The following is a 55929-nucleotide window of genomic DNA, read 5'->3' as shown; positions in this document are numbered from 1 at the left end:
CGGCGACGACCGCCGTCGCACCCACGACATGAACACCGCCAACTGGGTGCCCGACCTGTTCATGGAGCGCGTCGAGGCTGACGGCGAGTGGACGCTGTTTTCGCCCGACGAAGCGCCCGAGCTGCACGATCTCTATGGCACTGCGTTCAAGGCGGCCTATGAAGCCTATGAGGCGAAGGCATCGGCCGGCGGCATCAAGGTGTCCCGTACGGTCCGGGCGCTCGACCTGTGGCGCAAGATGCTGACCATGCTGTTTGAAACCGGGCATCCCTGGATCACCTTCAAGGATCCCTGCAACATCCGCTCGCCGCAGAGCCACATCGGCGTCGTCCATTCGTCGAACCTGTGCACCGAGATCACCCTCAACACCTCGAAGGACGAGGTCGCGGTGTGCAATCTCGGCTCGGTCAACCTCGCCAATCACATCGTTGCCGAAGGTCTCGACCTCGACCGCCTTGCCCGCACGGTGAAGACGGCGATGCGCATGCTCGACAATGTCATCGACATCAATTTCTACACCATTCCCGAAGCCAGGCGCTCGAACCTGCAGCATCGTCCGGTCGGCCTCGGCCTGATGGGCTTCCAGGATGCGTTGCAGGCGCTGAAGATCCCCTATGCCTCCGACCAGGCGGTGGCCTTTGCCGACGCCAGCATGGAGGCGATCTCCTACAACGCGATTTCGGCGTCCTGCGACCTCGCCGCCGAGCGCGGCCGCTATCCGAGCTTCGAAGGTTCCTTGTGGTCGAAGGGCGTCCTGCCGATCGACTCCATCGACCTTCTGGCCAAGGCCCGTCCCGGGGTCGACATGGATCGGGGCGCGAGGCTCGACTGGGATGCCTTGCGCAAGCGCGTCAGGAAGACCGGCATGCGCAACTCAAACACCATGGCGATCGCGCCGACGGCGACCATCTCCAACATCTGCGGCGTGGCGCAGTCGATCGAGCCGGCCTACCAGAACCTGTTCGTCAAATCGAACATGTCGGGCGACTTCACCGTGGTCAACGCAGCCTTGGTGCATGAGCTGAAGGCGCGCGGCCTGTGGGACGAGGTCATGGTCTCCGACCTCAAATATTTCGACGGCTCGATCGGCCAGATCGACCGCATCCCCAACGATCTCAAGGCGCTCTTCGCCACCGCCTTCGAGATCGACAGCGCCTGGCTCATCGAGGCGGCGTCGCGCCGGCAGAAATGGATCGACCAGGCCCAGTCGCTCAATCTCTACATCGCCAATCCGAGCGGCAAGAAGCTCGACACGCTCTACCGCCTGGCCTGGAACAAGGGCCTGAAGACGACCTACTATTTGCGCTCGCGCTCGGCCTCGCATGTCGAGAAATCGACTCTGAAGGGCACCGACGGCAAGCTCAACGCAGTGTCCGCCGTCACCATGTCTGCGTCGGCGCCGATCATCGTCAACGCCGATGCCGCCTGGGGCAAGGCCTGCGCCATCGACGATCCCGAATGCGAAGCCTGCCAGTAAGCGGCGATCAGAAACAAGGATAGAAAAATGCTCGACTGGTCCGATCCAAAGGCTGCCGCCGCAACCATCCACCCCGCCTTCGCCGGCGACCTCCCGCCAGCCGACGCCACCGGGCTCGGCACCATTGAACGCGGCGGCGGCCGCGTGCGCGTCGACGACAAGCGCATGATCAATGCGCGTGCCGACGTGAACCAGCTTCTGCCGCTCAAATACCGCTGGGCGTGGGAGAAATATCTCGCCGGCTGCAACAATCACTGGATGCCGACCGAGGTGTCGATGCAGGCCGACATCGCCTTGTGGAAGTCGAAGGATGGGTTGACCGACGACGAACGACGCATGATCAAGCGCAATCTCGGCTTCTTCGCAGCTTCCGAGAGCCTTGTCGCAAACAACATCGTGCTGGCGATCTACCGCCATCTGACCAACCCGGAATGCCGGCAATATCTGCTGCGCCAGGCTTTCGAGGAGGCAGTGCACACCCACACCTTCCAGTACATCGTCGAGAGCCTCAGCCTCGACGAGGTCGAACTGTTCAACATGTACCGCGAAGTGCCGTCGATCACCGACAAGGCGGCATGGGCGCTCAAGCACACCCAGCACCTCGACGATCCGGATTTCAGGACTGGAACGCCGGAAGCGGACCAGGCCTTCCTGCGCGATCTCGTTGCCTTCTACGTCATCTTCGAGGGCATGTGGTTCTACACCGGCTTTGCCCAGATCCTGTCGCTGGGCCGACGCAACAAGATGGTCGGCATCGCCGAGCAGTACCAGTACATCCTGCGCGACGAGTCGATCCACCTCAACTTCGGCATCGACGTCATCAACCAGATCAAACACGAGAACCCGCATCTGTGGACGCCGGCGTTCCAGGACGAGGTCCGCGGCATGATCCGCACGGCGGCCGAACTCGAGGCCTCCTACGGCCGCGATACGATGCCGCGCGGTTTCCTTGGCCTCAATGCAGCGCTTTGCGAAACCTACATGCACTTCATCGCCAACCGGCGCTGCGCCCAGCTTGGCCTGCAGCCGGTCTTCGCCGAGGTCGAGAATCCGTTCCCGTGGATGTCGGAGGCGATGGATCTCAAGAAGGAGAAGAACTTCTTCGAAACCCGCGTCATCGAATACCAGAACGGCGGGGCGCTGGCATGGGACTGAACTGGAACAGCACCACCGTCGCACCGGTCATGCCCGAGCCCGAACAGGTGTTCCTGGCGTGGCTGATCGCCCAGCCTGAAGACGGCAATCTGCGCGCGGCGGCCGCGCGGCAGGCCAACCGGCTCGCCGAGTATGCCGGTGGCCACCCGGGGCCACGCCACCTCAGGCAATTGTTCCTCGACCTTGCCGCCGAGCTTGGCGGTGGCGCTGCCGCTAGCAGGGCGATGTCGTCATGAAGCGGAAGATCCTTGTCATCGGTATCGGTGCCGGCAATCCAGACTACGTCACCATCCAGGCCGTCGATGCGCTCAACCGGGTCAATGTCTTCTTCATCCCTAACAAGGGCATCGAGAAGGACGGGCTGGCGCGCGTCAGGCGCGAGATATGCGAGCGCTTCATCCGCGACCAGAGCTACCGCACCGTCGAATTCGACGTTCCCCGCCGCAGGCCAGCGGTCGAGGATTATGGCGGCGCCGTTGCTGACTGGCACGACGCGGTTGAGGGCGTCTACCAACAGCTGTTGATGGAGGAACTCGAGGAAGACGAGTGCGGTGCGTTCCTCGTCTGGGGCGATCCGACACTCTACGACAGCACCTTGCGCATCCTCGATCGACTCCAGGCGAAAGGCGGCTTCGAGCTCGAATATGATGTCATTCCTGGCATATCAAGCATCCAGGCGCTCGCCGCCCGGCACAAGGTCGCGCTCAACAGGATCGGCGAATCGATCACCATCACCACGGGCCGCAAGGTCGCCGAGGGTTTTCCCAACAATGCCGACAGCGTCGTCGTCATGCTCGACGGCGAAGGCGCCTTTGCCGGTCTCGATGGCGATCTCGACATCTGGTGGGGTGCTTATGTCGGCACGCCTGATGAAATCCTGGTGTCGGGTAAATTGCGCGAAGTCGTCGGCGACATCGAGCGCATCCGCAAGCAGGCGCGCGAGCAAAATGGCTGGATCATGGACACCTATTTGCTGAAGCACCCGGACTAGCGGCAGGCCGGTCGTATTGCGCGTGGTCGCAAATACGACGACGACGCACTCGACATATTGACATAAAGATGTCTTTATGTGACCTGACGGCTTTGTCGCCGAAAGGATGAAAAGTGTCGCAAAACGCCACCTCACTCGACGCCCTGTTTGGGTCGGTTGCCGCCAAGCCTGATGGCTCCGAGGTCCTTGCGGCGCTGAAAGCAGCGGCGCGCGAGCGCATTCTCATCCTCGACGGCGCAATGGGCACCCAGATTCAGGGCCTCGGCTTCAACGAGGACCATTTCCGCGGCGACAAGTTCACCGGTTGCGCCTGCCATCAGCAAGGCAACAACGACCTTTTGATCCTGTCGCAGCCCAAGGCGATCGAGGAGATCCACTATAAATACGCCATCGCCGGCGCCGACATCATCGAGACCAACACCTTTTCGTCGACCTCCATCGCCCAGGCCGACTACGGCATGGAGGACATGGTCTACGAGCTCAACCGCGACGGCGCACGGCTGGTGCGCCGCGCCGTGATCCGCGCGCAGCAGGAAGACGGCAAGCGCCGCTTCGTCGCCGGCGCGCTCGGGCCGACCAACCGCACCGCCTCGATCTCGCCCGACGTCAACAATCCCGGCTACCGCGCCGTCACCTTCGACGACCTGCGCATCGCTTATGGCGAGCAGCTGCGCGGCCTGATCGATGGCGGCGCCGACATCATCCTGATCGAGACCATCTTCGATACGCTCAACGCCAAGGCGGCGATCTTTGCCTGCGACGAGATCTTCATTGAAAAGGGCGTGCGCCTGCCGGTGATGATTTCGGGCACCATCACCGACCTGTCCGGCCGCACTTTGTCGGGCCAGACGCCATCGGCCTTCTGGAATTCGATCCGCCATGCCGACCCGTTCACGGTCGGCCTCAACTGCGCGCTAGGTGCTGCCGCCATGCGCCCGCATCTCGCCGAATTGTCCGATGTCGCCGAGACTTTCATCTGCGCCTATCCCAATGCCGGCCTGCCCAACGCCTTTGGCCAGTATGACGAGAGCCCCGAATTCATGGCCGCCCAGGTCGAGGAATTCGCGCGCGAAGGCTTCATCAACATCGTCGGCGGTTGCTGCGGCTCGACACCGGAGCACATCCGCGCCATCGCCGAAGCTGTCGCCAAGTACCCGCCGCGCCAGGTGCCGGAGCTCAAGCCGCAGATGCGCCTGTCGGGTCTCGAGCCGTTCACACTCACCGACGAGATCCCCTTCGTCAATGTCGGCGAGCGCACCAACGTCACCGGCTCGGCCAAGTTCCGCAAGCTGGTGACCGCAGGCGATTATGCCGCCGCCCTCGATGTCGCCCGTGACCAGGTCGTCAACGGTGCGCAGATCATCGACATCAACATGGATGAGGGCCTGATCGACTCGAAAAAGGCGATGGTCGAGTATCTCAACCTGATCGCCGCCGAGCCCGACATCGCGCGCGTGCCTGTGATGATCGACAGCTCCAAATGGGAGGTGATCGAGGCCGGCCTGAAATGCGTCCAGGGCAAGCCGATCGTCAATTCGATCTCGATGAAGGAAGGCGAAGAGGCTTTCCTGCATCACGCCAGGCTCTGCCGTGCCTATGGTGCCGCCGTCGTTGTCATGGCCTTCGACGAGCGGGGCCAGGCCGACACCAAGGCGCGCAAGGTCGAGATCTGCACCCGCGCCTACAAGCTTCTGACCGAGCAGGCCGGCTTCGCGCCCGAAGACATTATCTTCGATCCCAACATCTTCGCTGTCGCCACAGGCATCGAGGAGCACGACAATTACGGCGTCGACTTCATCGAGGCGACGCGCGAAATCACCGAGACCCTGCCGCACGTCCACATCTCGGGCGGCGTGTCGAACCTGTCGTTCTCGTTCCGCGGCAACGAACCGGTGCGCGAGGCCATGCACGCCGTGTTCCTCTATCACTGCATCCAGGTCGGCATGGACATGGGCATCGTCAATGCCGGCCAGCTCGCCGTCTATGAATCGATCGACCCGGAGCTGCGCGAAGCCTGCGAGGACGTCGTGCTCAACCGCGCCCCCAAGGCCGGCGGCACCGCGACCGAACGCCTGCTGGAGCTGGCTGAACGCTACAAAGGCACGGCCGGCAAGGAAGCCAAGGAGCGCGACCTCGCCTGGCGCGATTGGCCGGTCGAACAGCGCATCAGCCACGCGCTGGTCAACGGCATCACCGAGTTCATCGACGCCGACACCGACGAGGCACGGCTGCGGGCGGAGCGTCCGCTGCATGTCATCGAAGGCCCGCTGATGGCCGGCATGAACGTCGTTGGCGACCTGTTCGGCGCCGGCAAGATGTTCCTGCCGCAGGTCGTCAAGTCGGCCCGCGTCATGAAGCAGGCAGTCGCCGGCCTCCTTCCGCACATGGAGGCGGAGAAGGCTGCCAACGCTGCCAAGGGCATCGACAATGGCGAGCGCCAGACCGCCGGCAAGATTTTGATGGCGACGGTCAAGGGCGACGTCCATGACATCGGCAAGAACATCGTCGGCGTCGTGCTCGCCTGCAACAACTACGAGATCATCGACCTCGGCGTCATGGTGCCGGCAACCAAGATCCTTCAGGTCGCCAGGGACGAAAAGGTCGACATCATCGGCCTGTCCGGCCTGATCACGCCCTCGCTCGACGAGATGGCGCATGTCGCCGCCGAAATGGAGCGCGAGGGTTTCGACATTCCGCTGCTCATCGGTGGCGCCACCACCAGCCGCGTCCACACGGCGGTGAAGATCCACCCGCGCTATTCCAGTGGCCAGACCGTCTACGTCACCGACGCCAGCCGCGCGGTCGGTGTGGTGTCCAACCTGTTGTCGGCCGAGACCAAGCCAGGCTACGTCGAAACGGTGCAGGCCGAATACAAGAAGGTCGCCGACGCCCATGCCCGCTCGGAGGCCGACAAGCAGCGCCTGCCGCTGGCCAAGGCGCGCGCCAATGCACACAAGGTCGAGTGGGCGTCCTACACGCCGCCGAAACCGTCCTTCCTCGGCACCAAGGTGTTCGAGAACTGGGATCTGGCCGAGCTTGCCCGCTACATCGACTGGACGCCGTTCTTCCAGACCTGGGAGCTCAAGGGCCGTTACCCCAAGATTCTCGACGACGAGAACCAGGGCCCCGCGGCGCGCCAGCTGTTCGAGGACGCGCAAGCGATGCTGAAGAAGATCATCGACGAGAAGTGGTTCGCGCCCAAGGCCGTCATCGGCTTCTGGCCGGCCAATTCAGTCGGCGACGATGTCAAACTGTTCACCGACGAGGCGCGCAAGCAGGAGCTTGGCACCTTCTTTACGTTGCGCCAGCAGCTGACCAAGCGCGACGGCAAGGCCAATGTAGCGCTGTCCGACTTCATCGCGCCTGCAGACAGCGGCAAGCCGGACTATCTCGGCGGCTTCGTCGTGACCGCTGGCATCGAGGAAGTGGCGATCGCCGAGCGCTTCGAACGCGCCAACGACGACTATTCCTCGATCATGGTCAAGGCGCTGGCCGACCGCTTCGCCGAGGCCTTTGCCGAGCGCATGCATGAAAAGGTGCGCAAGGAGTTCTGGGGCTATGCGCCGGATGAAAATCTGGCGGCCGACGAACTGATCGGCGAGCCGTATCGCGGCATCCGCCCGGCACCGGGCTATCCGGCGCAGCCCGACCACACAGAAAAGGTGACCTTGTTCCGCCTGCTCGACGCCGAGAACAATGCCAGCGTCAGCCTGACCGAGAGCATGGCGATGTGGCCGGGCTCGTCGGTATCGGGCATCTACCTCGCACATCCCGAGAGCTATTATTTCGGTGTCGCCAAGGTCGAGCGCGACCAGGTCGAGGACTATGCCCGGCGCAAGGACATGACCATCGCCGAAGTCGAGCGCTGGCTCGGCCCGATCCTCAACTACATACCCGCCTCGTTCGCCGAGGCGGCCGAGTAACCTGCCACGGGCTCTGTCGCCTTTGCGCTGAGCCCGTGTCGTTTTCGTGCTCGTGTGAGGCCAGCTTTCCGTGGTCTGATCAGGACATGTTCAAGGTGCTGCTTCGCGTGAGACGAAGCGGAGAATTGGGAAGCCGGTGAGATGCCGGCGCTGCCCCCGCAACGGTGGCGGAGTTTGTTGTTTCGACGGGAGACCACTGGGCCGGAAGGCCTGGGAAGGTGTCGAAACAGTCCGAAAGGACAGCTCCGGAGCCCGGAAACCAGCCTTGAACCCGACAGAACTCGACTGATCGCGGTGGGCGGTCAAGAGGCGGATCGTTGCTGCGCGGACCTTGCGTCCGCCGGGCAGTCGTTCTTCCCGACATCACCACCAGTTCAGTCCTTGGCACGAGGACAGGACATGGACACGAAGAACGAAATGCTGAGGCTGCTGCGCGGACGCCGCGACGGGTTCAGCCTCGAACAGCCCTTCTACACCGACCCGGATTTCTACCGGGTCGACCTGGAGCTGATCTGGTACCGCGACTGGCTGTTTGTCGGCCATGACTGCGAGCTGGCCAAGCCGGGCAACTTCTTCACCGTCCAGGTCGGCGACTACCCCGTCGTGCTCGTCCGCGACCAGAAGGGCGAGCTTCGCGCCTTCCACAATTCCTGCCGCCACCGTGGCAGCCGCGTCTGCGCGACGGAAAAGGGCACGGCGGCCAAGCTCGTCTGCCCCTATCATCAGTGGACCTATGAGCTCGACGGCCGCTTGCTGTTCGCGCGCCAGATGGCGGAAGGTTTCGACAAGAGCCAGTTCGGCCTGAAGCCGGTCGCCTGCGAATCCGTCGGCGGCTACATCTTCATCTGCCTTGCCGACGAGCCGGCCGATTTCGCGCCGATGCGGGCGATGATCGAACCCTATCTTCTGCCGCACCGGCTGCGCGAGGCCAAGGTCGCCTTCGAGAGCACGATCGTCGAGAAGGGCAACTGGAAGCTGGTCTGGGAAAACAACCGCGAGTGCTATCATTGCGCCGCGAACCATCCCGAGCTGTGCAAGACCTTCCCAGAGGCGCCGACCGTCACTGGCGTCAACGGTGCCGAGAGCGATCCCGAAATGCTGGCGCACTGGGCCAAGTGCGAGGCTGCGGGGCTGCCGAGCAAGTTCCGCATCGATGCCGGCGGTCAGTACCGGGCAACACGCGCGCCGCTGCTGCGCGACGCCGTCAGCTACACCATGTCAGGCAAACGCGCGGTGCAAAAGAACCTTTCCGACAGCGTCTCGGCCGACAGGATAGGCACGCTGTTGCTCTATCACTATCCGACCACCTGGAACCATGTGCTCGGCGACCACGCCGTCACCTTCCGCGTGCTGCCGATCAGCGCCACCGAGACGGCCGTCACCACCAAGTGGCTGGTGCACAAGGACGCTGTCGAAGGCGTCGACTACGACCTTGCCGAACTGATCCATGTCTGGACCGAGACCAACGACCAGGACCGCCGTATCGTCGAGGAAAATGCCTTCGGCATCAAATCGCCGGCCTATGAGCCGGGCCCCTATTCGGAGGAACACGAGGGCGGGGTCATGCAGTTCATCGAATGGTACGCCAATTTCATCGAGCCGCGGCTGGCCGATGACGGCAAGCCGGCGCTGCGCAACGTCGCCTGAGCGGGAGTGGAGCAGTGAACGCGATGTCCGATCTCGGCCTTTACCGCAACCTCGACGAAATGGCGCCCTGGAACGACAGGCTTCAGGTGCTGGAGGTCATCGGCGTCACCGACGAGGCGCCCGACGTCAAGACCTTCACCTTCCGCTCCGACAACCAGACCTGGTTCCGCTACAAGCCCGGCCAGTTCGTGACGCTCGAACTGCCGGCCGAGCCGGAACCGGTCATGCGCACCTACACGCTGTCGTCCAGCCCGTCGCGGCCGTTCTCCATCGCTGTCACTGTGAAAGCGCAGGCGGGCAGCGTCGGCACGCGCTGGATGTTCGATCATCTGAAGCCCGGCGCCCGCATCAAGGCATATGGCCCTTCGGGTGACTTTTCGCTGCACCAGCATCCGGCCGCCAAGTATCTGTTCGTCTCGGCCGGCTCCGGCATCACGCCGATGATGTCGATGCTGCGCTGGCTCAACGACTGCGCGCCATGGACTGACGTGGCCTTCGTCAACTGCGCCCGGCGGCCGGAAGAGATCATCTTCCGCAAGGAGCTCGAGCTTCTCGGTACCCACATGCCCGGCCTGTCGCTCGGCTTCATGATCGAGGAACGGTCGAGCCGCGAGGGCTGGTTCGGCCATATGGGCCGCATCGATGCGGTGCGCCTGCCGCTGCTGTCGCCCGACTTCCGCGAGCGCGAGGTGTTCTGCTGCGGCCCCGATCCCTTCATGCGCGCCGTGCGCGGCATGCTCGAGTCGTCCGGCTTCAACATGTCCCGCTACCATCAGGAAAGTTTTGCGGCACCTGCCGTCGAGGAGGTCCCCGCGCCGTTCTCGACGCCCGGCGAGGGGAGCGAAACCGTGCCGGATGCCGTCCTGCCGGTCCGCTTCGCACTGTCTGATGTCGACGCCGACTGCCTCCCAGGCCAGACCGTGCTGCAGACGGCGCGCGCTTCGGGCGTGCGCATTCCGGCGGCCTGCGAGTTCGGCCTGTGCGGCACCTGCAAGGTCAGGAAGCTCTCCGGCGAAGTCGAGATGAGCCACAATGGCGGCATCCTCGACCACGAGATCGACGATGGCTTCATCCTTGCCTGCTGCTCGAAGCCGCTGTCGGCGATCGAGGTCGAGGCGTAGAGCAACTCCGGGAAATGCGGTTTTCCGTCCGGAGTTGCACAAGAAGATGCAGAGCTCAGCGGTGGTGCAGCACCAGCGGCGCGCCGCCGACGTCGATGACATCCATGTCGTAGCCGAAGACCTGGGCGAGCACGTCCGGCCGCAACACCTCCGCTGGGGGTCCGTCGGCGACGACGCGTCCTGATTTCATCGCCACGATCCGGTCGGCATAGACTGCGGCATGGTTGATGTCGTGCAGCACAACGATCACCGTGCGCCTGTCGTTGTCGGCCGCCGCCCGCAGGTCACGCATCAACTGGCGGGCAAACAGCATGTCGAGATTGTTCAGCGGCTCGTCGAGCAGCATGTAGTCGGTGCCCTGGCAGAAGGCCATCGCGACCATCGCGCGCTGGCGCTGGCCGCCTGACAGATTGTCAAGGAAGCGGTCGGCCAGGTCCATCAGGCCGAACTGCTGCAATGCCGCCTCGATCAGGAGCAGGTCGTTGGCGTCGATCCGCCCGCGTTGGTGCGGAAAGCGGCCGAAACCGACGAGTTCGCGCACCTTGAGCCGGCTTGCCACCGCCGGGTCCTGGCGCAGGATGGCCAGCGTCTTGGCCAGCCGCCGGCTTGGCGTCGTGTCCACCGGCAGGCCATCGACCGATATCGACCCGGTTTGCAGCGGCTGGAGCCGGGCGATCAGCGACAACAGGCTCGACTTGCCGGCACCGTTCGGCCCGACAAGTGCCGTCACCCCGCCCTTGGGCATGGTCAGTGACACGTCCTCAAGGATCTGCGTGCCGCCGAGGCGCAGCGAAACGTTGTTGATCTCGATCATCGTTTGCTCGTTGTTATCAGCATGGCCAGGAACACGAGGCCCCCCACGAATTCGATGACGACGCCGAGCGTCGCGGCACCGTCAAGCAGATGTTGCAGCGCCATCTGGCCGCCGAGCAGCACGATGACCGCCGTCAGCATCGCGGCTGGCAGCAGCAGGCGATGGCGTCGGCTGTCGACGATGCGCTCGGCCAGTGCCACCACCAGTAGGCCAAAGAACGTCACCGGCCCGACCAAAGCGGTCGATACGGCAACCAGCGCGGCGACCAGCAGAAGCAGGCCGGCCAGAGCCTTGGTCCAGTCGACGCCGAGCCCGGTGGCGCTGTCGGCGCCAAGGGCGACGATGTCGAGCAGGTGGCGCAGGCGCCAGATGATGACGGCGGCCACCGTCGTCACCACAAGGCCGATGACCACGAGGTCTGGCCGCACGGTGTTGAAGTCGGCGAAGCTCGACCCCTGGACGACAGCGAATTCGTTCGGGTCGATCAGCCGCGCGATCAGCATTGCGAGGCTGCGGAACAACACACCGAGCACCACGCCGGTCAAGAGCAGCAAGCCGACGTCGAAGCGCCGGCGCAGCATCGGCAGGAACAGCACCAGCGCCATCGCCATCATAAGGCCGGCCTCGCCGGCGAATTTCAGGCGCGGGTCGAGCGCGACATAGCCGACGCTGCCGAGCGTCAGCACCAGCGCCATCTGGCCGAACAGATAGAGCGCGTCGAGCCCCATGATCTGCGGTGTCAAAACCCGGTTTGCGGTCACTGTCTGGAACACCACCGTCGAGATCGCGATCGCCACGCCGACCTGGATCAGCGTCACCAGCCGCACCGCGCGCAGTTCGAGCGCGAAGGCGATGTTGCCGCGCAGCCCGACTGTCATGAAGGCGATTGCAGCGACCACTGCCAGAACAGCCAGGATCAGGAGACGTTTGTCAGGCACGCTGGGTCCGCCCGAACAGGATCCACAGGAACAGCCCCGAACCGACAACGCCAAGCACGGTGCCGACTGGAATTTCATAGGGGTAGCGGATGAGCCGGCCGATGATGTCGCAGGCAAGCAGCAGCACCGCACCTGTCATCGCCACCCAGGGCAGGGCGCTTTTCAGATTGTCGCCCATCAGCCGAGATACGAGGTTGGGCACCACCAGCCCGACAAACGGGATCATGCCGACGACGACTACGGCCAGCGACGAGATCACCGCCACCATGACCAGACCGAGCTGGACGATGCGCTGGTAGTTGAGGCCGAGCCCGAGGCTGACCTCGCGGCCCATCGAGGCGATGGTCAGCCGGTCGGCGACCCACCAGGCCAGCGCCACCATGGCAGCAAGAATCCAGAGCAGCTCGTAGCGGCCGCGCAGCACGCCCGAGAATTCGCCATTGGTCCAGATGTCGACATATTGCAGCAGGTCGGCCTGCCAGGCGATGAAGGTCACCGCCGCCCCGATAACGCCGCCATAGACCAGGCCGAACAGCGGGATGAGGAACGGCTGCGTCGGCGGCAGCCGATGCGCGATGGTGAGGAAAACCGAAGTGCCGGCAAGGGCGGTCAAGCTGGCGCCCAGCGTCTTCATGGCGATCGAGGCGGTTGGAAACAGCAGCGTCACCGCCAGCACGCCCAGCGCTGCACTCTGGCCGGTGCCCGTGGTAATCGGCTCGACGAAGCGGTTGCGCACCAGGATCTGCAGCACTAGCCCGGCGATTGCCAGGCCGGCACCAGTCAGCACCACGGCGACCGTTCGCGGCAGGCGGCTGACCAGCAGAAGCTGCAGTGCGCCGGCGTCGGTAAACACGCTGCCCATCGGCAGGTCATCGACGCCGATGCACAGGCTTATGGCAAAAAGCCCGAAGAGCCCGGCGCCGACGAGCAGCCGGGCGTTGGGCAGCACCGCCATCACTTGGCCTTGGCGAAAGCTTGCTCGATGGCCGAAAGCACGCGGTGCGTCGACTGCACGCCGCCGGCGGCGATGTAGAAGTCGGGCGACGGCAGGAAGATCACCTGGCCCTTTTTCCAGGCGGTCGTCTGGGCCACCAGTTCGTTGTCCAGAGTCGCCTTGGCACCCTGGTCATTCGAGCCGATCGCCGCGGCGCGGTCGAGCACCAGCAGCCAGTCCGGGTTGGTCTTGCTGATGAACTCGAACGAGATCGCCTCGCCATGCGTTGCCGCCTCGACGTCGGCGACCGCCGGTTCGAGGTCGAGCGTCTTGTGCACCCAACCGAAGCGCGAACCCGGGCCATAGGCGGTGATCTTCGGGCCGTTGGTCATCAGGATCAGCGCCTTGCCCTTGCCCTTGACGGCCTGCCTCGCGGCCTCGACGGCGGCATCCAGCTCCTTGGCGGCGGCGGCGGCTTCGTCCTGCTTGGCGAACAGGTCGCCATAGGTGGCGAGGCGCGTCTTGGCCTGGGCCACGAGGTCGTCGCCATCCATGGTCATGTCGATGGTCGGCGCAACGCGCGACGTCGCCTCGACCTGCGTTGACGAGCGGCCGCCGACGATTACCAGATCGGGGGCAAGTTCATTCAGGGCTTCGAGGTTTGGTTCAAACAGCGTGCCGACCACGGTGGCGCCCTTGGCGACGTCGGCGAGTTCCGGCACGAACAGCTTGTCGGGAATGCCGGCCGGCTGGATGCCGAGGCGGGTCAGCGTGTCGATCGCGGCGATGTCGTAGACGGCGACCTTTGCCGGCACCTTGTCGATGGTCTTGGGGCCAGTCGCAGTGGTGATCTCGACGGCAAGGGCGGGTGCCGTGGCAATAGCCAGCGCCGCCGTTAGATTGGCCAGCAGGCGAACAAACTTCATCTTTTGTCTCCGTCCTCGTGGATTTGCGTCGGTTGCTTAAAACCTTCGCAATATACTCTTCTTTGGCGCATATCAGAAGCTGCCTGTGCGCTGCAAGACTTCGTCGCGACCCTTCAAGCGCTTTATTGCTTGCCGGTCGCTGCGCAGCACGTTGAAGCAATCATTGCCGAACCATTCGAGCGAAGCCTCGACATTGGGGTCGTCGCGGAGTTCGGCGAGGAAGCGTCGGTAGTCGACCTTGCCGTCGAACAGCGGCGTCATGCCTTCCCGGCTTCCGGCCGCCGCATAGACGTTAGCTGGCTCAAAGACCCTGAGGTCGGCGCGCGAGCGCACGTTTTTGAGGTGGTAGTGGCTGATATGCGGGCGCATCGCGGCGTGCGCAGCGACCGGGTCGTCGCCACCCTCCCAGACATGCAGCGTGTCGAAGTTGAGCTTGAATGCGGGATGGTCGACCTCGGCAACGAGTCTCAGCGTCGAGGCGCCGCAATCGGCCAGCGTGCCAGGATGCGTCTCGGCCAGCAGTTCGAGGTCGAAGTCCCGGGCGACCTCCGAAATCTCGCGCAGCCGTGCGGTGATGATGCGCCTGACGTCGGCGGGGGTGTCGCGGCTGCCGCGGCTGCCGGCGAAGGTGCGGATCTTGCCGGCCCGCCAGTGTTGCGCCAGGCGGCATAGGTCGATGGTCTTCTTGCGCAGCGTCTCGGCGTCGCCGTCGAGCGGCAGGTAGTCGCTGACCATCGGTACATAAAGCCCTTGCTCGGCCAGCCAGTCGGCGTCGCATTGCGGCTGGTAGGCCAGGTTGCGGGCGTGCGCGCCCCACAGCTCGATGCCCTGGAAGTCGTTGGCCCCAGCCCATCTGGCGATATCTTCGAGCGAAACGAGGTGATGGCGGAAGGTGATGGTGCAGAGCGAGATTTTCATTCGGCTGCTCCGAGCAGTTCGGTGGGGGGTGTGTGGGGGATACCCTTGCTGGCGCACCAGGCCCGGAAGGCCTCGCCCAGCCTCGCCTTGATCCGCCGTTCGAGTCCGTCGAGTGTGTCGAGCCGGCGCAGGACGTCCTCGGCAAGGCTGCGGTCCTCGGTCTGGACCAGCTTCATGACGGCGTAGTGCAGCGCCTTGAAATCCTGGATCACGCGCTCGATTTCGTCGCACCAGTGGTCGAAATCGGCGTTGGCGAGCTTCATCTCGCGCCAGAAAAAGGCGAAGCCATGCTCATAGGCATATTTGCGGATCGAGATGACCGGTACCTCCCGAAGTGCTGCGGCGAGATCGGCGAGCTTCACGCCGTCCCAGCCTTCGAGATGGGCTGAAACGATGCGGCGCACGCCGTCGACAAGCGGATTGTGGTCCGGCTGGTGGCAGGCGAGGAAGAAGTCGCGCAGGTCGGTGGCGGCGGGCACGCGTGCCTCCAGCCGGTCGAAGATGTAGCCGCCGCCGACGGTCGGCTGGCGGATCGCGTGGATGACCTTGTCGCGGGCGATCTGGCCTTCCCAGCGGAAGTCGGGATCGTTGACCTGCCAGATCTTCGGATCGTCGGTCTTCTCGATCATCAGGTAGTGTGGGAACGGGTTCTGGTTGAACTTGTTTTCCCGCTCCGGCAGGTGAAACAGGTCGAGCATCACCATCAGATATTGGCTGTCGCGCTTGCGCTCGAGCAGGTCGAGCATGACGACGATGTTCTGGTCCTTCGACCGCGCCGGGTCATACCACTCGTTCATGCTGACGCCGTAGAGCCGCTGGTACCAGGCGCGGAAGAAGTCGTGGTTGATCGACTTGTCGTGATAGGCGAGCTGCCAGCGCTCGTTGATGGCAAAGCCGGCGTCCCAGACGCTGAAATAGAAAGGCCGCTGGTCGATCCCCGATCGCTTCAGCGCGTCGCAGACGCTGCTGACGAAGCAGTGCACCTTGATGTCGATATAGTCCTCGCCGTGCACGCCTTCGCCCTGTGGCGCCGGCTTGGCGTCGACGGCAACGGCCTCACCGGTGAACAGCTGCGCCAGTTCGCGCACCGTCTCGATGTCCTGGCGGTTGATCGCGTCCTCGGGTGCGGCCAGACCGAACTCGAGTTCGAGGCTGAGGAAGATCTCGAGGATCAGCACCGAGTCGAGATAGAGGTCCTCGTTGAGCCGCGCCTCGGCGCCGAAACGGTCGAGATGGGCGTGGTTCATATGATCGCGCAGCACCGTGCCGATCGCTTCGATCACCCGTTCGGTGTTCATCACGCGACCTCCCTTGCCAATGCCGTGAACTGGCCTGCCGCGTGCTGTGCCGCGACCTCGCGGCGGCTGATCTTGCCGTTGGCCTGGCGTGGTATCGCCTCGACCTGGACGATTTCCATCGGCAGCTGGTGGCTGGCGAGGTTCTGGGCGCACCATTGCCGCACGGCCGGGCCCTCCAGCCGCTCGGTGGCACTGAACAGCAGGCCGACCCGCTCGCCGGCGAGTGTGTCGGCTTTGCGGAAGGCGACGGCGTCGGTGACTGAAGGCATCGACATCACCACGTCCTCGACCTCGCGGGGATAGACGTTGAGCCCCGAGACATTGATGGTGTCGTCGAGCCGGGAGACGAACACCAGCATGCCATCCGGCCTGTAGTAGCCGAGGTCACGGGTGGCGACTTCGCCATTCGGACCACTGACGATCATCTCGGATGGCGCCACCGCGCTGTTGGAGCAGGCGACGCTGTGATGCGGCAACACGAAGCCCATGTCGGCAGCGTCGGTGACGTCAGGATTGACCGCGATGCAGCCGGTTTCCGAGCAGCCATATTGCTGGAACAGGTGCGTCGTTCGCGCCCGGATGCGCGCGAACCACGGCTCGGGCAGCACCGTGCCCGAGGTCATCGCCGCATGCAGCTTTTCGCCCTCGGGCATCAGCCGCGCCAGCGTGTGCAGCACCGCCGGTGACGAATAGAGCAATGGCTGCTCGATGCCGCGCAGGGTCCTGAGCAGGTATTTCGGATTGCCGGCGTCGACAATGACGGGCGTGCGGCCGCGCTTGAGCGCCACCAGTATGCCGCAGATCAAACCGTAGGAATGCGTCGTCGGGCAGGCGATGACGGGCGTCATCTCCTCCGGATGGCGGAACATCGCGACGTAGCTTGCCACCTCCGCATCGATCTCGGCCCAGCCGCGGGCGATGCATTTCGGCGCGCCTGTCGTACCGGAGCTCATCTGCAGCAGCTGGCCGGCGGTATCAGGCGCCACGGCGGTCGACAGCGTCTCTGCTTCGAGACTGTTGAAATACAAGGCGTGGCAGCCTGCGGCGACGGCAAGCCGGCGCGCCGCGGCATGCGGCGTAGCCGGATGGATCGGGAAGACGCTGGCGTCGAGGTTGCGGATGGCGAAGAACAGCGCCAGCCCGCCGGCTGTGTCGCTGAAGCAGACGGCGTAACGCGCGTTCGCGCTCAGTCCGGCTTTGTCGGCGCTTTGCGTCACCATCTGCTCGAACTTCTGTCGGTCATAGTACCTGTCGTCGATCTGGAGCATCGATTTTCCTTCAGGCGTCGGGGGTGGAGAGGGGGTTGGAAACGGCGTGGCTCGACCGGCCGGTGTTCAGCTTGCGCGCCAGCAGGGCTTCGGCCGTGATTGTCGGGCGGGCCAGCCCGAGCCGGTCCTGGCGCGCGCCAAGGCCGTGGCTGGCGGCATATTCGGCCAGCATCCGTCGGACGGCTTTCCAGAAGTCGGCTTCGCGCAGGCCGTAGAACGTCTGCAGCAGGTGCGAGACCTCGGCCAGGTTGAAGACGAACAGCGCGTCCGTCACCAGTTCGCCGAGCGTCTCGACATCCTCCATCCAGTAGTACTGGTCGGGCAGTGCCGTGCGATAGGCCGGGTCGAGCGCCAGGAAGTCGGGCACCTTGTTTGGCTCGCGCAGGAAATCGTGTACGTACTCGACGCTGTCGTGGAAGTCGCGCAGCACCAGCCTCACCGGCCAGCCGTCGCGATGGATAAGCACCATGTTCTGGCCATGCGCTTCAGTGGCGATGCCGTGCCCGACGAGCAGGTGCCAGACCGGCAGGATGGCGACCTCAAGCAATTGTCCGAGCCAATTCCGGAAGCCGTGACGGTGCACCCACGCGTCGATGAACGGGCGTCCGTCATGCTCGGTCGCCATCAGCGCGTTGAACGGCACCGCCTGTTCGCCGTCGGCCAGCACCGAGGTGACGCTGCGGCGCCAGATCGCGGCAAGCTGGCCGGCTAGCGGTCCGTCGCGGCCGGCGATGATGCCGGCATACTCTTCGAGCACGGCTAGCGGATATGCCGTTTCGAACAGCGGGTCGCTGCCGACCACGTCGCCGAGCCAGCGCGATATCACCGGTGCCGTGCACACCGAATGCGGTTCGATCGTCCGCAGCGACGACGAGTTGCTCATGTTCATCGACAGCTTGACGTTGGCAGCTTCGGGCCGGTCCGCGTTGAGCAGCGTCCGGATCGACTGGCTCGCCGTGTAGAGGTCGCCCACGATGCCAGCGAAATGCGCGGTACCATTGGCGAGCCATGGCGCCAGCAGCGTGTCGCGCAGCGAAGTCCACTGCCACGGATGCAGCGGCAGCAGGTTATAGTCGTCCCAGGCAAGGCCAAGGCGGGCGCGCTCGCGATCGAGCCGGGCAAAGACCTCGCCGCCAAGCTCGGCAATCCAGAACGCGGCTTCATCCGCTGGCAAATTCTGGCTCACCTCGTCGCGCCGAACCAGCAGCCAGGCGAGCTGAAAGCTGTTGCCGGCCTCGGGGCCGAAATCGCGGTTGTCGCTTTCGCTGAAGCCCGTCCGCGCCTTGAAGCACGGGTGGTAGGCATGGCCCTCATGCAGCGCGCCTTCGAGCGCGGCAAAGCCGAGATCGCGTCGCGATGCTTGCCTCAGGTTGCGGTCGTTCCAGCTGCAATGGACCAGCGTGCCTTGCAGTTCGCTCAATAGCCGGCGCGTGGCTTCCGGAGAAGCCGGCAGGCTCGCCACCAGCTCGTCCAGCGTCGCTGCTTGCCAGGCTCCATCCCGCCTCTCGTTTTCGACCGAGCCGGCCGAAAGGCGGATACGGCCGAACGCGCCTTCCATGCCCGCGCAGCGAAAACGCTTATCGCCATGCGACCATGTGAAAGTGAGCTCGGCGCCGTTCTTGGCGACAGTCGCCTCGACGAGCCGCTCATACAGCGCGGCCTCGACAAGCTGCCTGGCCACGCGCTCGTCGGGGCGGCCGGGCAGGTCAAGAGGCAAGGGCACTGCCATCTCCGTGGTAGAGGCCGGCCATGATCGCAAACAGCGGATTGGGCTGGCGGGCGTAGAGCGAGCGCTCATTGCTGGTCTGCAACTCGTCGACGTCGAACAGCCGCGTCATCAAATTGGCCTTGAACGCCACCGTCGGCCGGTCGAGCACGCTGCGGACGAATTCGCGGCCGACGCCCGACGTCGTTCGCGACAGCACCTCCAGCCGGTCGCGCAGCATGTGCAGCAAGACCTCTTCGTCGATCAGGCCGTCATGCCCCATGCGGGCGATGACCGAGAAGATCTGGTTGACGATCAGGTAGTAGGCGAAGCGGTCCTGGATATCGCGGTCGTCGTAGTACAGCGAGGCGATCTCGGCTGCCTCCGGTACATACTGGCTCAGGCGTGCGCGATGGCGTTTCGAGAGGTAGAAGCCCTGGTTATCGCGATAGTAGCCGGTGGTGGGATAGCCCTGGCTGACATCGATCAGGCTGTTCTGCTGGTGTGCTTCGAGCGCCAGGCCGAAATCGTCATAGAGCATCACCAAGGGGTCGAGCGCGCAGTCGAGGTAGCGCTGGAACCAGTAGCGGCAGACCAGTTCCGGATGGGTGCCGTCCCTGAGGCACAGCTTCCTGATGATCCGTTCGAGCCGCGACTGTTCGCCAGGCAGCGGTTCGGCGGTGAGAGCTGCGATGGTGAGCTTGCCGCGACCCTTGCAGGCGACGAAGGGGTTTTCGCGCAGGATCACCTCGAAGCCGCTTTCGCTGCGGCCCGGCAGGTCGAGCGTGATGTAGGCCGGGTCGGCGATGACCTTGAAGCGACCATCGTCGCTGCCGATACCTGTCCGCTGCAAAAGCTTGGCCATGGCGACGCCGGCCTCCAGCTCCTTGCGGCTGTTGACCCTGAGCGAATTGGTGATCCGCACCGGCAGCGAGAATTTTGCCATCCACGGCAGGTCTTCATTGTAGACGGTGCGCACAGACGAGGTTGCGGTGAATTCTGGGCCGGCCGGACCGATGTGGCGCAGCTTGCCCGCCTTCTGGAGGCCGCGGATGCCGTCGTCGAGCAGCAGCGCCTCGGCCTGCAGCGGATGCATCGGCAGCAGTATCTCGCCCGGCCGTGTTTCGATCGCACCAGTGCCCACCAGCGAAGCGACGATCTCGGGCGCTGATGGCCCAGCGACCGATTTGTGGCTGACGACGGACGCATCGGCGGCGAAATAGACCAGCTGGAAATGGCCGCGCAGTTCCGGCGCGTAGCTCGGCTCCTGCCACGAAGTCATGCCTTGCCGGCTCTTCGGCGTCGGGTGCAGCGCGTGGCCGAACACCAGCGACTGTTCGGCTGCAATGAAGCTGTCGTCGTCCTCGTGGGGGCGATGCGCCTCGATGTAGCGCAGCGTCTGCTGGTAGCTCTGCAGCGCCCGGCCAAGCAGTTCGAGTTCGCAGCCGCGCATCGCGTCGCCGCGCTCGTCGTGCAATTGCCTGTAGGCCTCCTGCAGCAGCAGCTGCAGTGCGGCGAAGGGTTCGACGTGGCGCCAGCCGCCTTCCGTCGCGCGGCGCTGCCAGACCTGTCCGAAGCGGTGCGGACCACACAGCGAGTGCGAAACAAGCTCGGCGCGCAGCACAAGCTGCTGTGCTGCCAGAACCAGTTCTATGCAGTCGACGGGATCGTCCGTGCCGATCCGGTGTTGGGTCACCCTGCCGGGCGAGATTTCGCGGACATAGCAGTTCGCGAAATTCTGGAATGTCGCGTGTTCGGCAACCTGCCGCTGTGTGAGCTTCATCTGTCGTCACCACATGGTTTGACCGATAGAGTCCCTTGCAGCAGCTAGGTATCTGACGGATTTTCTCGGGAACGTCGGCGCTGGCTAACGAGCCTCAGGCACTCCACTGGACGGTGCGCTCCGGCTCGCGGAAGGCGAAGCGGGCGAGATGGTCGTCGATGACGGCCTTGGTCCGCGCCAGCTGATCGGCGTCGGGCGCATCCACTTCGATGACCAGCGCTGCCGCGTCAGCCTTCATCACGGCATGGCCGAACGGGAAATGGCATTCGCCATGCCCGTCGCCACGGCTCACCTCGATCTTGTGGGCAAAATGCTTGCACAGCTGGGTCAGGTACTTGGCGCCATGCTCGGTCTCGAACCGTCCCGTCGATTGAAACATCGTGTCTGTCCCTGTCCGTCCGTGCTGTCAGTTGAAATGGCCAATGGCAATGCCAGTGGCCATCAGTCTCAGAACTTGGCCGTTGCGCTCAGCCGGAATGACCGGCCCGGCTCCAGCAGGGGCTTCACATCATTAAACTCCTGGCCGTAGGTCGCGCGGCTGGCATAGTTCTCGTCAAACAGGTTCTTTACCTCACCGCGGAATGTCAGGTTCGGATGCGACTCTGGCTGGTACTCGACGAAGACGTTGACCACCTCGTGCCCTTCGATCCGCTTCGAGCCCTTCGGCACCTTGTCGTAGTCAAGGGCGATCTCGACGTCGCCGCCAACGGTTACGCCCCAGTCTTCGAAACGGTGTACCGCGGCGAGGGTGAATATCTGGCCGACCGGGGTCGCCAGGTAGTTGCCGAGGTAAGAATCCGCCGGTCCACCGTCGATGGTCACGTCGATGTTGACGTACTTGACGCTGAAATTCCCTGCACCCCAGTCATAACCGCCGGAGAGTGTGAAGCCCTGTGAGCGGACATCATGTGCCTCGATGGCTCGGCCGGGAGCCCAGTAGGCGGTGCGCGCGTCATAGATGTCGGTACGGAAGATGCCGCCCTCGAGGGTGAACCCTTCATAGGTCGCGACCAGCCCTGCGGTGAAGTTGTCCGATGTCACCGGCTTCGGACCGTCGCCGTATTTCCAGTTCGGATTGAAGTTGAAATTCTCGGCCAGCGGCACCCCGGCCCAGACGTGCGAATAGCCTGCCTTGGCGGTCAGGAAGTCTGGGATGAGGTCGTATTCGCCCGAGATGTTGCCGCTCAGCCCGGCATTGGTCCACTCCTGGCCAGTGGTACCTTCGAACCACTGGTTGTCGCCGCGCGCGCCAAACGACAGCCGCGTGCGCTCCCATGGCTCGAGACGGGCCTGGGCATAGAAGCCGACATTGCTGGCATGCTCGGTGGATGAATCTTCCTTCGCGTCCAGATCGGCGGTGTCCTTGTAGAAGTCGAAGCCGGCGGTGATGCTGCCCATGTCGAGCGCGAAGCGATTTTCTGCCTTGCCGTTAAGGCTCTCGGTCTTGCCAATACCGGTATAAGTGGCTGAAACGGTGCTCGGTGCCACGGGCCTCGGATAGATGAGCGTCTCCACCGTCGCGCTCGTGTAGGCGATCACCACTTTCGGATCCCACCATCCTTCGGGTGAATCGTCAGTGAACGTGAAGACGGTGCTGCTGCGGTCCAGCGTGTAGTCGCGGATCTTCGGCTCCCAGTACTTGGGAGGATCGAGCTCGCCCATGTTGGCGCGGAACGGCCTTGGAGCATCATCGCGCAGTTGCTCGTGACTCAACTCGAAGCGATGGCCGTTTTCCGCCTGGTAGGCGACCTTGCCGATGCCGCTCAGCAGGTTGGCGCTGGTGCCGCCGACTTCGCTGCCGTTGCCGGCGGTGTAGTTGTCGCCCTTGGCGAAGTTCAGGTAGCCGAAAAACTCGAAGCCGTCCTTCATGCCGAATGCCGACAGGCCGACGGTCGAGGTCTTGCTGTTGAAGTCATAGGTGCCGGTGACCAGCCCGCCGAGGCTCTTGCCCGGCTCGAGCAGGTCGCGCGCATCCTTGGTTTCGTAGGCGATCGAGCCGCCGAGCGCGCCGGGACCGGCATCGGCCGGCGCCACACCCGCATCGACGCTGACTGCCTTCAGCAGCGAGGGATCGATCAGGTTGGTCGCGTTGTGGTGGAAGACCTTATTGTTCTGCCGGGCTCCGTCGACTGTAACCGCAAGATTGGTCTCTTCGATGCCTTGGACATAGACCTTTTGCGACATCGGCAGCGAGCTGCCGACAGCGACCTTGGGCTCGTTGGCGAACACTTCCTGCAGGTCGACAGGGCTCTTCTGCGCCAGATCCTCAGCCGTGATCTGGACGTTGTTGACGCTGCCGCCGGAGCCGAGAGTGGTCACGTCGATCGTATCGAGAACCAGCGCGCCATTGGCCGATACGCTGAGCCCGGCGGTCGCGGCGCTTGCGGTGGCCGACTGGACAGAAACCGTGTTGGGGCCAGTGAAGCGATAGTTCAGCCCGCTGCCGGCGAGCAGACTTTGCAGTGCCTGTTCGGGTGAGAGATTGCCCGAGACCGCAGCTGCGCGGGCCGATCCGATTTCAGCGGTGCCGAACGCGATCTGCAGGCCGGTCTGGGCGGCGAGCTGTTTCAGCGACTGGCCGAGCGGCTGTGCCGGCAGGTTGATGCTCTGCGCGCGCGTGGCCGACTGCGCATGGGCCACGCTCATCGGCGCCGCAACAATCAGCATGCCCGCCCCGAGCGCCGTACCCACCAGAAGCCGCGCCAGCAGGCGCCCCGACGCCGTGCCGCCAAAATCCAAGTTGCTGTTGCCCATCGCGCTGGTCCCCAAAAAATCATGCGCCCCATCCACCGAGCGCCCTCGATGGTGTGACGCGCGGCGGGGCCAACTGCCTAAACAGCCAGTTGCGATTTTTCTGAAATAAGTTGGGTCGAGTTCGTTGGGATCAGGAGATGACGATGACGACGCCTGGAACCCGGTGCACGGTCATCCCTTGCGTCTGGGCCAGAGCTTCGATCGCGTCATGGGCGTCGCGTGTCAGGAACACGGCGCTGACCGGGCTCGCGTCATGCGTGTGCGTGGCGATGACGAGGCGCTCGGGGATATAGCGGCCAAGCTCGCCGACCGCGCTGCTGAACGGTCTGCCCTCGAACACCACGCGGCCGCCGCGCCAGGCCAGTTCGCTCGCAAGGTTCACCTCGGCTGCCGCGATCGGCGCTTCGCCACTGAGGTAGCGTGTCTGCTGGCCGGGCGCGAGCGACACGGTGTTGGCCAGGGCATGCTTGTCACCGGCCGTGACGGCAATCGCTCCAGCCGACGCCGTGACAGTCACTTCGTCGGCGATGGAGCGCACGGTATAGGTGCCTTCGAAGGCATCGCTGTTGCCGCCAAGCGCTGCGACCCGGAACGGCGCGCCGGTGTCCGGCCTGACCGAGAACTCCACTTCGCCCGAGAGCAGGTTCACCAGGCGCAGGCCCGGCTGGAAGTCGACGTCGACGGCGCTGTTGGTGTTGAGCAGCATTGTCGAGCGGTCGGGCAGGGTGGCGGTCACCTGCTCGCCGGCGCCGGTTGTGAAGTCCGACCGCATCCAGCTCAGCACGCGCGGCGCAGCGACCGCCGCCGCCGAGGCGGCCACGGCACCGCCAACGAGAAATGTGCGCCGGCTGACAGCCTGGCGCTGTCTTGGCGCAGTTACTGAAGTGGCATCCAGGCCGCTGCCATCCACGTTCTGCAGCAACTGCCAGAATTCCTTTTCGCGGGCGAATGCGCGCGCATGCTCCGGCGACTGGGCGCGCCAGGCGTGGAATCGGTCAAGATCCTGCCGGCGGACATTGCCGGCGGTCAGTCGTACGATCCAGTCGCGCGCATCCAGTGCGACGCCACGGTCGATTTCGGATCGTTGTTGCCCTTTGCCCATCACCAGTCACGTAAGCGGTGCCCATCTGTTTGGGCACACTAACCATCTTGCTATCATAGACACGCGAGATGGCACCACGCCTAAGCGTCACGGCAAAATAAATCTTGGATCAGGTCAGCCGTTGCTGTCGCGCAGCTCGGCCAGGCGTTCGACAACCCGCCGGATATGGTAGTAGACCGCCTCGTCGCTGATGCCGAGCTGGCGGGCGATCTCACGGTGCGAGATGCCGTTGACGCGGTTCATCAGGAAGATGCGTCGGCTTCTTTCCGGCATCGTCTGCAGTGCCTTGTCGACGGCGCGCAGCATGTCGCGGCCCATGACGATGCGTTCGGGCGAGATTTCGTCGACCGACGCCGACAAAAGATCGTTGACCTCGGCGTCGATCTCGCTGCGCCGCTGCTGCTTGCGGAAGTGCCCGATGGCGGCATTCTTCGCCGCCTGCATGGTGAAGGCGGCATGGTTGTCGATGGCATCGTCGTTGCGGACATTGGACAGCCGGATCCACGTATCCTGAACGATGTCTTCAGCGGTCGCGCTGCAGCCGACGCGGCCGCGCGTCAGCGCCTCGATGCGCGGACGCAACGTAGCAAAGCTGGACATCAGCCTGGTGAGTGCCATTTTTCTCACTCTTGTTTTTGCACCAGTTCCGATCGCGCATGCCTGGGGCGGCTGCGACAGAGGTTCGATAGGCCATCAAAAAAGTGCCTGCAACCCCAACACCTTAGGGAAATCTCCGGCGTTGCCGGGACTCCGGCCTAAAACCTTCCTGTTTTTATCATGTTTAGTGTTTGATTCTGCTGGACTAACCGCGACGGCCGCTGGGCGGCCCGCATCAATTGTCGCAGCAACAAAGTTTTACGGGTGTAGCAGAAACAACACAGGATGCTTGCCGGGAGGCAAGCCCGTCGCCAACCGGCCCTGTCGGCCGGCTGCGAGCAGCAATCATGCGATGAAGCCTGCACTGCCCCATGACCCACGGGGCAGGCGGCTGTTAGCGCTTGAAATCGATGGGCACCACGATGCTCGTCGGCACCGCCGGCGGCGGCGCCGGTATCGGCGACGAACGGCGGACCAAACTGACGGCGGCTTCGTCCAGCGCCGGGTCGCCCGACGAATTGAGCAGCTTCACCGACAGCACGTCGCCGCCGGCATTGAACGAGAACTGCACCTGGACAACGCCCCGGTTGCGCGCGTTGCGCGGCTTGTGCCTGTTCAGATGGGCAAACACGCGCGATTGCCAGCGCGCCGGCGACATCGCCTTGCCGCCGCCCTGGCCGGGCGCGGGTGCGCGTACGCTGTCGGCATTCTGTGCCGACTTCTTCGCGGCGGGAGCGCTCGGCGCCGGCTTCTTCTCGACCTTGGCTTGCTTGACCGGCTCCGGCTTCTTCTGCACCGGCTTCTTTTCGCGGACCGGCTTTTCCACCGGCTTCGGCTTCTTGACCTCTGGACGCGGTTCAGGGATCGCCATCGCCACCTCGGGCAGCGGTGCCTCGACGATGTCGGGGATCACTTCCTCGATTGGTTCGGCCTCGGTGACCTCTTCCAGCGGTTCCGGCGTCAGTTCGGCGACCTGCTCGAGCGGTTCAACGGGCTCGGTCACCGGCTCGACGGGATCGGGCGGAATGGTCTCGGATACTTCCTCGACGCTTTCGGCCGCTGCGCTGTCGACCATGTCGGTGGCGTCCTGCTGCACGGCCTCTGGAGCCATCGCCATCGGCGCGAGGTCGATCATCACGGCCGATTGGGCCTGCATGTCTTCCATCATCATCGGCGGCTGCTGGTTGAGATACCAGGCACCGGCCATGTGGACGGAGAGGATGACGGCTGCTGCCGTCGACCACAACACGGCCTCGCCACGGCTGATGCCGCCGAAGCTGAACGCCTCGTGAGTTGCCGCGCTCATTGCGGTTGACCTTCATTGGTCGCGGGCGGGGTGGCCTGCACCTGCTCCAGCCCGACCAGCGCGATCTTGAGATAGCCTGCGCCGCGCAGCAGGTTCATCACTTCCATCAGCTCGCCATAGTCGACGCCACGGTCGGCGCGTAGGAAGATGCGGCTTTCCTTGTCGCTCTTGGCGGCAATGTCGAGCTGCTGCTGGAAAGCGGTGCGGGCAACCGTGTCCTGGCCGATCGAAATGCTGAGGTCTTCCTTCAGCGTCACGTAGAGCGGTTCTTCCGGGCGCGGCGTCGCCGTTGCCGTCGAGGCCGGCAGGTCGACATTGACGTCGACCGTCGCCAGTGGTGCGGCGACCATGAAGATGATCAGCAGCACCAGCATGACGTCGATGAACGGTGTCACGTTGATCTCGTGGTTCTCCTGGAGATCGTCCTCGTCAACCTGCTGTCTGATGCCGCCGGCCATGGCCCGTCTCCTACACAGCGACCGCGGGCGCGATGCGCCCGTTGCCGCGCACGGCTTCATTCGCCGGCTGCGAGCGCTCGCTGCGCTGCGGCTGGCGGTCGAGATCGCGGCTGACCAAGCGCTGCACGCCAGCGGCGGCGTCGGCGAGGCCCTGGCGGTAGCCGGTGATCGAGCGGGCGAAGACATTGTAGATCACGACAGCCGGGATGGCGGCGATCAGGCCGACGGCGGTCGCCAGCAGCGCTTCGGCGATGCCGGGTGCGACAACCGCGAGGTTGGTGGTCTGTGATTCCGAGATGCCGATGAACGAGTTCATGATGCCCCAGACGGTGCCGAACAGGCCGACGAAAGGTGCCGTCGAGCCGATGGTGGCGAGCACGCCGGTGCCGCGGCTGAGGCGGCGACCGGCCTGCGCCTGGATGCGCATCAGCCGCGACTCGACGCGCTCCTTGATGCCGGAAGCGTCGGCCTGGCCGAATTCGTGGCCCGACATTTCGAACTCCTCGACGGCGGCGCGAACAAGCACGCTGCCGATGCCGGCTCGGTCGCCGAGCGCCTGCGAAGCGTCGGCCAGCCTGCGGGCATGAAGAATGCCGCGCAGCGCCTTCTTCAGCCGCGCCTTGGAAGCGGCGATCTCGAGCGACTTGGCAAGCCACACCGTCCAGGTGATCAGCGAGGCGAAAGCAAGGCCGATCATCACCGCCTTGACCACCCAGTCGGCGGCCATGAACATGCCCCACGGCGACAGGTCATGCGGCAGCAGGCTCTTGGGGACGTCGGTGCCGGCGGGCGCGCCGACGGTCGTGTCGATGGGCGTCGACACGGCAGGCTGCCCGGCTTCCGGAGCCACTGCCGGTGCAGTCGCTGCTGGATCGCTGGCAACGGTACCTGGTTGCGCTGCGCCGTTGCCAGTCGGCTGAGCCGGCTCGGCTGCAGGTGCTCCGGAATTCGTCGTGGGCGTGGAAGCAGCAGCAGGCGCGGCCTGCGCTGCGGGCTGGCCGGCCGGCGTCTCGGCAGCTACCGCAGGCGGATTGGTCTGGGCCACCGGAGCGGCCGTGGCAGGTGCCGAAGGCTCGACCGTTGCTGGCGCGCTCTGCTGGGCGAAAGCGGCGCCGGCACTCAAGACGACGCACAGTGCTGCCGCGATGACATGCATCGAGCGACCGCGACATTGCGACGGAAAAGCCGTCCCGGCGCTTGTGATGCCCCAGATGCTTCTCATGTCCGCAGTCTCCGATCGCAACGAAATGACTCAAAGGCAGGTGTTGTGCCGGGCCTCTAACATTGTTGAGTTCTTTAATCAAGAAAAGCACCAAAGAAACATGAGCATGACACACCAGAATTCACGCGTCGAGCCGAGTTCCGGCTGCACCCTGTCTGCCTCGGTGGGGGAATCCATGGCAGCGGCACATTTTGCTTCGATGATGCTGGGTTTTGGCTTGAGCCTCGCAGCCCCGCCCATGGCGCATGCCATCGTCGAGCTCGATCCCGTCGTGTGGCCGAGCCTTGCAGCGTCTCAGAGGGCCTGGATGAATTGCGCGCTGAACACTGCCGAAGAGCTGCTGACCACGGCTCCTGCCCTGAACTCGACTGCCATCGCCTACAGGGCGATCGCCTCCTGTCGCAAGGGCGAAGACCTCATGGAGGAGGCCATGTTCGACGACCGCAGCATTTTCGGGACTACCACGCCGTCACGCGCATGGCTGCCAGACTCCGCAAGGCACTGATCGAGTATCTCGACCATTCCCGCAGCGCAGTGCCTGCTGTGAACCCATGAAGCGCTCGCGCCTTGAAACAGCGAAGGCCTGCCGGGAGGGGGTCGCGGCAGGCCCCGCTGATGAAGCGAAAAGGTGGTTCTGGGTCTTCGCTCCATGGCCTCAACCCATTGGGTCGCCATAGGGTTCCTCCCAACAAGCAAATAGAGGCGGCAAAGTCGGTGTCGTCTCGCCGAAAGAGGGGCCGAGACGATGTCCTATCGCCGAACGCAAAATGGGAAGATTCACCATTTGTTAACCCAATCCTTGCTCGCCAGATGATTTTAGTGCTCACTAATGTTGCTGGGGGATTTCTGGGAATGGCGGGGATTGCAGCCAATGAGATATCGCGAAGTGCAGGAGCAGCTAAGGCTGGTTGGAATTCTCATGAGCAAGAGAGGCGGGAGCCATCGGGTCAACCATTTCGGTGGCGGCCCGGAGACGGCATACCTTACACCTGACCTTGACGAGGCCCTCCGCGCCGGCCTGTCCATGGCCAGGCCAAAGCATCTGCCCAAGAATTGGTGCATGCAGCGCTAGCAGGAAGGGCCCACCGTCTCGCCCGGCAAATGACGAATGTTCATTGCCTTGGGGCAAGGCCGTCGAGCAGGAAGTCGAGGCCTTGCCGGAAGGTGCCGTCCCAATCGCTGTCCAGCAGCAGGCGAGAGCGTTCGATGGTCGGGTAGCGCTCGCTGAGGCCTGTGAGGCGCTGTTGTGCTGCGGCCTTGTCGTCGTCCGACAGCTCGAAGCTCGCCCGGGTGATGGTGGAGCCCATCACATGGTTCCACAGCGACCAGATCGCGACGTTCAGGTCGGCATCCGCCACACCGGCCTCTGACAAGGTCCTGCTCAGCAGTTCCAGGCGACCGAGGATGTTCGGTCCGAGCGCCCGGCGCGGCAGCAGCGATGCCGACCAGGGATGGCGCAGCATGCTGGTGCGCCAGTCTTCGAGCACATGGATGACCTCCGCGCGCCACTCCTGAGGCTCTGTCGCTTCAGGCGCTCCGCGATACTCGAGCACCTTGTCGAGCGCCAGGTCAAAGACATCCTCCTTGTTGTCGACGTGCCAGTACAGGCTCATCACGCCCGAGCCGAGGCGCTCGGCCAGCCGCCGCATCGTCAATCCGTCGATCCCCTGGGCATCCAGGAGCTCGACCGCGGTCACGACGATGCGCTCCAGCGAGAGCGGCGGTTCATTGCGCGGTTCCTGCACCGGCCGGGGCAATTCACCGGGCCGGGCCCGTTTGCTCTGGGCGCCGCTACGTTTGGCCACCATTCGTCTTCCTCGCAGGTCGGAGCCGCGTTTTTGGCAGGCAGCGTCAGGAATGTCGATGCCGTGCAGTTGACTCGTACGACGTACCATACGACAAATTGCACATCGTACGAGTCATCCTGTCGACGATGTGTCGAAGGTCGATCGTGCAGGCATTGAGGGCACGTTGCTCCCGGTCTGCAGAGCCAAGAGAGAATTCATGTCACGCGCAATCAAGCACCTGCTTATCGGAGGCCTCATCATGACCATGGCAGTTCCCACCATAACGACAGCCAACGAGAGCGATCTCAAGTTGACCATCGTCAATCCACCGAGCCTGTATGATCCCTCGCCGAACGGCTACAGCACGGCGGTGATCGTGCCCGCCGGTGCCCGGGTGGCCTACATTTCAGGGCAGGGCGGCCAGGATGCCACCGGCGGCCTGTCGCCCGACTTCGCCGTCCAGGTGAAGCAGGCCTACGCCAATTTGCGCAGCGCGCTCGATGCACTCGGCGCCAAGCCCGATCAGGTCGCCAAGCTCACCGTGTTCGTGGTCGATCACGACATGTCCAAGCTCGGCGTGCTGACCGAGAGCGTCAAGGAAATGTTCGGCGACACGCTGCCGGCGCAGACCCTGATCCCCGTTCCCAAGCTGGCCGTCGACCCGATGCTGTTCGAGGTTGAAGCCGTCGTCATGCTGAAATAGCAGCCCCGGTCCGTCTGGCGCGACGATGCATCGTCGCTCGACATCGATGTCTGGCCGTCAATGGAGATGCGGCCGCGCCGGTGGCCCTGCATCCCGTCGAGATGGCAATTCCCCTTCACGGGGCGGCCGTTTTCGCGAGCAGAATAATAAAATTGACAGCGACAGCTAATGAATATAAATACCGGTTGTCGATATTTGCTTGTTCGATTTTTGTTATTGCGCAAAGACGCTGTGCGCCAACGAACATCCCTTCAAATAAAATCGCGATGTAAACAGCCACGCAGTCGCTTGGCTGTCGATCAATATTGCCATGAAAAGGGGTTTGTTATGACCACTGGCACAGTGAAATGGTTCAATGCTACCAAGGGCTTCGGCTTCATTCAGCCTGACAACGGCGGCCCGGACGTGTTCGTCCACATCTCCGCTGTCGAGCGGGCTGGCATGCGCGAAATCGTCGAAGGCCAGAAGATCGCCTACGAGATGGAGCGCGACAACAAGTCGGGCAAGATGTCTGCGGGTCAGCTGCAGGCTGCCTGATCGGTCTTTGTGCCCTTCGGTGACCACGGATGTACTGGCACCGTCATAGGGCGCGAGCGACTAAAAAAGCCAGGCAATTGCCTGGCTTTTTTGTTGGCAGCGCTCAGGCCGTTTTTTCGAAACTGTAGGGATACAAGCATGACCGACTCCCAGAGCAAGGCACGAGAGCAGGCCGAGTCAGCCTTTGGCAAGACGCAGTCGCAATCTCTGGCCCGCAACCGGATCAACTCCGAGATGGATGCCGTCGTTCAGCAGCGCGAGGAAAAGACACTGCGCTTACGCGCCTTGCGGCTGGAAAAGGAAGCCGAGCTTGCGGCAAGTGCAGCGTCCGCTGGTGCCGGCAAATCTGCCAGGAAGTAGAAACAAGATCAGCGGTTGGGCGGTCAGCAATGGCTGGCCGCGCCAGGGTCGCGCATTCCCTCGCGTCGTTCGTCCAGGCGCTCACCGTTGTCGAGATCTGAACCTCCGGCTGCTGCCAAGGCTGCTCGACCGGCCGAATCCGCTCCATGCGAGCGGGTTACTGGGCTCGCCTGAACGCCCCGTTTACTCCGGCGCTGCCCAGGCGCATGCTTTGCCGAGCATCGGGAGCGACCCTATGAGCATTCTGTCCGCACGAGCGATTTCGTCGGCCGACGCCATCGACACGGTCTTCAGGTTCTTCAACAGCTATCGCGACGGCGTCGACGACAAGGATGTGCGCGCCGATCTCACTTTCGGCAATCCGCATGAGATGCCGCTGCCGGCGATGGTGGCGGCGATCCAGGCTAGGATGGAGCCGAAAAGCGCGAACTGGTTCGCTTACAAGACCAGCGAAGAGGAACCGCGCACGGTGATTGCCGAGGCTCTTGGCGCCGAACTCGGGCTGCCGTTCTGCCCCGAGGACATCGCGATGACACAGGGCGCCTTCGGGGCGATCGCGCTTGCCTTTTCCCTGCTGCTTGACCCTGGCGACGAATGCATCATCCCGCTGCCGGGCTGGTTCTGCTACGCCACCACGCTGCGCGCCCGCAATGCTGTACCGGTCCCGGCCCCGCTCGCCGAAGGAACATTCGACCTCGACGTGGCTGTCATCGAGGCTGCGATCTCGCCGCGCACACGGATCGTGGTGGTCAACACGCCGCACAATCCGACGGGCGTCATCTACAGCCGGGAACGCCTGGCCGAACTCGCCGCCATGCTCAACCGGAAGTCGGCGGAGTTTGGCCGCCCGATCTTCATCCTGTCCGACGAACCCTATCGCCGCATCCGCTTTGACGGCGTGCCGTTCACCAGCCCCGCCGCCGTCTATCCCCACACGCTCATCGACTACAGCTACGCCAAGATCCTGCTCGCCCCGGGCCTGCGCATCGGCTACCTCGCAATCTGCCCGTCCATGCCCGAAGCCGACAAGCAAGCCCTGCGTGCCGCGGCGTTGACGTCGCAGGTTGGTGGCGGCTGGAATTTTCCCGATGCGCCGCTGCAATATGCGGTCGGCGATCTTGAAAGGATGAGCATCGACATCGGTGAACTGCAGCGTAAACGCGACCGGCTGCACGGCGCGCTGACGCAGTGGGGCTACTGTATGACCAAGCCAGAAGGGACATTCTACCTCTGGGGCCGCGCGCCGCGCGGCGATGCGGTTGGGTTCACCCGCAGACTGGCGGACCATGGTGTCTTCGTGATGCCGGGAACGCTCTTCGACCGGCCCACGGATTTCCGGATCAGCCTGACCGGCACCGCAGACATGATCGAGGCCAGCCTTCCTGTCTTCGAGGCTGCAACCTAACGCCGTCTAAATCGGGATGTAGGGGGCGCAATTTGATAGCTGGCGGAGAGAGCGGGATTCGAACCCGCGTTACGGTCTCCCGTAAACACACTTTCCAGGCGTGCGCCTTCAACCACTCGGCCACCTCTCCGCATACGCGCCATGCGCCGGCTGGTTATGCCGGGCCGGTTGGGAGTGCACGCATCTCCTTGGCGTCGGCTCGTCGAGCCGTCATCGGATGCGGCCAACCAGCCGGGCACCCATCGCCTGCCGCCGAACACGTTGAGCGTCCGGCTGCGGGGCTCATCTAGTCGATCCTGCGCCGCTTGCCAAGCGCTACATGGCAAATGTTATCAGGCAAATGATCGCGGCAACGCCCAGCGCCATGAATGGGGCGAGCCGCACCGGCGGGACGGTAGTCGCGAGCTGTGGTCGCCTGTCTTGCAACTGCGTGGCGCTCTGCCGCAAAGTGCGGTCTGGGGCAGGGGAGATTCGATGTCGTCCGAGAGCGAACCGTCCGGCTGGGACATCTGGCGTTGGCTGCCGGTAGCCTGGCTTTGCCTGGTTGTGGCGCTCAGCGCGCGCGGCATCGACGCCAGCATCGCCATCATGCTAGATTTCTCGATGCCGACGGCGGTGTTGTGGCTGATCTACGCCTCGGTCGGCTTCAGCGCGGTGACGATTGCCTGGGGCATCTATCTGCTTGTGCTGGCCTACAATCGTTCCCCACGCTTCCCGCGTAACTTCACCATCTGGCAATGGGCGATCGTTGCCTTCCTGTTGGCCAAGCAGGTCTACATCTTCGTCATGCCCGACTTTGCCTTCGGCATTGAAGGCCTCGCCTGGGATTTCGGCGAGATGGCCATCGGTCTTGCCATGATCTGGCTGGTCCGCCGGCAGGATCAACCACCGGCCTCGTTGAGCAGCGGCTCGCATGAGCGGCCGCGCCTTGTGGTCTCGGTCGTGGCCGCGATCGTCGGCATCATCGTTGGTGCAGCACTTGGCGCGGGTCTCGGGCTCGCACTGGGCACGGGGATTTCCGAGGCCACCGACATGAGTTGCTTCGAAGGCGCCTGCGGCTATTTCGTTGTGCTGATCGGCCTCGGCGGCCTTCTGGTCGGTGCCGTTGCCGGCGGCATCTTCGCCGTCTGGCGGGTCAATCGCCGCAAGTCCGAGCCAGCAGTCCCCCCGCAAACGCCTGTCAATTAGCCCTGTCGACGATTGCGCCCGCCCCTCACGCGGCCTATTTCTCGTTCGAAACCGATTTCCAGGACCGCCGATGATCCGCTTCGTGTTCCGCCTCGCTGCCGCAATCGCGCTCTCGGTCGCCGTCATCATGGCGGTGCTCGACGCCACGCGTACCGTCGCCGTGTCGCGGCTGGTGATGACCCCGCTCGACACCAGCTGGTCGACGGCCTCGCCGACCACGCTGGCTGCGACCGAGACATTCGTCCGCGAAAAGACCAGCCCGGCTTTCTGGGACAGCTTTGTCGTTCCGGTGCTTAACCAGCCCGGCTTCGCGATCTTCGCCGTCCTTGCCTTCTTGCTCTATGCGATTGGCTACAGGCGGCGCGCGGGCCGCTTTACCGGCGAGGTCTGAGGCCACAGCCAGGCGCGACAGGGTTCGGCGCAACGACGAGGAAAGAAGGCCGATGTTTTTCCTGAGCGACATGCTGAACAAGAAGCTCAAGCTGCCGACCCCTGGTGAAGCGCTGCCCGGCCGTGCGCGGGCCATTCCGACCGCATCGAAGCATTACGTCTCCAAGCGTCCGCTCAAGGGGCCATTTCTAGAAGGCTTCGAGACGGCGATGCTCGGCCTCGGCTGCTTCTGGGGTGCTGAGCGGCTGTTCTGGCAGACGCCGGGAGTCTGGGTGACGGCTGTCGGCTATGCCGGTGGGCTGACGCCCAATCCGACCTACCAGGAGACCTGCACCGGCCTGACCGGCCATGCCGAAGTCGTGCTGGTGGTTTTCGATCCGACGCAAGTCTCTTATGCCGACCTGCTGAAGATCTTCTGGGAGAGCCATGATCCGACACAGGGCATGCGCCAGGGCAACGACGTCGGCACCACTTACCGCTCGGCGATCTACACCTTCTCCGATGCCCAGCAGGCCGAGGCGATCGCTTCGCGCGATGCCTATCAAATCGCGCTCAAGGCTGCCGGCCGCGAAAAGATCACCACCGAGATCGGCATCGCACCCCAGTTCTACTTCGCCGAAGACGATCACCAGCAATACCTTGCCAAGAATCCCCATGGCTATTGTGGCCTGAAGGGCACCGGCGTTGCTTGTACAATCCCTGACAAGGCCGCTGTTTAGGCATTCGTTTCACACGCCATTTGCGACGCCTGTGCATTTTTCCAAAAGGTCAAGATTCCGCGTGAATTTTGTCTTGGCCCGTGCAAGATATGGCTATGCGCGGGGGGAGAGATCCTCGCCATACGCTGTGCGGCAGCCGGAGGAACGGCTCGCGCGGCGATTGCAAAAAAGACAACCGACAGGGTGTGGATCACATGAAACGTATCGTCCTCGGCCTTCTGGCGGCCACCGCCATGTGCCTTCCGGCGCTCGCAGCTGATGTTCAGCCGGCGCTGCTCTACGATCTCGGTGGCAAGTTCGACAAGTCGTTCAACGAAGCGTCCTTCAACGGCGCCGAGAAGTTCAAGGCCGAGACCGGCATCGCTTATGTCGAGTTCGAAGTCTCCAACGCCTCGCAGCGCGACCAGGCCCTACGCCGCTTCGCCGAGGATGGCCGCAATCCGATCGTCATGGCCGGCTTTGCCTGGTCCGAGGCGCTCGCCAAGGTCGCCGCCGACTATCCGGATCTGAAGTTCGCCATCATCGACATGGTCGTCGAAAAGCCCAATGTGAAGTCGATCGTGTTCAAGGAGCATGAAGGTTCTTATCTCGTCGGCGTCATGGCAGCCCTTGCCTCGCAGTCCAAGAAGGTCGGCTTCGTCGGCGGCATGGACGTTCCGCTGATCCGCAAGTTCGGCTGCGGCTACGTTGGCGGCGCCAAGGCTGCCGGTGCGACCGAAGTCATCCAGAACATGACGGGCGACACGCCTGCTGCCTGGAACGACCCGACCAAGGGCGGTGAAATCACCAAGACCCAGATCTCGCAGGGCGCTGACGTCATCTACGCAGCGGCCGGCGGCACCGGCGTCGGCGTGCTCCAGGCTGCTGCCGACGGCGGCAAGCTCGGCATCGGCGTCGATTCCAACCAGAACGGCCTGCAGCCGGGCAAGGTGCTGACCTCGATGCTCAAGCGCGTCGACGTCGCCGTCTACAATGCCTTCATGGATGCCAAGAACGACAAGTTCGAAGGCGGCATCAACAATCTCGGCCTCAAGGAAGGTGGCGTCGACTACGCCATGGACGACAACAACAAGGCGCTCGTCACCGACGAGATGAAGGCTGCCGTCGAAAAGGCCAAGGCCGACATCATCGCCGGCACCATCCAGGTGCATGACTACACTTCGGACGACAAGTGCCCCTATTGATCGGTAGCTGATCGAAATCCACGCCGCCGGGCATCGTTCGGCGGCGTGGGTCATTGTGGCCCAGTCTTTGGGATGGCAGTCTATGTTCACCGTGACCGGAATTGGCGGCTTCTTTTTTCGCGCCAAGGACCCCCAAGCGCTCGCTGCCTGGTACGAAAAGCACCTCGGCATCTCGGATATTTCGCGCACGGTCTGGAAACAGCAGGCAGGGCCGACAATCCTTGCGCCCTTTAGCCAGGACACCGAATATTTTGGCCGCCCGGAGCAGCAATGGTTGATCAATCTGCGCGTCGATGATCTCGACGCTGCGATGTCCGACCTGAAGGCAGCTGGTATCGCGGTGGAAACGCGAGAGGAATGGGACTCGGAGGTCGGCCGGTTTTGTCGGATCCACGACCCCGAGGGCAATCCGATCGAACTGTGGCAGCCATCCGACGCCGCCGGTCTGGCCTGAATCTTGGTCAGCTCGAATCTTGGTCGGCCGAATCTTGATCGGAAGGCTGAATCTACCAGTGCGGCGGCTTGGTCACCGGCGTGTCGGGCGCGGTCTGTTCCTCGAGCACTAGGAAGCGCTCGGCAAGGGCGTCGAGCTTCTTTTGCATGCGCTCGATGGTCTTCCACTGTTCGGCGATCTGGCCGGAAAGCTCCTCGATCGTATGCTCCTGTTCGGCGGCGCGTATTTCCAGCGTCGTCAGCCGGTCATCGGGCGTGGTCATGGGCGATCCTCATTGGGCCTTCACATCGGTCGTCGCGTCGAAATTGGCCATGGGTCGGCCAATTCCACGGGGTCACGGGGCGAGCCGATTGGCAGGGCAGTATCGGCGTGCTAGCTCTTTCGGCAAGCCATAACAAGAACATAAGAAACCTGAGGTGGGACGGTCGTATGGCGCAAGCAGCTATCGAACTGATCGGCATCAACAAGAGTTTTGGTGCTGTCCGCGCCAACCGCGATATCGCGCTCGAAATACCGCGCGGCACCATCCACGGCATCATCGGTGAAAACGGCGCCGGCAAGTCGACGCTGATGTCGATCCTCTACGGTTTCTATCAGGCCGACAGCGGCGAAATCCGCGTCAACGGCAAGCCGACACACATCAAGACGCCCAACGACGCCATCGCCGCGGGCATTGGCATGGTCCACCAGCACTTCATGCTGGTGGAGAATTTCTCGGTGCTGGAAAACATCATCCTCGGCGCCGAAGGCGAGGCCCTGCTCAAGAATTCGATCTCCAAGGCGCGCTCGGAACTACGCCGCCTGGAGCAGGAATACGGACTCGAGGTCGATCCCGACGCGCTCATCGAAGAGCTGCCGGTCGGCCTGCAGCAGCGTGTCGAAATCCTCAAGGCGCTTTATCGCGGCGCCGAAATCCTCATCCTCGACGAGCCCACTGGCGTCTTGACGCCCGCCGAAGCCGATCACCTGTTCCGCATCCTTCAGCAGCTGAAGGAACAGGGCAAGACGGTGGTGCTGATCACCCACAAGCTGCGCGAGATCATGGCGATCACCGACAACGTCTCGGTCATGCGCCAGGGCACCATGGTGGCGACGCGCAAGACCAGCGAAACCACCGTCGAGGAACTGGCTGAGCTGATGGTCGGCCGCCGCGTGTTGTTGCGCGTCGAAAAGGACGAGGCAAAGCCGGGTGCGGTCAAGCTTGCGATCAAGAACCTGACCGTCAAGGATTCGCGCGGCGTCACCATGGTCGACGACGTCTCCTTCGACATCCGCGCCGGTGAGATCGTCGGCATCGCTGGTGTCGCCGGCAACGGCCAGTCGGAACTGATGGAAGCCGTCTCGGGCATCCGCAAGGCGGTCTCCGGCACCGTCATGCTCGACGGCACGCCGATCGACCTGACCGGCCAGGCAGACCCCGGCGAGTTGCGCGACCGCGGCCTAGCCCATGTGCCTGAGGACCGGCACCATGTCGGTCTCGTGCTCGCCTTCGACGAAAGCGAGAACTCCATCCTCGGCTATCACGACAAGCCGCAATACCTCAAAGGTCCGTTCCTCAATCTCGATGCAATCCAGAAGGACGCACAGGAAAAGATCGAGAAATACGACATCCGTCCGGCCAATCCCCGGCTCAAAACAGCCAATTTCTCCGGCGGCAACCAGCAGAAGATCGTGCTGGCGCGGGAAATCGAACAGGATCCCGGCGTGCTGATCGTCGGCCAGCCGACCCGCGGCGTCGACGTTGGCGCCATCGAATTCATCCACAAGCGCCTGATCGCCATGCGCGACCAGGGCAAGGCGGTGCTGCTGGTCTCGGTCGAACTCGACGAGATTCGCTCGCTGTCTGACCGTATCCTTGTGATGTTCGCCGGCCGCGTCGTTGGCGAGCGCGGACCCGAAACGAGCGAAGGCGAGCTTGGGCTTCTGATGGCAGGCGTCGAACACAAGGAGGCCGCCGAATGAGCACGCCTTACGCAAAACTCCCGGCCTGGGCCGATTACGGGCTCATTCCCCTCATCAACCTGCTCGTCGCCTTCGTGGTCGCCGGCCTCGTCGTGCTGCTTGTCGGCGAAAACCCGCTGCGCGCCGCCGTCATCCTCGTCGAGGGCGCCTTCGGCAGCGGCCAGGGCCTCGCCTACACGCTGTTCTACGCCACCAACTTCATCTTCACCGGCCTTGCGGTCGCGGTCGCCTTCCACTGCGGCCTGTTCAACATCGGCGGCGAGGGCCAAGCCTATATCGCCGGCCTCGGCATCGCCATCATTGTCCTGGCCTTCGACAGCACCCTGCCATGGTGGGTCGTGTTTCCGATGGCGATCATCGCCTCGGCGCTGTTTGGCGCGCTGTGGGCGCTGATCCCGGCCTATCTCCAGGCCAAGCGCGGCTCGCACATCGTCATCACCACCATCATGTTCAACTTCATCGCCGCCTCGGTGATGGTCTACATGCTGGTCAACGTCTTGAAGCCGGCCGGCTCGATGGCACCGCAGACGCGCCAGTTCCTCGAGGGCGGGCAACTGCCCAAGCTCGGCTGGCTGCTCGCCGAATTCGGCCTCAAGGTCAGGCCGTCCGCACCGCTCAACATCTCGTTCCTGCTGGCGCTGGTCATGGCTTTCCTGGTCTGGGTGCTGATCTGGCGCACCAGGCTCGGCTACGAGATCCGCACCTATGGCTTCAGCTCGAAGGCCGCGCGTTACGCCGGCATTTCCGAGACCCGCATCATTATCGTCACCATGCTGATTTCGGGTGCGCTCGCCGGCATGATGGCGCTCAACCCGATCATGGGCGACCAACACAACGTGCCGCTCGATTTTGTTTCCGGCGCCGGTTTCGTCGGCATCGCGGTTGCGCTGATGGGCCGCTCGCATCCGGCCGGCATCGTGCCGGCGGCAATCCTGTTCGGCATGCTCTACCAGGGCGGCGCCGAGCTCGCCTTCGAGATGCCAAACATTTCCCGCGACATGATCGTCATCATCCAGGGCCTGGTGATCCTGTTCGCCGGCGCGTTGGAAAACATGTTCCGGCCGACGATCCAGGGCATTTTCGCGAGCTTCAGCCCGCGATCGGTCGGCATATCGGCGACCAAAGGGGAGCGTGCCTGAAATGGAATTCGTCGACGCGCTCATCAACATCCTGAACTCGACCATCCGCGTTTCGGTGCCGCTGCTGCTCGCCTGCCTGGCTGGGCTCTATTCGGAACGCGCCGGCGTCTTCGACATCGGGCTTGAAGGCAAGATGCTGGCCGGCGCCTTCGCCGGTGCCGCCGCCGCTGCCGTCTTCGCCTCGGCCTGGATCGGCCTGCTCTTCGCCATCCTTGTTTCGGTCGGCATGGCGCTGGTCCACGGCTTTGCCTCGATCACCCATCGCGGCAACCAGATCGTGTCGGGCGTGGCGATCAACTTCATTGCTGCCGGTTCGACCATCATCCTCGGCCAGGCCTGGTTCCAGCAGGGCGGGCGCACGCCCTCGCTGCCGCCGGAAGGCCGCTTCGGCGAGATCAAGCTGCCCGGCGCCGACGCGCTGCGCGACGTGCCCGTCATCGGCCAGCTCTATTCCGGCCTGCTGTCGGGCCATTCGCTGCTGACCTATGTCGCTTTCCTCGCCGTGCCTTTCACCTGGTGGGTGCTGTTCCGCACGCGCTTTGGCCTGCGCCTGCGCGCCGTCGGCGAAAACCCGGCCGCGGTCGACACCGCCGGCATCTCGGTCGCCTGGCTGCGCTATCGCGCCGTCATCTGCACCGGCATCCTCACTGGCCTCGCCGGCTCCTACATGGCGCTCGCCCAGAACGCCGGCTTCGTCAAGGACATGACCGCCGGCCGTGGCTACATCGCGCTCGCCGCCCTGATCTTCGCCAAGTGGAAGCCGGTGCCGGCGATGTTCGCCTGCCTGCTGTTCGGCTTCCTCGACGCGCTGTCGATCCGACTTCAGGGCACGCCGCTGCCGATCATCGGCAAGGTGCCGGTGCAGCTGATGCAGGCGCTGCCCTATGTGCTGACCGTCATCCTGCTCGCCGGCTTTATCGGCAAGGCGATCCCGCCACGCGCCGGCGGCGTGCCTTATGTGAAGGAGCGCTGAGCATGGCCCGGAAAAGCGGAAGCCGGTTTTCGGACCGGGCCACGCGAAAGGAGTAAGTCTTGTCCCATGATCTCTTCCAGGCGGCGACGGCTGCTATGGCCAAGGCCTACGCACCCTACTCAAAATTCCCGGTTGGCGCGGCGCTGCGCACCGAGGACGGCCGGGTCTTTGCCGGCGCCAACATCGAGGTCGCGTCCTATCCCGAGGGCTGGTGCGCCGAGACCACGGCCCTTGGCCACTACATCATGGCTGGCGGCGGCAAGATCACCGAGATCGCCGTCGTCGCCGAGCGCATGGCCCGCATCACCCCCTGCGGCGGCTGCCGCCAGCGCCTTGCCGAATTCACCAGCCCGGATACCAAGCTGTACCTCTGCGACGATGCCGGCATCGTCGAAACGGTGACCATGGGCCAGATGCTGCCCTATGGTTTTGAAGGTGAGATCCTGAAATGAAGGAAGCCGTCGATCGTCTCGTCGAGCAGCTCGACGGTCTCGCCCCTGTAACCGCGATGGTGCTGGGCTCCGGCCTCGGCGGCCTCGTCGACGAGGTCGAAAACGCCGTCCGCATTCCTTATTCCGCCTTGCCCGGCTTCCCCCGGAGCGGCGTTACCGGCCATGCCGGCGAACTCGTCGCCGGCCTGTTCGGCGGCCAGCCGGTCATCATGATGGCCGGCCGCGCCCATTATTACGAGCATGGCGACGCCTCGGTGATGCGCCCGGCGCTCGAGACGCTTGCCGGCATCGGCATAACCCAGCTCGTGCTGACCAATGCCGCCGGCTCCGTCGACCCCGGCATGCTGCCCGGCTCGATCATGCTGATCGAGGACCACATCAATTTCGCCGGCGCCAATCCGTTATTCGGCGAGCCGACCGACCGGCGTTTCGTCGGCATGACCGAGGCTTATGACGCCGGCCTTCGCAAGGCGTTCGAAGCAGCAGCTGCAGCCGCAAGCATCGACCTGCACAAGGGCGTCTACATGTGGTTTTCGGGCCCGTCCTTCGAAACACCGGCCGAGATCCGCATGGCCCGCATGTTCGGTGCCAATGCTGTCGGCATGTCGACGGTGCCGGAAGCGATCATCGCCCGCTTCCTCGGCCTCAAGGTGCTTGCCTGTTCGGTCATCACCAACCTCGCCGCCGGCATGACCGGGGCCGAGCTGTCGCATCGCGAGACCAAGGACATGGCCCCCATCGGCGGCGGCCGCCTCGCCACGGTGCTGCGCAAGATGTTCGAGAAGGGTCCGCTCGATGGGTGAGGTGGTGGCGCAAACGGGAAACGCACCTTCGCCGCCCGCAGGCACATTCTGATGCTCCCACAGGAAATCATCCGCCGCAAGCGCGACGGCAAGACGCTGTCAGCTGACGAAATCGCTGCATTCGTCGCCGGCATCGCCACTGAGACCGTGTCGGAGGGCCAGATCGCGGCCTTTGGCATGGCTGTCTTCTTCAACGGGATGAGCCGTGACGAGGCGGTGGCGCTGACCACTGCCATGCGCGATTCCGGCGACGTGCTCGACTGGTCCGATCTGCCCGGTCCCGTCACCGACAAGCATTCGACCGGTGGTGTCGGCGACAATGTCTCACTGATGCTCGCTCCTATCGTCGCTGCCTGCGGCGCCTATGTGCCGATGATCTCGGGTCGGGGCCTCGGCCACACTGGCGGCACGCTCGACAAGATGGATTCGATCCCCGGTTATGTCAGCCAGCCAGACCTTGCGCTGTTCAGGCGCACGGTGCGCGAGACAGGCTGCGCCATCATCGGCCAGACCGCCGATCTCGCCCCTGCCGACAAGCGCTTCTACGGTATCCGCGATGTCACCGCGACGGTCGAATCGGTGCCTCTGATCACCGCCTCGATCCTGTCGAAGAAGCTCGCCGCCGGCCTCCAGTCTCTGGTGCTCGACGTCAAGATCGGCAATGGCGCCTTCATGGAAAAGGCGCGCGATGCCGCAGCGCTCGCCACCAGCCTCGTCGAGGTCGCCAATGGCGCGGGCCTCAGGACGACCGCGCTGATTACCAACATGAACGAGCCGTTGGCCTCCGCCGCCGGCAACGCCGTCGAGGTCACCAACGCGGTCGATTTCCTCACCGGCCGCTTCCGCGATCCGCGTCTCGAAGAGGTGACGCTGGCGCTCGCAGCCGAGATGCTTTTGTCCGCCGGCCGGGCAAGCTCGCAGCGCGATGGGCTGGCGAGGGCGCGCACGGCGCTGGAAGGCGGCACCGCCGCCGACATCTTCGGCCGCATGGTCTCTGTCCTCGGCGGCCCGGCCGATTTCGTGGCGAAGCCGGCCAAATACCTGCCAAGGGCCGAGGTGGAACTGGTGGTGAAGGCCGAGCGCAAGGGCTTTGTCTCGGGCATCGCCACCCGCGACATCGGCCTTGCCGTCGTCGCCCTCGGCGGCGGCCGCACCCGGCCCGAAGACAAAGTCGACCACGCAGTCGGCATCACCGCGCTGGTGCCCGTCGGGGCCGAGATGCGGAAAGGCGACGCGCTCGCACGCATCCACGCCCGCAGTCCGCTCGCAGCGGAAGCCGCCGCTGCGTCGGTGCTTGCGGGCTACACGCTCGATGACACGAGGCCGGTTGCAGCAAAGGTTATCGCCAGACGCATTGCGCCGCACAGCTAGGGCAATTCCAGGGTAAGTGTGACGCGGTTCTCCGTTGGGAATTGCGTCAGGAAAAGTTAGCTACGCGGCGCAACAGCCTCGTCCAGTGTGTTCAGCTTGCGTGCTTCCTGCCGAAGCAGGCGACGGCGATCGCAGCCAGCAGCGTCGCTGCGGCGCTATAGCCGAAAGCGCTTGCCACGCCTGCATTGTCGACCAGCAGGCCGCCGAACACCGCGCCCAGCGCAATCGCCACCTGGAAGGCCGCGACCAGCAAACCGCCGGCACTTTCCGCCTGGTCGGGTGCTGCACGCACCATCCATGTCTGCACGCCAACCGGCACGGCGCCGAAGGCAAAGCCCCAGGCGGCAACGGCAATGGCTGATACGACAGGCGATGCTCCCTGCAACAGCAGGGCAACGGCTGATATCGCGATCAGCAGCGGCGCCAGCATGACAGCTGCCTTGAGGCTGCGCTCGGCGAGGAAGCCGCCGGCGAAGTTGCCGAAGAAGCCGCCAATGCCAAAGGCCAGCAGTACCAGCGAGACGTTTTCGATGGTAAGCACCGGCACCTGTTCCAGGAATGCCCTGACATAGGTGAAGCCGGCGAAATGCCCGGACGCGGTCAAAAGCACGACGAGCAGCACGACCCTGACCATCGGGTTCCTCGACACATCAAGCAGGCTGCGGAAGCTCGACACGCTGACCGGCGGCAGCTTGGGAAGGGTCGCGAACTGGACGATCAGCGTCACGACGCCGACTGCCGCGGCGAGCATGAAGGCAGTGCGCCAGCCCCATACGTCGCTGACATAGGCGCCGATCGGTGCGGCGCAGACGGTCGCCACGGAAACGCCGGTGAGGATGATCGACATCGCGCGCGGGAAGACGTCGCTCGGCACCAGTCGCATGGCGATGGCTGCCGACATCGACCAGAAGCCGCCGAGTGCAATGCCCAGCAGGACACGCGCGAACAACAGCGAAGGCAGCGACCAGGCGGTTGCTGCAAGTACGCTCGAGACGATCAGCAACAGCGTCAGGCCGAGCATGACGTGCCGGCGGTCGATACGCCTGGTGATGATCGACATGGTGGGCGCGGCAATGGCGCCGATGACCGCCGTTGCCGTCACCGCCTGTCCGGCCGTGCCTTCGGTGATGCCGAGATCCTGCGCCAGCGGCGTCAACAGGCTGGCCGGCAGGAATTCGGCTGTCACAAGGCCGAATACACCGAGCGACAGCGACACCACGGCGCCCCACAGGGGTTCCGCGCGCTCCTCGGTTTTCGCTTGCTGGATTGGAATAGCGTCCAGCGTTGCGGTCGCGATATCGTTCATGGGGGCGGCTCTCCGATTGCGGTGCGGTGCAACATGGGGGTGGCGAATTGGCGTTTCCATGCTAGAAACGCCAGCATGAATGATCGTTCGTCCAAACTTGCTGCCGACCCGCTGACCGACATCTTGCGTGGCTTGCGTCTGGAAGGCGTCGAGTACGGCCGCTGGGAGCTGAAGGAGCCGTGGAACATCGAGTTCCCGGCCCAGGCCACGGCACGCTTCTACTTCGTCGGCCAGAAGGCCTGCTGGCTGCGCCAGCCCTCGGGCGAGTGGGTCGAGCTTCGCTGCGGCGACGCCGTGCTCCTGCCGCGCGGCGTCGCGCACGCCCTGGCCAGCGAGCCGGGAGCCAAGTCGTCGCCGATCAACGGCTACGAGATCAAGCAGATCTGCGAGAAGGTTTTTTGCCTGTCGACCGAGGGCTGCCGCCCGGGCACGCTGCTGTTCTGCGGCAGCATGTATTTCAACCTCGATGGCCTGCACCCACTGCTCGGCATGATGCCCGACGTCATGCGCACCACCGAGCTCGAGGCCCATGACCCCGGCATCACCCACATGCTCGAAACCATGGCGCGCGAGGTCAAACTCGAGCGCGTCGGCTCCGCTGGCATCGTCGCGCGGCTTGCCGACGTGCTTGCCGCCATCATCATCCGCTCATGGGTCGAGCGCGGCTGCGGTGATTCCAGCGGCTGGGTCGCCGCGGTGAGGGATCCCAAGATCGGCAAGGTGCTGGCCGCGATCCATCTCGAGCCGAGCCACAACTGGACGGTCGAGGCGCTGGCCCGGATGATGGGTGCTTCGCGTTCCGGTTTCGCCGACCGCTTTGCCGCCATCGTTGGCGAAACGCCGGCGCGCTACGTCACCCAGGTCAGGATGCATCAGGCCAGGCAGTGGCTGGTCCGCGACCGCCTGCGGATCTCGGTCGTTGCGTCACGGTTGGGCTACGATTCGGAAGCCGCCTTCAGCCGCGCCTTCAAGCGGGTCATCGGCCATCCGCCCGGCCACTTCCGGACGGCTGACCGGCAGAGCGCGGCCTGAGGCTCACTGCACCAGAAGCAGCGCGCCGTTTTCAACCTGATATTTCTTGAGGCGCGACAGGAAGCTCATTCCGATCAGCGTGCCGTCGAGCGCCTTGTCTTCGAGCACCACCACCGGCACGTCGTCGACGCTGATCCGGCCGATCTGCAGCCTGTCGATGCGTGCCAGCGCTGCGCGTGCGGCACCGTTCGCCGTATTGACCTGCTGGGTGAAATCACTGGGCGTAACCTTCACGCCGGCCTTGCGCGCGGTCGAGACGTTGATCGCCACAAGCGTCGCCCCGGTGTCGACCATGGCGTCGATCGAGCGCCCGTTGATCTTGAAGCTCGCGGTGAAATGGCCGCGCATGTCGGCGTCGATCGTTACGCTGCGGCCAGCGGTGGAGGCCGTCGCCGCACTGACCGCGATCGGCTTGGATGCCGGCGTGTCGTTGCCCGCCGCCATCTCGGTCAGCGCCTTGAGTTTTGCGCCGTCCTTGTCCCAAAGCATCGGCACCGACGCGGATGCGCCAGCGCAGACGCCGAATATGATGAGTTTACGCAGCATGTGATGCCCTGAATTGAGGCGTCACGATAGGCCAAACAAGGTGCTCGCGGCTTTAACGGCACGATCCCAATGTCAAAGGCGGTAAACCGTGGGTTAAAGCCTATTTGGTGCCGTACATGCGGTCGCCAGCATCGCCAAGGCCGGGGATGATGTAGCCCTTCTCGTTGAGCTCGCGGTCGATCGAGGCGGTGAACACCGGAACGTCTGGATGCGCCTTGGCGAAGCGCTCGATACCTTCAGGCGAGGCGAGCAGGCACAGGAAGCGCAAATTGGTGGCGCCACGGCTCTTCAACTTGTCGATCGCAGCGATCGCCGAATTGGCCGTTGCCAGCATCGGGTCGACGACGATCACCAGACGGTCGCCAAGGTCGCTCGGCGCCTTGAAGAAATACTCGACCGCTTCCAGCGTCTCGTGGTCGCGGTAGAGCCCGACATGGGCGACGCGTGCCGCCGGCACCAGGTCGAGCAGGCCTTCGAGCAAACCGTTGCCGGCGCGCAGCACCGAAGCGAACACTAGCTTCTTGCCTTCAAGCGTCGGCGCTTCCATGGTTTCGATCGGCGTTTCGATCATCTTGGTGGTCAGTTCGAGGTCGCGCGTCACCTCGTAGCCGAGCAAAAGCGAGATCTCGCGCAGCAGCCGCCTGAAGCCGGCCGTCGAGGTTTCCTTGTCGCGCATGATGGTCAGCTTGTGTTGCACAAGCGGATGGTCGACGACAGTCACGGTCATGGCTTACGCTCCTGGAACTCGGATAATTCAGGCCATACTATCGGCTGGCGCGTCGCCGACCAATGTCGCGCCAGCCTTGAACCACAGTTTTGTCGGCCAAATTCAGCGTTTATGGCCGTCGAGGCGGGCAAGAAGGGCAGCCTTGGTCTTCTTGTCGACAAAGGCGGCCTCGATCGCCGTCCGCGTCGTTGCCAGCAATGCCTTGTCGTCCATGCCGAAATGCTCTGTGGCAATGTCGTATTCACGCTTCAGCGTCGTCCAGAAATAGGGCGGATCGTCGGAGTTCAGCGTCACCTTGCAGCCGGCGTCGCGCAGCTTCGTGAACGGATGGTCGGCGAAGCTGTCGAACACCTTCAGTGCAATGTTCGACCCTGGGCAGATTTCGAGCACCACGCCCTCATCGGCGATGCGCTTGACCAAATCGGGGTTTTCGATGGCACGCACGCCATGGCCGATGCGCGAGGGCTTGATGTGGTCGAGCGCCTGCGCCACGCTTTCCCAGCCCAGCAGCTCGCCGGCATGGATGGTGATGCCGAGCCCGGCCTCGCGCGCGATCTCGAAGGCACGCACATAATCCTCGAACTCGCCCATGCGTTCGTCACCGGCAACGCCGAAGCCGGTCACCAGCGGATGGTTGCACCTGGCGGCGAAGCGCGCCGCCGCCTCGATCGAATCGACGCCGACATGGCGCACGCCGGTGACGATCATGCGGCCCTCGATGCCGGTCTTGGCCTTGGCGCGCTGCATGCCTTCGCCGAGCGCGTCGGTGTAGGCCTTGGGTGACAGCCCGGCCTTGATGGCGTGGTCGGGCGAAGTGAACACCTCCGAATAGATCGCGCCGTCGCGGGCAAGGCTCGTCAGATAGTGTTCGGACAGCCGGGCGTAGTCCTCTTCGGTGCGGAAAAGGTCGGCGGCGAAGTCGTAGGCCGCAAGGAACGAGGTGAAATCGTTCCACACGAAGGAGCCGTTCTGGATGAAGGGTGAGACGTCCTTGCCGTATTTCTGCGCCTGGCGGACGACGAGTTCTGGTGCCGCCGCCCCTTCTATGTGGCAGTGCAGCTCGGCTTTCAAAGGCATTCGTTGTTCCTTGTCTTGTCGGCGCAGGCGCGGCCTAAAACCGCGCCTCAAACAATAGCGCCCGCTGGTGTGATCGGCTATGGTCCCGCCGGATTTGATTGGACAACAAAATGTCAGAACAACGGACGACGGCCGTCGGCGGCATGGAAACTTCCTACGGTTTCCGTAATGTCGGTGCGGGTGACAAGCAGGGCCTGGTCAACGAGGTCTTCCACAAGGTCGCCAACCGCTACGACATGATGAACGACCTGATGTCGGGTGGCCTGCACCGCGTCTGGAAGGACGCCATGGTTGCCTGGCTCAATCCGCCCAGGCGTCCGGGCTGGAAGGTGCTCGACGTAGCCGGCGGCACCGGCGACATCGCCTTCCGCATCGTCGACGCCTCGCATGGCAATGCGCATGCTACCGTGCTCGACATCAACGGCTCGATGCTTGGCGTCGGCCGTGAGCGCGCCGAAAAGCGCGGCCTCGCCGACAAGACCGATTTCGTCGAAGCCAACGCCGAAGAGCTGCCTTTCACTGATGAGACCTTCGACGCCTACACGATCGCCTTCGGCATCCGCAACGTTCCGCGCATCGATGTGGCGCTGTTGGAAGCCTACCGCGTACTGAAGCCGGGCGGGCGCCTGATGGTTCTCGAGTTCTCCGAGGTCGAGATGCCACTGCTCGACAAAATCTACGAAACCTGGTCGTTCAATGCCATTCCGCGCATCGGCCAGGCTGTGACAGGCGAAGGCGAACCTTATGCCTATCTCGTCGAATCGATCCGCAAGTTTCCCAACCAGCAGAACTTCGCCGCTATGATCACCCGCGCCGGCTTCGATCGTGTCACCTTCCGCAACTACACCGGCGGCATCGCAGCACTTCATTCGGGCTGGAAGCTTTGACGGACGGCGCGCGATGAGCAGTCTCGGGGCGTCTTTCCGGCTCGCGCGAGCGGGCTGGGTGCTGGTGCGCGAGGGCGTGGTCGCGGCCTTGCCGGGCGACCAGCTCACCGGCCTGCCCAAGTTCGGCTGGCAGGTGGCCAAGCTGTTCACGCGCCGCCGCGCCCGCAACAGCGTGCGCAGCGATCGCCTCGCCAATGCGGTCGCCCGCCTTGGCCCGTCCTACGTCAAGCTCGGCCAGTTCCTGGCGACCCGACCCGACGTCGTCGGTGACGACATCGCGCTCGACCTGGCGCTGCTGCAGGACAGCATGGCGACCTTCCCGATGTCGGAAGCCGTCGAGGCCATCGAAGGCTCGCTCGGCCGCAAGGTTTCCGATCTCTACATCAGCATCGATGCGCCCATCGCCGCCGCCTCCATCGCCCAGGTCCATCCGGCCGAGGTTGCGACGCCGGACGGTCCGCGCAAGGTCGCGGTCAAGGTCATCCGCCCCGGCGTGCGCCGCCGCTTCTTTCAGGATCTCGAAAGCTATTTCCTCGCCGCCCGGCTGCAGGAGCGCTTCGTGCCGTCGAGCCGTCGCCTGCGCCCGGTCGAGATCACCGAAACGATGGCCCAGACCACCAAGATCGAGATGGATTTCCGCCTCGAGGCGGCCGCCTATTCCGAGCTTGGCGAAAACACCAGGGACGACCCCGGCTTCCGCGTACCTACGGTCGACTGGGAGCGCACCGGCCGCGACGTACTGACCATGGAGTGGATCGACGGCGTCAAGCTCAACGACATCGAGGGGCTGCGCGCCGCCGGCTTCGACCTCAAGGCGATCGCCGCGACGCTGGTCCAGTCGTTCCTGCGCCATACGCTGCGCGACGGCTTCTTCCATGCCGACATGCACCCCGGCAACATGTTCGTCGACGCCAAGGGCGACATCGTCGCCGTCGATCTCGGCATCTCCGGCCGTCTCGGCAAGAAGGAGCAGCGCTTCCTCGCCGAGATCCTCTATGGCTTCATCACCCGCAACTACATGCGTGTCGCCGAGGTGCATTTCGAGGCTGGCTACGTGCCGCGCCACCACAATGTCGCGGCCTTCGCCCAGGCGATCCGCGCCATCGGCGAGCCGATCCACGGCCAGCCGGCCGAGACCATCTCGATGGCCAAGCTTTTGACGCTGCTGTTCGAGGTCACCGAACTGTTCGACATGGAAACGCGGCCCGAACTGGTGCTGCTGCAAAAGACCATGGTCGTCGTCGAGGGCGTCGCCCGCACGCTCGATCCGGCCTTCAACATGTGGAAGACCGCAGAACCGGTGGTTGGCAACTGGATCGCAGGCAATCTTGGCCCCCGTGGCCTTTTGGTCGATGCCCGCGACGGCGTCAGCGCGCTGATGTCGCTCGTCCGCCAGGCGCCCGATTTTGCTGCGCGCACCGAACGCCTGTCGCGCCAGATCGACCTCATGGCCGAAAACGGCCTGCGTTTCGATGCCGAGACCGCCAAGGCGATCGGCAAGGCCGAGGCCCGCCACACCCGCTCCGGCCGCATCGCGCTGTGGGTCATTGCGCTGACGCTTGTGTTCCTTGCCTGGCAGATTGTCTGACAGCACTGCTAGCAGTGCTGTCATTGAATGCATGACGTGGGCGCGCTATCTTTAGGGGCAGGAGCTGAGTTATGGGCACCCTGACCATTCGCAATCTCGACGACAACGTGAAGCAGGAGCTGCGCAAACGTGCGGCAGCGCGCGGCGTGTCGATGGAGCAAGAGGCACGGGATCTCATCACGCGCGATGTTCTCAAGGGAGATCATCAGCGCGTGAAGGCGACGTTCGATGAAATCATGCGTCTGTCCCGAAAACCTGACAAGCGTTTCGATCTGAAGCGGGCTCAGGACGAGGTCTGGGATTATCTCTACGAGAATGATCATCCAAAATGATCGTTGTCGACACCTCCGCCATTTTCGCATTTCTGGCGGCCGAGCCAGAGGCTGAGGCATTGGCCCGGCGCATGCAGAGCGAGCCGGTACTGGTGTGCGCGCCGACATGGGCGGAAACAGGTATCGTCGTCTCGAGCCGGCTTGGTGCTGAAGGACTGGATCGTCTGCAGCGGCTGGCGCAGGCGCTTCAGTTTGATGTCGTCGCGTTCGATCGCGGCCTGGCCGACGCTGCCGTCGATGCGCATCGACGGTTTGGGCGCGGTTCTGGCCACGCCGCTAATCTCAATTTCGGCGACTGCTTCGCCTACGCGCTCGCCAAATCTCGCCGGCTGCCGCTGCTTTTCAAGGGCGACGATTTCATCCATACCGACATCGAGCCGGCGCTGAAGCCGGCCTGAGGGCCAAGCATGTTCCTTTCCGGCAAGCGCATCCTGCTCATCATTGGTGGCGGCATCGCGGCCTACAAGTCGCTCGACCTGATCCGCCGCCTGCGCGAGCGCGGCGCCTCGGTTCGGGCGGTTATGACCACAGCCGCACAGGAGTTCATCACGCCGCTGTCGGTCGGTGCGCTCACCGCCGACCATGTCTTCACCGATCTCTTCGACCGCCAGGACGAGCAGGATGTCGGCCATATCAGGCTGGCGCGCGAGGCCGACCTGATCGTCGTCGCGCCAGCTACCGCCGACCTGATGGCCAAGCTTGCCAACGGCCATGCCTCCGATCTCGCTTCCGCCGTGCTGCTCGCCACCGACAAGAAGGTGCTGTTCGCGCCGGCCATGAATCCGCGCATGTGGGCCAACCCGGCGACGCGCCGCAACCGCGCTACGCTCGAAAAGGACGGGGTCCATTTCATCGGTCCGATGAAGGGCGAGATGGCCGAGAGCAACGAGGCCGGCGAGGGCCGCATGGCCGAGCCACTGCAGATCGTCGGTGCCATCGAGGAACTGCTGGACGTGCGGCCGAAGCCGCTGTCGGGCCGCAAGATCATCATCACCTCGGGGCCGACGCACGAACCCATCGACCCGGTGCGCTACATCGCCAACCGCTCGTCGGGCAAGCAGGGCCACGCCCTGGCCGCCTCGCTCGCCCGGCTCGGCGCCGACGTCCGCCTGGTCTCCGGCCCGGTCACCATTGCCGATCCTGCCGGCGTCAAGACCATCCATGTCGAGAGCGCGCGCGAGATGCGCGACGCCGTCGAGCAGTTGCTGCCGGCCGATGCCGCCATCTTCGTCGCCGCAGTCGCCGACTGGCGCACCGCTGCCTCCGCTGAAGAGAAGATCAAGAAGGTGGCGGGTGAGGGGCCGCCGGCGCTGCAGATGGTTGAGAACCCCGACATCCTCGCCGGCGTCGGCCATCACGCCAAGCGACCGTATCTGGTCGTCGGCTTCGCCGCCGAAACGCAGGACGTGCTCAAGAATGCCCAGGCCAAGCTTGCCAAGAAGGGTGCCGACTTCATCGTTGCCAACGACGTCAGCCATGAAGGCGGCGTCATGGGCGGCGACCGCAACAGGGTGAAGATCGTCAGCAAATCAGGCGTCGATGAATGGCCTGATTTGCCCAAGGAAGAGGTCGCCGAGCGCCTCGCCCAGTTGATTGCCGAACGCCTGAAGACCGTCACGGTCTGATCTCGTCGCGACTTCGCCGCCACTCGTTCCGCGCCGGCGGCAACAGAGTGTTCACCGGATGGATGCTTGGACCCGTCGCCCGCGCATGCGAGGGGAGGGCTACCCACCATCTGGAGTTCCCTAGGAAATGAAGCTTTTCTACATGCCCGGCGCCTGCTCGCTGGCCCCGCACATCGTCGCCAACGAGGTCGGCATCGACCTCGAGCTCGTCAAGGTCGACGGCAAGACCAAGACCACCGAAACCCAGCAGGATTTCCTCGCCACCAACCCCAACGGCTACGTGCCGGCGCTGGTTCTCGGCGATGGCGAGCTGATGACCGAGTCCTCCGTCCTGGTGCAGTACCTCGCCGACCAGAAGCCCGAGAGCGGGCTGATGCCCAAGCCCGGCGACATGGCGCGCTACCGTGTCCAGCAGTGGCTGGCCTTCGTCGCCACCGAGTTGCACAAGGTCTTCGGCGCCTTCTTCAAGCCCAACACGCCCGAGGCGACCAAGGAAATCAACCGCGAGCTGCTCGCTAGGCGGCTCGCCTATGTCGACGGCAAGCTCGACGGCCGCGCCTACCTGATGGGCGATGCCTTCACCGCGGCTGATGCCTATCTCTGGACGATCCTCGGCTGGGCCAAGCATGTCGGCATCGACCTCAGCTCCTTCGCCAACATCCAGCGTTATCTTGGCACCGTGGCCGCCCGCCCGGCCGTGCAGAAGGCCCTGCGCGCCGAAGGCCTGGCTTGATCTCTGGCTTGAGCAACTGCCGCTGCCGTTGAAACGGCAGTTACAGATTTGACGACAGACGGTCCCAATGCACCCGCGTTGGGGCCGTTTTCTTTATGGAATTCCTATTTCTTTGCCTGCCCCGCTCTCTCGAACCTTAATGCGCTCCGGGGCCATATTCCGTTCCGAAATCCAGATCCCGGCCAACGTCGTCAGCGTGCCTGACGTCGTCGTTTGGCGCGTGGCCATGGTCTTTGCGCCCTCGGTGCAAGGTTTCAACGGAACAGGAGCCTTCGAAGATGGACATCTTCGTTCTCGCCATAGGCATCGTCTTCTTCGCCTTGTGCTTTGCCTACGTCAAAGCCTGCGACATCCTCTGAAGGAACGCCAAATGTTGCTCGAATACATCCTCGGCGGCGCAGTGACCGTGTTCCTGCTTGCCTATCTGACCTACGCGCTCATCCGCCCCGAACGGTTCTGACCGTCCAGCGCTCGCACGGAAAGTTTCTCAAATGACCATCAATGGCTGGATACAGATCGCCGCGTTCTGCGCGATCATCATTCTGCTCGTGAAGCCGCTCGGCGGCTACATGACCCGCGTCTTCACCGGCGAGCGCACGCTTCTGTCGCCGGTGCTCGGTCCTGTCGAGCGCGTGCTCTACCGGCTTGCCGGTACCAGCGAACGCGAGGACCAGCACTGGACCGGCTATGCCGCCGCCATGCTGTCGTTCAACATCGCCGGCTTCCTGCTGCTTTATGCGATGCAGCGGTTCCAGGGTTCGCTGCCGTTCAACCCGGCAGCCATGACTGCTGTGCCGCCCGAGCTCTCCTTCAACACCGCCGTCAGCTTTGTCACCAACACCAACTGGCAGAACTACGGCGGCGAAAGCACCATGTCCTACCTGGTGCAGATGGCCGGTCTGACGGTGCAGAACTTCGTTTCCGCCGCCACCGGCATCGCCATCGGCATGGCGCTGATCCGCGGTTTTGCCCGCGCCTCGGGCAAGTCGATCGGCAATTTCTGGGTCGACCTGACCCGCTCCACGCTCTACGTGCTTCTGCCGTTGTGCGTCGTGCTGACGCTTGCCTATGTCTGGCTTGGCGTGCCGCAGACGATCGGCGCCTACGTGGCCGCGACCACTGTCGAGGGCGCCCAGCAGACAATCGCCGTCGGCCCCGTCGCCTCGCAACTGGCGATCAAGATGCTCGGCACCAATGGCGGCGGCTTCTTCAACGCCAACTCGGCGCACCCATTCGAAAACCCCGACGCCATCTCCAATTTCATCCAGATGGTATCGATCTTCGCGCTCGGCGCGGCCCTGACAAACGTCTTCGGCCGCATGGTCGGCAACCAGCGCCAGGGCTGGGCGATCTTCGCCACCATGGGCATCCTGTTCGTCGCCGGCGTCGCCATCACCTACTGGGCCGAGGCTGCCGGTAACCCGCTCGTCCATGCGCTCGGCATCGACGGCGGCAACATGGAAGGCAAGGAAGTCCGCTTCGGCATTGTGCTCTCGTCGCTCTTCGCCGTCGTCACCACGGCTGCCTCCTGCGGCGCGGTCAACGCGATGCACGGCTCGTTCACGGCCCTTGGCGGCATGATCCCGCTGATCAACATGGAGCTCGGCGAAGTCATCGTCGGCGGCGTCGGCGCCGGCTTCTACGGCATCTTGATGTTCGTCGTCATCGCCATCTTCGTTGCCGGCCTGATGGTCGGCCGCACGCCCGAATATCTCGGCAAGAAGATCGAGGCCAAGGAGATCAAGATGGCCGTTCTCGCCATCCTGTGCCTGCCGCTCGCCATGCTCGGTTTCACGGCAATCGCCGTGTTGATCCCCAGCGCGGTGGCGTCGGTTGGCACGCCGGGTCCGCACGGCTTCTCCGAGATCCTCTACGCCTACACCTCGGGTGCCGCCAACAACGGCTCGGCCTTTGGCGGCCTCACCGGCAACACGCCCTGGTACAACATATCAATCGGTCTCGCTATGCTGATGGGCCGCTTCCTGGTCATCATCCCGGCACTGGCCATCGCCGGTTCGCTGGTCACCAAGAAGACGGTTCCTGCCTCGGCCGGCACCTTCCCGACCGACAGCCCGCTGTTCGTTGGCCTGCTCGCCGGCGTTATCCTGATCGTCGGCGGCCTGACCTTCTTCCCGGCACTCGCCGTCGGCCCGATCGTCGAGCACCTCGCCATGATCGTTGGCCAGACGTTCTGATGCAGCGCCGCAAATCCAAAGGACTGGAGTCTCTCACATGAGTGCCCACAAATCCGCGAGCCTGCTCGACGCTCGCATCCTCCTCCCCGCCATGGGCGACGCGTTCAGGAAGCTTGA

Annotated in this window: 55 protein-coding genes, 1 tRNA gene and 1 riboswitch (2 of these 57 only partly in view); of the genes, 33 read left to right on the top strand and 23 right to left on the bottom strand. The window is 64.0% G+C overall.

From position 1 onward, the window contains the following. The 7 genes from IHE39_RS16460 to IHE39_RS16430 form a co-directional block, all read left to right on the top strand. Positions 1–1477, top strand: partial view of a ribonucleoside-diphosphate reductase subunit alpha gene (locus tag IHE39_RS16460; protein ID WP_192567209.1) — the 3' portion only. The gene continues 1406 nt to the left of window position 1, outside the view; the window shows 1477 of its 2883 coding nt (coding positions 1407–2883); its start codon lies off the left edge, out of view; the stop codon is at positions 1475–1477. Positions 1478–1504: 27 nt separating this feature from the next. Beyond that, complete coding sequence (locus IHE39_RS16455) at positions 1505–2632, top strand: ribonucleotide-diphosphate reductase subunit beta (RefSeq protein WP_192567182.1); 1128 nt, start codon at positions 1505–1507, stop codon at positions 2630–2632. After that, the gene (locus IHE39_RS16450; RefSeq protein ID WP_192567181.1) at positions 2623–2868 is read left to right on the top strand and encodes a hypothetical protein; all 246 of its coding nucleotides are present in this window, start codon (positions 2623–2625) and stop codon (positions 2866–2868) included. The genes IHE39_RS16455 and IHE39_RS16450 overlap by 10 nt, the downstream gene beginning before the upstream one ends. After that, positions 2865–3623, top strand: coding sequence for a precorrin-6A synthase (deacetylating) (cobF, locus tag IHE39_RS16445; RefSeq protein ID WP_192567180.1), 759 nt, complete (start codon positions 2865–2867; stop codon positions 3621–3623). The genes IHE39_RS16450 and cobF overlap by 4 nt, the downstream gene beginning before the upstream one ends. Before the next feature lie 113 nt (positions 3624–3736). After that, positions 3737–7546, top strand: coding sequence for a methionine synthase (gene metH / locus IHE39_RS16440; protein WP_192567179.1), 3810 nt, complete (start codon positions 3737–3739; stop codon positions 7544–7546). A gap of 76 nt (positions 7547–7622) precedes the next feature. Next, positions 7623–7828: riboswitch (cobalamin riboswitch) on the top strand. Positions 7829–7945: 117 nt separating this feature from the next. Next, complete coding sequence (locus IHE39_RS16435; protein WP_192567178.1) at positions 7946–9193, top strand: aromatic ring-hydroxylating oxygenase subunit alpha; 1248 nt, start codon at positions 7946–7948, stop codon at positions 9191–9193. Between the two features lie 23 nt (positions 9194–9216). After that, a complete protein-coding gene (locus IHE39_RS16430) occupies positions 9217–10314 on the top strand; it encodes an FAD-binding oxidoreductase (RefSeq protein WP_192567208.1) in 1098 nt (365 codons plus the stop codon). A gap of 55 nt (positions 10315–10369) precedes the next feature. Here IHE39_RS16430 and IHE39_RS16425 read toward each other — a convergent pair whose 3' ends face one another. The 16 genes from IHE39_RS16425 to exbB form a co-directional block, all read right to left on the bottom strand. Further along, positions 10370–11128: an iron ABC transporter ATP-binding protein gene (locus tag IHE39_RS16425; protein ID WP_192567177.1), complete on the bottom strand. Its 759-nt coding sequence runs from the start codon at positions 11126–11128 to the stop codon at positions 10370–10372. Continuing rightward, entirely contained in the window at positions 11125–12066 is a 942-nt protein-coding gene (locus IHE39_RS16420) for an iron chelate uptake ABC transporter family permease subunit (RefSeq protein ID WP_343070093.1), read from the bottom strand. Before IHE39_RS16420 ends, IHE39_RS16425 begins: the two co-directional genes overlap by 4 nt. Then, on the bottom strand, positions 12059–13021 hold the full coding sequence (locus IHE39_RS16415; RefSeq protein WP_192567175.1) for an ABC transporter permease: 963 nt from the start codon (positions 13019–13021) through the stop codon (positions 12059–12061). The genes IHE39_RS16420 and IHE39_RS16415 overlap by 8 nt, the downstream gene beginning before the upstream one ends. After that, positions 13021–13926, bottom strand: a complete 906-nt coding sequence (locus IHE39_RS16410; protein ID WP_192567174.1) for a siderophore ABC transporter substrate-binding protein — start codon at positions 13924–13926, stop codon at positions 13021–13023. The genes IHE39_RS16415 and IHE39_RS16410 overlap by 1 nt, the downstream gene beginning before the upstream one ends. A gap of 72 nt (positions 13927–13998) precedes the next feature. After that, positions 13999–14844 carry a sugar phosphate isomerase/epimerase family protein gene (locus tag IHE39_RS16405; RefSeq protein ID WP_192567173.1) on the bottom strand — a complete coding sequence of 282 codons (846 nt, stop codon included), beginning with the start codon at positions 14842–14844 and terminating at the stop codon, positions 13999–14001. Further along, positions 14841–16142, bottom strand: a complete 1302-nt coding sequence (locus IHE39_RS16400) for a DUF6005 family protein (RefSeq protein WP_192567172.1) — start codon at positions 16140–16142, stop codon at positions 14841–14843. Before IHE39_RS16400 ends, IHE39_RS16405 begins: the two co-directional genes overlap by 4 nt. Further along, positions 16142–17410: an AMP-binding protein gene (locus IHE39_RS16395; RefSeq protein WP_192567171.1), complete on the bottom strand. Its 1269-nt coding sequence runs from the start codon at positions 17408–17410 to the stop codon at positions 16142–16144. Before IHE39_RS16395 ends, IHE39_RS16400 begins: the two co-directional genes overlap by 1 nt. A gap of 10 nt (positions 17411–17420) precedes the next feature. Next, on the bottom strand, positions 17421–19133 hold the full coding sequence (locus IHE39_RS16390) for an IucA/IucC family protein (protein WP_192567170.1): 1713 nt from the start codon (positions 19131–19133) through the stop codon (positions 17421–17423). Continuing rightward, entirely contained in the window at positions 19117–20898 is a 1782-nt protein-coding gene (locus IHE39_RS16385) for an IucA/IucC family protein (RefSeq protein ID WP_192567169.1), read from the bottom strand. Before IHE39_RS16385 ends, IHE39_RS16390 begins: the two co-directional genes overlap by 17 nt. 94 nt (positions 20899–20992) lie before the next feature. Next, positions 20993–21277: a DUF2218 domain-containing protein gene (locus IHE39_RS16380; RefSeq protein WP_184770013.1), complete on the bottom strand. Its 285-nt coding sequence runs from the start codon at positions 21275–21277 to the stop codon at positions 20993–20995. A gap of 68 nt (positions 21278–21345) precedes the next feature. Beyond that, positions 21346–23652, bottom strand: a complete 2307-nt coding sequence (locus tag IHE39_RS16375) for a TonB-dependent receptor (RefSeq protein WP_192567168.1) — start codon at positions 23650–23652, stop codon at positions 21346–21348. Positions 23653–23782: 130 nt separating this feature from the next. Then, a complete protein-coding gene (locus IHE39_RS16370) occupies positions 23783–24754 on the bottom strand; it encodes a FecR family protein (protein WP_192567167.1) in 972 nt (323 codons plus the stop codon). Between the two features lie 114 nt (positions 24755–24868). Further along, positions 24869–25372, bottom strand: coding sequence for an RNA polymerase sigma factor (locus IHE39_RS16365; RefSeq protein WP_184770016.1), 504 nt, complete (start codon positions 25370–25372; stop codon positions 24869–24871). A gap of 373 nt (positions 25373–25745) precedes the next feature. Beyond that, positions 25746–26657 carry an energy transducer TonB family protein gene (locus tag IHE39_RS16360; protein ID WP_192567166.1) on the bottom strand — a complete coding sequence of 304 codons (912 nt, stop codon included), beginning with the start codon at positions 26655–26657 and terminating at the stop codon, positions 25746–25748. Then, a complete protein-coding gene (gene exbD, locus IHE39_RS16355) occupies positions 26654–27115 on the bottom strand; it encodes a TonB system transport protein ExbD (protein WP_192567165.1) in 462 nt (153 codons plus the stop codon). Before exbD ends, IHE39_RS16360 begins: the two co-directional genes overlap by 4 nt. 10 nt (positions 27116–27125) lie before the next feature. Continuing rightward, the gene (gene exbB, locus IHE39_RS16350; protein WP_434781319.1) at positions 27126–28337 is read right to left on the bottom strand and encodes a tonB-system energizer ExbB; all 1212 of its coding nucleotides are present in this window, start codon (positions 28335–28337) and stop codon (positions 27126–27128) included. On the opposite strand from exbB, the gene IHE39_RS16345 reads away from it, so the two are divergent. Continuing rightward, the gene (locus tag IHE39_RS16345) at positions 28318–28842 is read left to right on the top strand and encodes a hypothetical protein (protein ID WP_192567164.1); all 525 of its coding nucleotides are present in this window, start codon (positions 28318–28320) and stop codon (positions 28840–28842) included. The two genes, exbB and IHE39_RS16345, sit on opposite strands and share 20 nt — an antisense overlap. Positions 28843–29449: 607 nt before the next feature. On the opposite strand, the gene IHE39_RS16340 is transcribed toward IHE39_RS16345, so the two are convergent. Then, the gene (locus tag IHE39_RS16340; protein ID WP_192567163.1) at positions 29450–30145 is read right to left on the bottom strand and encodes a TetR/AcrR family transcriptional regulator; all 696 of its coding nucleotides are present in this window, start codon (positions 30143–30145) and stop codon (positions 29450–29452) included. Positions 30146–30341: 196 nt separating this feature from the next. Between IHE39_RS16340 and IHE39_RS16335 the strand changes: the two genes are divergently transcribed. The 4 genes from IHE39_RS16335 to IHE39_RS16320 all read left to right on the top strand — a co-directional run bounded on the left by IHE39_RS16335 (position 30342) and on the right by IHE39_RS16320 (position 33129). After that, on the top strand, positions 30342–30827 hold the full coding sequence (locus IHE39_RS16335) for a RidA family protein (protein WP_192567162.1): 486 nt from the start codon (positions 30342–30344) through the stop codon (positions 30825–30827). A gap of 327 nt (positions 30828–31154) precedes the next feature. Then, complete coding sequence (locus IHE39_RS16330) at positions 31155–31364, top strand: cold-shock protein (protein WP_115729494.1); 210 nt, start codon at positions 31155–31157, stop codon at positions 31362–31364. Positions 31365–31502: 138 nt separating this feature from the next. Continuing rightward, entirely contained in the window at positions 31503–31724 is a 222-nt protein-coding gene (locus IHE39_RS16325; RefSeq protein ID WP_184770031.1) for a hypothetical protein, read from the top strand. A gap of 235 nt (positions 31725–31959) precedes the next feature. Continuing rightward, complete coding sequence (locus IHE39_RS16320; protein ID WP_192567161.1) at positions 31960–33129, top strand: aminotransferase class I/II-fold pyridoxal phosphate-dependent enzyme; 1170 nt, start codon at positions 31960–31962, stop codon at positions 33127–33129. A 40-nt stretch (positions 33130–33169) separates the two neighbouring features. Here IHE39_RS16320 and IHE39_RS16315 read toward each other — a convergent pair. Next, a tRNA-Ser gene (locus IHE39_RS16315) sits at positions 33170–33259 on the bottom strand. Positions 33260–33603: 344 nt separating this feature from the next. Here IHE39_RS16315 and IHE39_RS16310 point away from each other — a divergent pair. The 5 genes from IHE39_RS16310 to IHE39_RS16290 all read left to right on the top strand — a co-directional run bounded on the left by IHE39_RS16310 (position 33604) and on the right by IHE39_RS16290 (position 37064). Further along, positions 33604–34317 carry a hypothetical protein gene (locus IHE39_RS16310; protein WP_192567160.1) on the top strand — a complete coding sequence of 238 codons (714 nt, stop codon included), beginning with the start codon at positions 33604–33606 and terminating at the stop codon, positions 34315–34317. Between the two features lie 70 nt (positions 34318–34387). Then, on the top strand, positions 34388–34708 hold the full coding sequence (locus IHE39_RS16305; RefSeq protein WP_184770034.1) for a hypothetical protein: 321 nt from the start codon (positions 34388–34390) through the stop codon (positions 34706–34708). A gap of 52 nt (positions 34709–34760) precedes the next feature. After that, the gene (msrA, locus tag IHE39_RS16300) at positions 34761–35426 is read left to right on the top strand and encodes a peptide-methionine (S)-S-oxide reductase MsrA (RefSeq protein WP_192567159.1); all 666 of its coding nucleotides are present in this window, start codon (positions 34761–34763) and stop codon (positions 35424–35426) included. Between the two features lie 194 nt (positions 35427–35620). Continuing rightward, positions 35621–36610: a BMP family lipoprotein gene (locus tag IHE39_RS16295; protein WP_184770036.1), complete on the top strand. Its 990-nt coding sequence runs from the start codon at positions 35621–35623 to the stop codon at positions 36608–36610. An 82-nt stretch (positions 36611–36692) separates the two neighbouring features. After that, positions 36693–37064, top strand: a complete 372-nt coding sequence (locus IHE39_RS16290) for a VOC family protein (protein ID WP_192567158.1) — start codon at positions 36693–36695, stop codon at positions 37062–37064. 52 nt (positions 37065–37116) lie between these two features. Here IHE39_RS16290 and IHE39_RS16285 read toward each other — a convergent pair whose 3' ends face one another. After that, positions 37117–37326 (bottom strand): SlyX family protein, encoded by a 210-nt coding sequence (locus IHE39_RS16285; protein ID WP_184770038.1) that lies wholly within the window; start codon positions 37324–37326, stop codon positions 37117–37119. 167 nt (positions 37327–37493) lie between these two features. Between IHE39_RS16285 and IHE39_RS16280 the strand changes: the two genes are divergently transcribed. Genes IHE39_RS16280 through deoA form a run of 6 tightly spaced genes read left to right on the top strand, consistent with a single transcriptional unit; the run spans position 37494 to position 43764 of the window. Further along, on the top strand, positions 37494–39026 hold the full coding sequence (locus tag IHE39_RS16280; RefSeq protein WP_184770039.1) for an ABC transporter ATP-binding protein: 1533 nt from the start codon (positions 37494–37496) through the stop codon (positions 39024–39026). Further along, on the top strand, positions 39023–40165 hold the full coding sequence (locus tag IHE39_RS16275) for an ABC transporter permease (RefSeq protein ID WP_184770040.1): 1143 nt from the start codon (positions 39023–39025) through the stop codon (positions 40163–40165). The genes IHE39_RS16280 and IHE39_RS16275 overlap by 4 nt, the downstream gene beginning before the upstream one ends. Position 40166: 1 nt before the next feature. Next, positions 40167–41138: an ABC transporter permease gene (locus IHE39_RS16270; RefSeq protein ID WP_192567157.1), complete on the top strand. Its 972-nt coding sequence runs from the start codon at positions 40167–40169 to the stop codon at positions 41136–41138. Positions 41139–41197: 59 nt separating this feature from the next. Then, positions 41198–41590 carry a cytidine deaminase gene (gene cdd / locus IHE39_RS16265; RefSeq protein WP_115729475.1) on the top strand — a complete coding sequence of 131 codons (393 nt, stop codon included), beginning with the start codon at positions 41198–41200 and terminating at the stop codon, positions 41588–41590. Then, positions 41587–42393, top strand: coding sequence for a purine-nucleoside phosphorylase (locus IHE39_RS16260; RefSeq protein ID WP_184770042.1), 807 nt, complete (start codon positions 41587–41589; stop codon positions 42391–42393). Before cdd ends, IHE39_RS16260 begins: the two co-directional genes overlap by 4 nt. Before the next feature lie 51 nt (positions 42394–42444). Then, positions 42445–43764: a thymidine phosphorylase gene (deoA, locus tag IHE39_RS16255; protein ID WP_184770043.1), complete on the top strand. Its 1320-nt coding sequence runs from the start codon at positions 42445–42447 to the stop codon at positions 43762–43764. Positions 43765–43855: 91 nt separating this feature from the next. Here deoA and IHE39_RS16250 read toward each other — a convergent pair whose 3' ends face one another. Continuing rightward, entirely contained in the window at positions 43856–45070 is a 1215-nt protein-coding gene (locus IHE39_RS16250; RefSeq protein ID WP_192567156.1) for an MFS transporter, read from the bottom strand. Positions 45071–45145: 75 nt separating this feature from the next. On the opposite strand from IHE39_RS16250, the gene IHE39_RS16245 reads away from it, so the two are divergent. After that, positions 45146–46102 (top strand): AraC family transcriptional regulator, encoded by a 957-nt coding sequence (locus IHE39_RS16245; protein WP_184770045.1) that lies wholly within the window; start codon positions 45146–45148, stop codon positions 46100–46102. A 3-nt stretch (positions 46103–46105) separates the two neighbouring features. Here the strand turns inward: IHE39_RS16245 and IHE39_RS16240 are convergent, their stop codons facing one another. The 3 genes from IHE39_RS16240 to IHE39_RS16230 all read right to left on the bottom strand — a co-directional run bounded on the left by IHE39_RS16240 (position 46106) and on the right by IHE39_RS16230 (position 48452). Further along, a complete protein-coding gene (locus IHE39_RS16240) occupies positions 46106–46648 on the bottom strand; it encodes a TIGR02281 family clan AA aspartic protease (protein WP_184770046.1) in 543 nt (180 codons plus the stop codon). Between the two features lie 100 nt (positions 46649–46748). Next, positions 46749–47375 carry a uracil phosphoribosyltransferase gene (gene upp, locus IHE39_RS16235; RefSeq protein ID WP_184770047.1) on the bottom strand — a complete coding sequence of 209 codons (627 nt, stop codon included), beginning with the start codon at positions 47373–47375 and terminating at the stop codon, positions 46749–46751. 102 nt (positions 47376–47477) lie between these two features. Next, positions 47478–48452: an adenosine deaminase gene (locus IHE39_RS16230; RefSeq protein WP_184770048.1), complete on the bottom strand. Its 975-nt coding sequence runs from the start codon at positions 48450–48452 to the stop codon at positions 47478–47480. A 110-nt stretch (positions 48453–48562) separates the two neighbouring features. Between IHE39_RS16230 and ubiE the strand changes: the two genes are divergently transcribed. The 9 genes from ubiE to kdpB form a co-directional block, all read left to right on the top strand. Next, on the top strand, positions 48563–49339 hold the full coding sequence (gene ubiE / locus IHE39_RS16225; protein WP_192567155.1) for a bifunctional demethylmenaquinone methyltransferase/2-methoxy-6-polyprenyl-1,4-benzoquinol methylase UbiE: 777 nt from the start codon (positions 48563–48565) through the stop codon (positions 49337–49339). Between the two features lie 13 nt (positions 49340–49352). Beyond that, a complete protein-coding gene (gene ubiB, locus IHE39_RS16220; protein WP_184770050.1) occupies positions 49353–50927 on the top strand; it encodes a 2-polyprenylphenol 6-hydroxylase in 1575 nt (524 codons plus the stop codon). Positions 50928–50998: 71 nt separating this feature from the next. Continuing rightward, the gene (locus IHE39_RS16215) at positions 50999–51259 is read left to right on the top strand and encodes a FitA-like ribbon-helix-helix domain-containing protein (protein ID WP_192567154.1); all 261 of its coding nucleotides are present in this window, start codon (positions 50999–51001) and stop codon (positions 51257–51259) included. Beyond that, on the top strand, positions 51256–51657 hold the full coding sequence (locus tag IHE39_RS16210; RefSeq protein ID WP_184770052.1) for a type II toxin-antitoxin system VapC family toxin: 402 nt from the start codon (positions 51256–51258) through the stop codon (positions 51655–51657). The genes IHE39_RS16215 and IHE39_RS16210 overlap by 4 nt, the downstream gene beginning before the upstream one ends. 9 nt (positions 51658–51666) lie before the next feature. Next, positions 51667–52884 (top strand): bifunctional phosphopantothenoylcysteine decarboxylase/phosphopantothenate--cysteine ligase CoaBC, encoded by a 1218-nt coding sequence (gene coaBC / locus IHE39_RS16205; protein WP_184770053.1) that lies wholly within the window; start codon positions 51667–51669, stop codon positions 52882–52884. A 127-nt stretch (positions 52885–53011) separates the two neighbouring features. Then, positions 53012–53617, top strand: a complete 606-nt coding sequence (gene gstA, locus IHE39_RS16200; protein ID WP_192567153.1) for a glutathione transferase GstA — start codon at positions 53012–53014, stop codon at positions 53615–53617. Between the two features lie 370 nt (positions 53618–53987). Then, positions 53988–54077, top strand: a complete 90-nt coding sequence (gene kdpF / locus IHE39_RS16195) for a K(+)-transporting ATPase subunit F (RefSeq protein ID WP_067954606.1) — start codon at positions 53988–53990, stop codon at positions 54075–54077. Positions 54078–54108: 31 nt separating this feature from the next. Next, positions 54109–55812, top strand: a complete 1704-nt coding sequence (gene kdpA, locus IHE39_RS16190) for a potassium-transporting ATPase subunit KdpA (RefSeq protein ID WP_192567152.1) — start codon at positions 54109–54111, stop codon at positions 55810–55812. A 37-nt stretch (positions 55813–55849) separates the two neighbouring features. Next, a protein-coding gene (kdpB, locus tag IHE39_RS16185; RefSeq protein WP_184770056.1) for a potassium-transporting ATPase subunit KdpB crosses the window boundary here: on the top strand, positions 55850–55929 show its 5' portion. It continues 1993 nt past the right edge of the window; 80 of the gene's 2073 nt are visible here — the first part of the coding sequence; it begins with the start codon at positions 55850–55852; its stop codon lies off the right edge, out of view.

The organism is Aminobacter carboxidus (assembly GCF_014863355.1).
In the GTDB taxonomy this organism is placed as follows: Bacteria; Pseudomonadota; Alphaproteobacteria; order Rhizobiales; family Rhizobiaceae; genus Aminobacter; species Aminobacter carboxidus.
Note: the sequence above shows the minus strand (reverse complement) of the source record. Positions and strands in the feature narration are given on the sequence as shown.

What these genes read in the sequence shown, in the direction of transcription:
- IHE39_RS16455 (WP_192567182.1), top strand. Translation starts at nt 1,505, where the DNA reads ATGCTCGACTGGTCCGATCCAAAGGCTGCCGCCGCAACCATCCACCCC.
- IHE39_RS16450 (WP_192567181.1), top strand. Translation starts at nt 2,623, where the DNA reads ATGGGACTGAACTGGAACAGCACCACCGTCGCACCGGTCATGCCCGAG.
- cobF (WP_192567180.1), top strand. Translation starts at nt 2,865, where the DNA reads ATGAAGCGGAAGATCCTTGTCATCGGTATCGGTGCCGGCAATCCAGAC.
- IHE39_RS16435 (WP_192567178.1), top strand. Translation starts at nt 7,946, where the DNA reads ATGGACACGAAGAACGAAATGCTGAGGCTGCTGCGCGGACGCCGCGAC.
- IHE39_RS16430 (WP_192567208.1), top strand. Translation starts at nt 9,217, where the DNA reads ATGTCCGATCTCGGCCTTTACCGCAACCTCGACGAAATGGCGCCCTGG.
- IHE39_RS16425 (WP_192567177.1), bottom strand. Translation starts at nt 11,128, where the DNA reads ATGATCGAGATCAACAACGTTTCGCTGCGCCTCGGCGGCACGCAGATC.
- IHE39_RS16415 (WP_192567175.1), bottom strand. Translation starts at nt 13,021, where the DNA reads ATGGCGGTGCTGCCCAACGCCCGGCTGCTCGTCGGCGCCGGGCTCTTC.
- IHE39_RS16410 (WP_192567174.1), bottom strand. Translation starts at nt 13,926, where the DNA reads ATGAAGTTTGTTCGCCTGCTGGCCAATCTAACGGCGGCGCTGGCTATT.
- IHE39_RS16405 (WP_192567173.1), bottom strand. Translation starts at nt 14,844, where the DNA reads ATGAAAATCTCGCTCTGCACCATCACCTTCCGCCATCACCTCGTTTCG.
- IHE39_RS16400 (WP_192567172.1), bottom strand. Translation starts at nt 16,142, where the DNA reads ATGAACACCGAACGGGTGATCGAAGCGATCGGCACGGTGCTGCGCGAT.
- IHE39_RS16395 (WP_192567171.1), bottom strand. Translation starts at nt 17,410, where the DNA reads ATGCTCCAGATCGACGACAGGTACTATGACCGACAGAAGTTCGAGCAG.
- IHE39_RS16385 (WP_192567169.1), bottom strand. Translation starts at nt 20,898, where the DNA reads ATGAAGCTCACACAGCGGCAGGTTGCCGAACACGCGACATTCCAGAAT.
- IHE39_RS16380 (WP_184770013.1), bottom strand. Translation starts at nt 21,277, where the DNA reads ATGTTTCAATCGACGGGACGGTTCGAGACCGAGCATGGCGCCAAGTAC.
- IHE39_RS16375 (WP_192567168.1), bottom strand. Translation starts at nt 23,652, where the DNA reads ATGGGCAACAGCAACTTGGATTTTGGCGGCACGGCGTCGGGGCGCCTG.
- IHE39_RS16370 (WP_192567167.1), bottom strand. Translation starts at nt 24,754, where the DNA reads ATGGGCAAAGGGCAACAACGATCCGAAATCGACCGTGGCGTCGCACTG.
- IHE39_RS16365 (WP_184770016.1), bottom strand. Translation starts at nt 25,372, where the DNA reads ATGGCACTCACCAGGCTGATGTCCAGCTTTGCTACGTTGCGTCCGCGC.
- IHE39_RS16360 (WP_192567166.1), bottom strand. Translation starts at nt 26,657, where the DNA reads ATGAGCGCGGCAACTCACGAGGCGTTCAGCTTCGGCGGCATCAGCCGT.
- exbD (WP_192567165.1), bottom strand. Translation starts at nt 27,115, where the DNA reads ATGGCCGGCGGCATCAGACAGCAGGTTGACGAGGACGATCTCCAGGAG.
- IHE39_RS16345 (WP_192567164.1), top strand. Translation starts at nt 28,318, where the DNA reads ATGCCCCAGATGCTTCTCATGTCCGCAGTCTCCGATCGCAACGAAATG.
- exbB (WP_434781319.1), bottom strand. Translation starts at nt 28,337, where the DNA reads ATGAGAAGCATCTGGGGCATCACAAGCGCCGGGACGGCTTTTCCGTCG.
- IHE39_RS16340 (WP_192567163.1), bottom strand. Translation starts at nt 30,145, where the DNA reads ATGGTGGCCAAACGTAGCGGCGCCCAGAGCAAACGGGCCCGGCCCGGT.
- IHE39_RS16335 (WP_192567162.1), top strand. Translation starts at nt 30,342, where the DNA reads ATGTCACGCGCAATCAAGCACCTGCTTATCGGAGGCCTCATCATGACC.
- IHE39_RS16330 (WP_115729494.1), top strand. Translation starts at nt 31,155, where the DNA reads ATGACCACTGGCACAGTGAAATGGTTCAATGCTACCAAGGGCTTCGGC.
- IHE39_RS16325 (WP_184770031.1), top strand. Translation starts at nt 31,503, where the DNA reads ATGACCGACTCCCAGAGCAAGGCACGAGAGCAGGCCGAGTCAGCCTTT.
- IHE39_RS16320 (WP_192567161.1), top strand. Translation starts at nt 31,960, where the DNA reads ATGAGCATTCTGTCCGCACGAGCGATTTCGTCGGCCGACGCCATCGAC.
- IHE39_RS16310 (WP_192567160.1), top strand. Translation starts at nt 33,604, where the DNA reads ATGTCGTCCGAGAGCGAACCGTCCGGCTGGGACATCTGGCGTTGGCTG.
- IHE39_RS16305 (WP_184770034.1), top strand. Translation starts at nt 34,388, where the DNA reads ATGATCCGCTTCGTGTTCCGCCTCGCTGCCGCAATCGCGCTCTCGGTC.
- msrA (WP_192567159.1), top strand. Translation starts at nt 34,761, where the DNA reads ATGTTTTTCCTGAGCGACATGCTGAACAAGAAGCTCAAGCTGCCGACC.
- IHE39_RS16295 (WP_184770036.1), top strand. Translation starts at nt 35,621, where the DNA reads ATGAAACGTATCGTCCTCGGCCTTCTGGCGGCCACCGCCATGTGCCTT.
- IHE39_RS16290 (WP_192567158.1), top strand. Translation starts at nt 36,693, where the DNA reads ATGTTCACCGTGACCGGAATTGGCGGCTTCTTTTTTCGCGCCAAGGAC.
- IHE39_RS16285 (WP_184770038.1), bottom strand. Translation starts at nt 37,326, where the DNA reads ATGACCACGCCCGATGACCGGCTGACGACGCTGGAAATACGCGCCGCC.
- IHE39_RS16280 (WP_184770039.1), top strand. Translation starts at nt 37,494, where the DNA reads ATGGCGCAAGCAGCTATCGAACTGATCGGCATCAACAAGAGTTTTGGT.
- IHE39_RS16275 (WP_184770040.1), top strand. Translation starts at nt 39,023, where the DNA reads ATGAGCACGCCTTACGCAAAACTCCCGGCCTGGGCCGATTACGGGCTC.
- IHE39_RS16270 (WP_192567157.1), top strand. Translation starts at nt 40,167, where the DNA reads ATGGAATTCGTCGACGCGCTCATCAACATCCTGAACTCGACCATCCGC.
- IHE39_RS16260 (WP_184770042.1), top strand. Translation starts at nt 41,587, where the DNA reads ATGAAGGAAGCCGTCGATCGTCTCGTCGAGCAGCTCGACGGTCTCGCC.
- deoA (WP_184770043.1), top strand. Translation starts at nt 42,445, where the DNA reads ATGCTCCCACAGGAAATCATCCGCCGCAAGCGCGACGGCAAGACGCTG.
- IHE39_RS16250 (WP_192567156.1), bottom strand. Translation starts at nt 45,070, where the DNA reads ATGAACGATATCGCGACCGCAACGCTGGACGCTATTCCAATCCAGCAA.
- IHE39_RS16245 (WP_184770045.1), top strand. Translation starts at nt 45,146, where the DNA reads ATGAATGATCGTTCGTCCAAACTTGCTGCCGACCCGCTGACCGACATC.
- IHE39_RS16240 (WP_184770046.1), bottom strand. Translation starts at nt 46,648, where the DNA reads ATGCTGCGTAAACTCATCATATTCGGCGTCTGCGCTGGCGCATCCGCG.
- upp (WP_184770047.1), bottom strand. Translation starts at nt 47,375, where the DNA reads ATGACCGTGACTGTCGTCGACCATCCGCTTGTGCAACACAAGCTGACC.
- IHE39_RS16230 (WP_184770048.1), bottom strand. Translation starts at nt 48,452, where the DNA reads ATGCCTTTGAAAGCCGAGCTGCACTGCCACATAGAAGGGGCGGCGGCA.
- ubiE (WP_192567155.1), top strand. Translation starts at nt 48,563, where the DNA reads ATGTCAGAACAACGGACGACGGCCGTCGGCGGCATGGAAACTTCCTAC.
- ubiB (WP_184770050.1), top strand. Translation starts at nt 49,353, where the DNA reads ATGAGCAGTCTCGGGGCGTCTTTCCGGCTCGCGCGAGCGGGCTGGGTG.
- IHE39_RS16215 (WP_192567154.1), top strand. Translation starts at nt 50,999, where the DNA reads ATGGGCACCCTGACCATTCGCAATCTCGACGACAACGTGAAGCAGGAG.
- IHE39_RS16210 (WP_184770052.1), top strand. Translation starts at nt 51,256, where the DNA reads ATGATCGTTGTCGACACCTCCGCCATTTTCGCATTTCTGGCGGCCGAG.
- coaBC (WP_184770053.1), top strand. Translation starts at nt 51,667, where the DNA reads ATGTTCCTTTCCGGCAAGCGCATCCTGCTCATCATTGGTGGCGGCATC.
- gstA (WP_192567153.1), top strand. Translation starts at nt 53,012, where the DNA reads ATGAAGCTTTTCTACATGCCCGGCGCCTGCTCGCTGGCCCCGCACATC.
- kdpF (WP_067954606.1), top strand. Translation starts at nt 53,988, where the DNA reads ATGTTGCTCGAATACATCCTCGGCGGCGCAGTGACCGTGTTCCTGCTT.
- kdpA (WP_192567152.1), top strand. Translation starts at nt 54,109, where the DNA reads ATGACCATCAATGGCTGGATACAGATCGCCGCGTTCTGCGCGATCATC.